The organism is Stenotrophomonas sp. GW821-FHT09E08 (assembly GCF_059416125.1).
On sequence record NZ_JBWKOO010000019.1, the window covers coordinates 1 to 55,134 of the forward strand.

Consider the following 55,134-nt stretch of genomic DNA (forward strand, 5'->3'; position numbering starts at 1 on the left):
CCGTTCTTCAACGGCTACCGTCCGCAGTTCTACTTCCGCACCACCGACATCACCGGTGCAGCCCAGCTGCCGGAAGGCGTCGAAATGGTGATGCCGGGTGATAACGTCAAGATGGTCGTCACCCTGATCAACCCGGTGGCAATGGACGAAGGCCTGCGCTTCGCCATCCGCGAAGGCGGCCGTACCGTCGGCGCCGGCGTGGTCTCGAAGATCATCGAGTAATCTGGTAGTATCTGCGCCCCGATGTTGCCTGGGTAGGGCATCGGGGCGTATCAAAATGGGAAAGCAGGCACAGGATGTGCCTTGTGTTCCCCGGACCAGGAAGGGTCAATGCCATTCAGGCGGCGTCAACAGGAGACTGTTGACAGCTGCCTTGCGTGCCATTATGCTTCTACGTCTGGGCAGACCGGGAAACGGGTCTGCCTACGTTTTTGAGGTCCATGGATTGACCTTGTCGGCCTGCAGGAGTGCGGGCCGTCTGTATTCAGGAATTTCATGGGGCAAAGCAACCCAGAGGCTTTGTCTGTCGCTCTTTTAACGAAGGAACCTACCGCCATGGCGGACCAAAAGATCCGGATCCGGCTGAAAGCGTTCGATCATCGTCTGATCGACCGTTCGGCCAGCGAGATCGTTGAGACGGCCAAGCGGACCGGCGCGCAAGTGCGTGGCCCGATCCCGCTGCCGACCAAGATCGAGCGTTATACCGTTCTCGTCTCCCCGCACGTCGACAAGGACGCGCGTGACCAGTACGAGACCCGCACGCACAAGCGCGTGCTCGATATCGTTGACCCGAATGACAAGACCGTGGACGCGCTGATGAAGCTCGAACTGGCTGCCGGCGTCGACGTTCAGATCAAGCTGACCTGAGGACTACGACCATGACGAAGAAGTATTCGTTGGGCTTCGTGGGCCGCAAGGCTGGCATGAGCCGCGTGTTCACCGAAGATGGTCGTTCCATCCCGGTGACCCTGATCGAAGCAACCCCGAACCGCATCGCGCAGATCAAGACCGTCGAAACCGACGGCTACAGCGCCGTGCAGGTGACCGTCGGCGCGCGTCGCGCTGCCCTGGTCAACAAGCCGGAAGCCGGCCACTTCGCCAAGGCGAAGGTGGAAGCGGGCCGTGGCCTGTGGGAATTCCGCGTTGAAGACGCGCAGCTCGGCGATTTCGCCGTTGGCGGCGAAGTCAAGGCGGACATCTTCGAAGTCGGCCAGATCGTCGACGTCCAGGGTGTCACCAAGGGTAAGGGTTTCCAGGGCACCATCAAGCGCCACAACTTCCGTATGGGCGATGCAACCCACGGTAACTCGCTGTCGCATCGCGCGCCGGGTTCGCTGGGTCAGCGCCAGACCCCGGGTCGCGTTTTCCCGGGCAAGAAGATGTCGGGCCACATGGGCGCGGTGCAGCAGAGCACCCAGAACTTGGAAGTGGTCAAGGTCGACGTGGAGCGCGGTCTGATCGCGGTTCGCGGCGCCGTTCCGGGCGCGGCGGGTGGCGATGTGATCGTCCGTCCGGCGAGCAAGGCATAAGGAGAGATGACGATGGAACTCGTTATCACGGGTAGCAACAACAAGGTCTCGGTCTCTGACGCCGTGTTCGGTCGCGATTTCAGCGAAGATCTGGTCCACCAGGTCGTCGTTGCTTACCGCAACGCCGGTCGCGCCGGCACCAAGGCGCAGAAGACTCGCTCCGAAGTGGCAGGTACCACCAAGAAGTCGAAGAAGCAGAAGGGCGGCGGCGCGCGTCATGGCGCACTGACGGCTCCGATCTTCGTCGGCGGCGGTGTCACCTTCGCGGCAAAGCCGCGCAGCTTCGAGCAGAAGGTCAATCGTAAGCAGTACCGTGCCGCCATGTGCGCGATCCTGTCCGAGCTGAACCGTCAAGGCCGTCTGACCATCGTGGAGTCCTTCGATGTCGAAGTGACCAACACGAAGGGTCTGATCGCCAAGCTGGCCGGCCTGGAAGTGGGCAAGCGCCCGCTGATCGTCACTGAAGAAGCCTCCGAGCACCTGTACCTGTCCGCCCGCAATCTGCCGTACGTGCAGGTGCGTGACGTCCAGGGCCTGGATCCGGTGTCGCTGGTCGGTGCCGACACGGTCGTCATCACCGCTGACGCGGTCAAGAAGGTCGAGGAGTGGCTGGCATGAACAGCAACGAAAAAATCTTCAGCGTGCTGCGTGCCCCGCGTGTCTCCGAAAAGACCGCGCGCCTGCAGGAACTCTCCAACCAGTATGTCTTCGAAGTTTCGAACGAAGCCACCAAGGCCGATGTAAAGGCCGCGGTTGAGCAGCTGTTCGACGTCAAGGTCGAAGCAGTCAACGTGGTCAACGTCAAGGGCAAGAACAAGTCCTTCCGTAACCGTGCTGGCCGCCGCGGCGATTGGCGCAAGGCGTACGTTCGCCTGGCCGACGGCCAGTCGATCGATGTAACGGCCAAGGCCTGAGGTACATCCCATGCCATTGATGAAATTCAAGCCCACTTCCCCCGGCCGCCGTTCGGCCGTGCGCGTGGTCACTCCCGACCTGCACAAGGGTGCTCCGCACGCCGCGCTGGTCGAGTCGCAGAGCCGCTCGGGTGGTCGTAACCACCATGGCCGCATCACCGTGCGTCACGTCGGTGGTGGTGCCAAGCAGCACTACCGCATCATCGACTTCAAGCGCAACAAGCTGGGCATCCCGGCGCGTGTGGAACGCATCGAATACGATCCGAACCGCACCGCCCACATCGCCCTGCTGTGCTACGTCGACGGCGAGCGTCGCTACATCATCGCCCCGAAGGGTCTGAAGGCGGGTGATCAGGTGATCGCCGGTTCGGACGCCCCGATCAAGGCGGGCAACACCCTGCCGCTGCGCAACATCCCGGTTGGTACCACCATCCACTGCATCGAACTGAAGCCCGGCAAGGGCGCTCAGATCGCTCGCGCCGCTGGTGCGGCCGTGCAGCTGGTGGCTCGTGAAGGCATCTACGCCACCCTGCGCCTGCGCTCGGGTGAAATGCGCAAGGTTCCTGTCGAGTGCTGCGCAACCATCGGCGAAGTCGGCAACGACGAGCACAGCCTGGAAAAGCTGGGCAAGGCCGGTGCCAAGCGCTGGCGCGGCGTCCGCCCGACCGTTCGTGGTGCAGCCATGAACCCGGTTGACCACCCGCACGGTGGTGGTGAGGCGAAGGCCGGCCAGGGTAACCCGCATCCGGTCACCCCGTGGGGTGTCCCGACCAAGGGTTACAAGACGCGCCATAACAAGCGCACTCAGCAGTTCATCGTCCGCGATCGTAGGGGCTAATCGACCATGGCACGTTCACTCAAGAAGGGCCCGTTTGTCGATCACCACCTGGTTGCTAAGGTGGCTGCCGCTGCGGGTAGCAAGCGTCCGATCAAGACCTGGTCGCGTCGTTCGATGATCCTGCCTGACATGGTAGGCGTCACCATTGCCGTGCATAACGGCAAGAACCACATCCCGGTTCTCGTCAACGAGAACATGGTCGGCCACAAGCTCGGCGAATTTGCCATCACCCGGACCTTCAAGGGTCACGGTGGTGACAAGAAGTCGGGCAAGTAAGGAGAGATGACAATGGAAGCGAAAGCCATCCTGCGCACTGCGCGCATCTCCCCGCAGAAGGCTCGTCTGGTCGCTGACCAGGTGCGCGGTCTGCCGGCCGAGCGTGCGGTCAACCTGCTGAAGTTCTCGGACAAGAAGGCTGCCCACCTGATCAAGAAGGTGGTGGAGTCGGCTATTGCAAATGCCGAGAACAACCAGGGCGCCGACGTCGACGAGCTGAAGGTTCAGACCATCATGGTTGATGAAGGTCCGACCCTGAAGCGTTTCATGGCGCGGGCGAAAGGCCGCGGTACCCGCATCCTCAAGCGCACCAGCCACATCACTGTGGTTGTGGGCGCCGCCAAGTAAGCGGATAAGGAAAAGACCATGGGTCATAAAGTTCATCCGATTGGTATCCGCCTCGGCATTTCCAAGGACTGGAACTCCAAGTGGTACGCCAACAAGGCCGAGTTCGCTGGTTACCTGGCAGCCGACCTGAAAGTTCGCGAAATGCTGCGCAAGAAGCTGGCTCAGGCCGGCATCAGCAAGATCCTGATCGAGCGTCCGGCCAAGACCGCTCGCGTGACGATCCACACCGCCCGTCCGGGCGTGGTGATCGGCAAGCGCGGTGAGGACATCGAGAAGCTGCGCAAGGAAGTGAGCGAGATGATGGGCGTCCCGGCGCACATCAACGTCACCGAAGTGCGCAAGCCGGAGCTGGACGCACAGCTGGTTGCCGAATCGATCGCGCAGCAGCTGGAGCGTCGCATCATGTTCCGCCGCGCCATGAAGCGCTCGGTGGGCAACGCGATGCGCCTGGGTGCCCTGGGCATCAAGGTCAACGTTGGTGGCCGCCTCAACGGTGCAGAAATCGCCCGTTCGGAGTGGTACCGCGAAGGCCGCGTGCCGCTGCACACCCTGCGTGCCGACATCGACTATGGCTTCGCTGAAGCCAAGACGACCTACGGCATCATCGGCATCAAGGTCTGGATCTACAAGGGCGAAGTCTTCGATTTCTCCCAGGTTGGCCAGGAAAAGCAGGACGACACCCCGTCGCGCAACGATCGTCACGATCGCGGCGACCGTGGTGACCGTCAGCGCCCGGCCCGTGAAGCGAGGTAACGACAATGTTGCAACCCAAGCGAACCAAGTACCGCAAGGTACACAAGGGCCGTAACGAAGGCCTGAGCTGGAGCGCCAACGCTGTCAGCTTCGGCGAATACGGCCTGAAGGCAACCGCCCACGGTCAGCTGACCGCGCGTCAGATCGAAGCGGCCCGCCGCTCGATCAGCCGCTACGTGAAGCGCGGCGGCAAGATGTGGATCCGCGTGTTCCCCGACAAGCCCATCACCAAGAAGCCCATCGAAGTTCGAATGGGTTCGGGTAAGGGCAACGTGGAATACTGGGTGGCCCAGATCCAGCCCGGCCGCATGATCTATGAAATCGAGGGTGTTACCGAAGACGTGGCACGCGAGGCATTCCGCCTGGCCGCCGCCAAGCTCTCGGTCACCACCACTTTCGTGACCCGGACGGTGCGCTGATGGAACTCAAAACTCTCCGTGAAAAGTCGGCTGACGAACTCAAGGCCCACCTGATCGACCTGCGTAAGGAACAGTTCTCTGTCCGTATGCAGCAGGTCACCGGCCAGCTGCCGAAGACACACGACATCCGCCGGGTCCGTCGCGAGATTGCTCGCGTCAAGACCCTGCTCGGCAGCACGAAGTAAGGATGGCCGCTATGAGCGACAATACTGAAAACAAGGCGCTGCGCACGGTCGAAGGCCGTGTCGTCAGCAACAAGATGGACAAGACGGTTACCGTCCTGGTTGAGCGTCAGGTCAAGCACGCGCTGTACGGCAAGTACATCAAGCGCTCGACCAAGCTGCACGCCCACGATGCCGACAACGCCTGCAAGGAAGGCGATGTCGTCCGCGTGACCGAGATTGCTCCGATGTCCAAGACCAAGAACTGGCGCGTGGTGGAAGTCATCACGCGTGCGGCTGAATAAGGAGTCTGAATCATGATCCAGATGCAGAGCTACCTTGACGTCGCGGACAATTCGGGTGCCAAGCAGGTGATGTGCTTCAAGGTGCTGGGTGGTTCCAAGCGCCGTTACGCCGGTATCGGCGACATCATCAAGGTCACCGTGAAGGATGCAATTCCGCGCGGCAAGGTCAAGAAGGGTGAAGTGTATGACGCCGTCGTGGTGCGTACCCGCAAGGGTGTGCGTCGCGCCGATGGCTCGCTGATCCGCTTCGACGGCAACGCTGCCGTTCTGCTGAACAGCAAGCAGGAGCCGATCGGTACCCGTATCTTCGGGCCGGTGACGCGTGAACTTCGTTCGGAGAAGTTCATGAAGATCGTCTCGCTCGCTCCCGAAGTGCTGTGAGCGACAGGAGATAATCATGGCTAACCGTATCAAGAAGGGCGACCAGGTTGTCGTCAACGCCGGCAAGGACAAGGGCAAGCAGGGCGAAATCGTCCGCGTCGACGGCGACCGTGTGGTCGTCGCCAACGTGAACATCGTCAAGCGCCACACCAAGCCGAACCCGCAGGCAGGTGTTGCCGGCGGCGTGGTCGAGCGTGAAGCGTCGATCCATATCTCCAACGTGAATGTGCTGAACCCGGCTTCGGGCAAGGGCGAACGCGTTGGCTTCAAGGTGCTGGAGGATGGACGCAAACTGCGTGTGTTCCGCTCCAGCGGTGAGGCGCTCGACGCCTGAGGAATGTGAAGATGACTTCCCGTCTCGAAAAGTTTTACAAGGAAGAAGTGGTGCCGGCGCTGATGAAGCAGTTCGGCTACACCAATCCGATGGAAGTGCCGAAGCTGGTCAAGGTCACCCTGAACATGGGTGTCGGCGAAGCGGCCACCAACAAGAAGATCCTGGAAAACGCCGTCGGCGACATGACCAAGATTTCCGGCCAGAAGCCGGTTGTCACCAAGTCGCGTATCTCGGTTGCGTCGTTCAAGATCCGTGATGGTTGGCCGATCGGCTGCAAGACCACGCTGCGTCGCCACAAGATGTACGAGTTCCTGGACCGCCTGATCAACATCTCGCTGCCGCGCGTGCGCGACTTCCGTGGTGTTTCCGGTCGTTCCTTCGACGGTCGCGGCAACTTCAACATGGGTGTGAAGGAACAGATCATCTTCCCGGAAATCGACTTCGACGCTGTCGACGCGATCCGCGGCATGGATATCGCCATCACTACCACTGCGAAGACCGACGCGGAAGCGAAGGCGCTGCTGGCAGCGTTCAAGTTCCCGTTCCGTAACTGATCCGTCGAGGAAACCGAAATGGCAAAGACCTCCATGGTCAACCGCGACATCAAGCGGAAGAAGCTGGCTGAAAAGTACGCTGTCAAGCGTGCGGCTCTGAAGAAGATCGTGTCCTCGCAGGACGCGACCTACGAAGAGAAGATCGAGGCCGCCACCAAGCTGTCGAAGCTGCCGCGCGATTCGTCGCCGAGCCGCCACCGCAGCCGTTGCGAACTGTCTGGCCGCCCGCGTGGCGTGTACAGCAAGTTCGGCCTGGGTCGCAACAAGCTGCGCGAAGCCACCATGCGTGGCGACGTTCCGGGCCTGCGCAAGGCCAGCTGGTAATCCCAGCCGGTCCTGCGATCAGGGGCCCCCTCGGGGGCTCCTGAACCGGGAGGGCAGGGCGTTCAGCTTTCCCTCTGCGAAAAAACCCGAAGAGCCCGACGCAAGTCGGGCTCTTTTGGCGTATACTCCCGCGTCTTACCCTGCGCAAACGGGGATGTAGGGGTGGGCTTCCGGCCCACTGCATGAAGGGACCTGGCCCGTTTCCAGGAGACAACAGATTTTCGCGAAAGCGGATATCGGTGCACTCAAAGGTACTCATATGAGCATGACTGATCCCATCGCCGACCTGCTGGTCCGCATCAAGAATGCGGCCGCGGTTGGCAAGCAGACGGTGAAAGCCCCGTCGTCCAAGATCAAGGTTGCGATCGCCCAGGTCCTGAAGGACGAGGGTTACATCACCGACCTGCGCGTGACCGCGCTCGAGAACAACAAGTCCGAGCTGGAAATCGTGCTGAAGTATTTCGAAGGCAAGCCGGTCATCGCGACCCTGAAGCGCTTCTCGCGTTCGGGCCTGCGCCAGTACCGCGGCAAGAGCGAGCTGCCGAAGGTCATGAACGGCCTGGGTATCTCCATCATTTCCACCTCCAAGGGCATCATGACTGATGCGCAGGCGCGCCAGCTGGGCGTCGGCGGCGAAGTCCTGTGCTTCGTGGCCTAAGGCGAAAGGAGTAGAACTATGTCCCGCGTAGCCAAGAAGCCGATCGACCTGGGTAAGGTTGAACTGAACGTCCAGAACGACAACGTCACCGCCAAGGGCCCGAAGGGCACCCTGTCGCTGGCCAAGCCGGCTGGTATTGCCATCAACGTCGAGAACGGCGTTGCCACCCTGAGCACCGAAAGCGTCGATCTGATCCCGCTGACCGGTACCGTCCGCGCCATCCTGTCCAACATGGTCAAGGGTGTTTCCGAAGGCTTCGAGCGCAAGCTGGAGCTGGTCGGCGTGGGTTACCGTGCCGCCATGCAGGGCAAGGACCTCAGCCTGTCGCTGGGCTTCTCGCACCCGATCGTGTTCGTGGCGCCGGAAGGCATCACCATCACCACCCCGACCCAGACCGAAATCCTGGTGCAGGGCGCTGACAAGCAGGTCGTCGGTGAAGTCGCCGCCAAGATCCGTGCGTTCCGCAAGCCGGAACCGTACAAGGGCAAGGGCGTGAAGTACTCCGACGAAGTCATCATCCGTAAGGAAGCCAAGAAGGCGTAAGTGCGAGTCCCTCGCAAGAGCCCGCACATCCCTGTGCGGACTCCTCAGGGAAAAGCCCATCCTTCAGCTTTCAAGGAATAATCAAAATGAACAAGAACATCGCCCGCCTGCGTCGCGCCAAGTCGACCCGCGCCCACATCCGTGAGCTCGGTGTCGCCCGCCTGTCGGTGCTGCGCACCGGTCAGCACCTGTACGCCCAGGTCTTCACCGCCGACGGCTCCAAGGTGCTGGCTGCTGCCAACACCACCCAGGCCGACATCAAGGACGGCCTGAAGAACGGCAAGAACGCTGATGCTGCTGCCAAGGTTGGCCGTATCGTTGCCGAGCGCGCCAAGGCCGCCGGCGTCGAGAAGGTTGCCTTCGATCGTTCGGGCTACCGCTACCACGGCCGCATCAAGGCCCTGGCAGAAGCCGCCCGCGAAGCCGGCCTGCAGTTCTAAGGGACAAGGGCAGGGGACCTCTGGTCTCCTGCCCGCCTGCTCGCCAGCCTGAGTGAGGCTGGACGGCGCCGCTCTTCTGCAGCGGCCCACCGGGTCAACGCGTCACTCCACAACCATAAGCGGCCTCGAGCCGTACATACCCAAACAACCAAGGAATCAAGATGGCAGAAGAACGTCAGCAGCGGGGTCGCGATCGCGACCGTAACCGCGAAGAGAAAGTCGACGACGGCATGATCGAAAAGCTGGTCGCGGTCAACCGCGTCAGCAAGACCGTCAAGGGTGGCCGCCAGTTCACCTTCACCGCCCTGACTGTTGTCGGCGACGGCGAAGGCAAGGTCGGTTTCGGTTATGGCAAGGCCCGCGAAGTGCCGGTCGCCATCCAGAAGTCGATGGAACAGGCTCGCAAGAACCTGGTCAGCGTTGACCTGAACAACGGCACCCTGTGGCACACCATCAAGGATGGTCACGGCGCAGCCCGCGTGTTCATGCAGCCGGCTTCCGAAGGTACCGGCGTCATCGCCGGCGGTGCCATGCGCGCCGTGCTGGAAGCGGTTGGCGTGAAGAACGTGCTGGCCAAGGCCACCGGTTCGCGCAACCCGATCAACCTGGTGCGTGCCACCGTGAAGGGCCTGTCTGCTGCGCAGTCGCCGGCTCGCATCGCGGCCAAGCGCGGCAAGAAGGTGGAGGAACTCAACCATGGCTAATGAGTCCAACAAGACTGTGAAGGTGCGTCTGGTGCGTGGCCTGCGTGGTGCTCAGTCGCGTCACCGCCTGTCGGTGCGTGCTCTGGGCCTGAACAAGCTGAACGATGTGCGTGAACTGAAGGACAGCCCGCAGGTTCGCGGCCTGATCAACACCGTTCACTACCTCGTCAAGGTTGAGGAGTAATCGATCATGACTCTGCGTCTCAATGAACTGAGCCCGGCACCGGGCGCCCGCACCGAGCGCACCCGCGTCGGTCGCGGTATCGGCTCGGGCCTGGGCAAGACTGCCGGCCGCGGCCACAAGGGTTCGTTCGCCCGTAAGGGTGGCGGCAAGATCAAGGCTGGCTTCGAAGGCGGCCAGACCCCCATGCAGCGTCGTCTGCCGAAGATCGGCTTCCGTTCGCCGATCGCCAAGGACACCGCTGAAGTGCTGCTGTACGCGCTGGACAAGCTGCCGGCCGGTGAGATCGACTTCGCCGCCCTGCGTGCTGCCAAGCTGGTCCCGAGCACTGCAAAGAAGGCCAAGGTCGTCGTCAAGGGCGAAGTGACCAAGGCGTTCACCCTGAAGGGTATCGCTGCCACGGCTGGTGCCAAGGCCGCGATCGAAGCTGCCGGCGGCAGCGTAACGGAGTAAGAAAATCATGGCGCAAGCTGGCATCGGTAACCTCGCGGGCGGAATGGGCAAGTTCACTGAACTTCGCCAACGTTTGCTGTTCGTCGTCGGGGCTTTGATCGTCTATCGCATCGGCTGCTATGTGCCGGTGCCGGGGGTCAATCCCGATGCCATGCTTGCCATGATGCAACAGCAGGGCGGCGGCATCGTGGACATGTTCAACATGTTCTCGGGCGGCGCCCTGCACCGTTTCAGCATCTTCGCGCTGAACGTGATGCCGTACATCTCGGCATCGATCGTGATGCAGTTGGCCGTGCACATCTTCCCCGCCCTGAAGGCGATGCAGAAGGAAGGTGAGTCCGGTCGCCGCAAGATCACCCAGTATTCGCGCATCGGCGCCGTGCTGCTGGCAGTGGTGCAGGGCGGTTCGATCGCGCTGGCCCTGCAGGGCCAGGTCTCGCCGTCGGGCGCTCCGGTCGTGTACGCACCAGGCATGGGCTTCGTGCTCACCGCCGTGGTCGCGCTGACCGCCGGCACCATGTTCCTGATGTGGGTCGGTGAGCAGGTCACCGAGCGCGGCATCGGCAACGGCGTGTCGCTGATCATCTTCGCCGGTATCGTGGCCGGCCTGCCGGGTGCGGTCATCCACACCTTCGACGCCTACCGCGACGGCAACATCCAGTTCATCCAGCTGCTGCTGATCGCCATCGTCGTGCTCGCCTTCACCTTCTTCGTGGTGTTCGTCGAGCGTGGCCAGCGCCGGATCACGGTGAACTACGCGCGCCGCCAGGGCGGTCGCAACGCGTACATGAACCAGACCTCGTTCCTGCCGCTGAAGCTCAACATGGCCGGCGTCATCCCGGCGATCTTCGCCTCGAGCCTGCTGGCCTTCCCGGCCACCCTGGCGATGTGGTCCGGCCAGGCTGCGAACCAGAGCAGCACCGGCCAGATCCTGCAGAAGGTGGCCAACGCCCTCGGTCCGGGCGAGCCGCTGCACATGATCGTGTTCGCCGCTCTGATCACCGGTTTCGCGTTCTTCTACACCGCGCTGGTGTTCAACTCGCAGGAAACCGCCGACAACCTGAAGAAGTCGGGTGCGCTGATTCCGGGCATCCGTCCGGGCAAGGCCACTGCTGATTACATCGATGGCGTGCTGACCCGCCTGACCGCGGCCGGCTCGGCTTACCTGGTGATCGTCTGCCTGCTGCCGGAACTGATGCGCACGCAGCTGAACGCCTCGTTCTACTTCGGCGGCACGTCGCTGCTGATCGTGGTGGTGGTGGTGATGGACTTCATTGCCCAGGTGCAGGCGCACCTGATGTCGCACCAGTACGAGAGCCTGTTGAAGAAGGCCAACCTGAAGGGCGGCAACCGCGGCGGTTTTGCCCGCGGCTGATTGGCCTGTTATACTTTCGTCTTCCTGACGTGATGGTCCCTCCGCTTCGCGGACTCCGGCCACACAAACGAAGGGCGGCCCCCGCAGCGGTTCCGGGTGGGGGTGTGATGAGGTGGTCTCGCGCTGGAGTAGCGCGGGCGACCCCGGGGGAAACCCCAGGATCAACCGCATCCGGCGCCGGAGCCTGGGCACACTCCCCAGGCCGGGTTCATGAAACCAATGGTTTCACGGGCTTCCATGTAAACCGGAACCTTGTTAGTATCGCTAGTTCACTTTTTTGATCCATCCTGCCGGATTGGCGTGCCCGAGGCGCGCTGTCGGCCATCACTCAGCTGGAGAACCGCGTCATGGCGCGTATTGCAGGCGTCAACCTGCCAGCCCAGAAGCACGTCTGGGTCGGGTTGCAAAGCATTTACGGCATCGGCCGTACCCGTTCGAAGAAGGTCTGCGAAGTCGCAGGCGTTGCTTCGACCACCAAGATCCGCGATCTGTCGGAGCCGGAAATCGAGCGCCTGCGCGCCGAAGTCGGCAAGTACATCGTGGAAGGCGATCTGCGCCGTGAAATCGGCATCGCGATCAAGCGCCTGATGGACCTGGGCTGCTACCGCGGCCTGCGTCACCGTCGCGGCCTGCCGCTGCGTGGCCAGCGCACCCGTACCAACGCCCGCACCCGCAAGGGCCCGCGCAAGGCGATCAGGAAGTAAGGGACCTATAAATGGCTAAGCCCGCTGCTAAAACCAAGAAGAAGATCAAGCGCGTCGTCACCGACGGCGTCGCCCACGTCCACGCTTCGTTCAACAACACCATCGTGACCATCACCGACCGCCAGGGCAATGCTCTGTCGTGGGCGACCTCCGGTGGCGCTGGCTTCCGCGGTTCGCGCAAGTCGACCCCGTTCGCTGCCCAGGTGGCTGCCGAAAAGGCCGGTCGTGCTGCGCTGGACTACGGCGTGAAGTCGCTGGAAGTCCGCATCAAGGGTCCGGGTCCGGGCCGTGAGTCGGCCGTGCGTTCGTTGAACAACGTCGGCTACAAGATCACCAACATCATCGACGTGACGCCCATCCCGCACAACGGGTGCCGTCCGCCGAAGAAGCGTCGCGTCTAAAGGGAGCGATAAGAAATGGCTCGTTATATCGGTCCTACCTGTAAGCTCGCCCGTCGCGAAGGCGCCGACCTGTCCCTGAAGAGCCCGGCGCGTGCGCTGGACTCCAAGTGCAAGCTGGAGCAGAAGCCCGGCCAGCACGGCGCCACTGCCCGCAAGGGCAAGCTGTCCGACTACGCCACCCAGCTGCGTGAAAAGCAGAAGGTCAAGCGTATCTACGGCCTGCTGGAGCGTCAGTTCCGCAACTACTACAAGAAGGCCTCGACCAAGAAGGGCAACACCGGCGAGAACCTCCTGCAGCTGCTGGAAACCCGCCTGGACAACGTCGTCTACCGCATGGGCTTCGCCGTGACCCGTCCGGCTGCCCGTCAGCTGGTGTCGCACCGCGGCGTCACCGTGAATGGCAAGTCGGTCAACCTGGCTTCGTACCAGGTCAAGGCTGGCGACGCCATCGCCCTGTCTGAAAAGGCTGCCAAGCAGCTGCGCGTCCAGGAAGCCCTGACCGTCGCCGCCCAGCATGACCTGAGCCCGTCGTGGGTTGAAGTGGATTCCGGTAAGTTCACCGGCATCTTCAAGGCTGTTCCGGATCGTTCGGATCTGCCCGCGGACATCAACGAAGCGCTGATCGTCGAGCTGTATTCGAAGTAATTCACATTGGAGAGCCCCCGGCGACGGCCGGGGGTTCACTAGGAGAACCCGCAACATGACGGTTACCGCCAACCAGGTTCTGCGTCCTCGCGGTCCGCAGATCGAACGCCTTACCGACACCCGTGCAAAGGTCGTTATCGAACCTTTGGAGCGGGGTTACGGGCATACGCTGGGTAATGCCCTGCGTCGCGTGCTGCTGTCGTCCATCCCGGGCTTCGCCATCACGGAAGTCGAAATCGACGGCGTGTTGCATGAGTACACCACGGTCGAGGGTCTGCAGGAGGACGTGCTCGAAGTCCTGCTGAACCTGAAGGACGTGGCCATCCGTATGCACTCCGGCGACAGCGCCACCCTGTCCCTGTCCAAGCAGGGCCCGGGCGTTGTCACCGCTGCCGATATCAAGGTCGACCACAATGTGGAGATCCTGAACGGCGACCATGTCATCTGCCACCTGACCAAGGACACGGCAGTCAACATGCGTCTGAAGATCGAACGTGGTTTCGGCTACCAGCCGGCTGCCGCGCGTCGTCGTCCGGACGAAGAAACCCGTGCCATCGGCCGTCTGGTCCTGGATGCCTCGTTCTCGCCGGTTCGCCGCGTCGCCTATGCCGTGGAAGCGGCCCGCGTCGAGCAGCGTACCGACCTGGACAAGCTGGTCATCGATATCGAGACCAACGGCACCATCGATGCCGAGGAAGCCGTGCGCACCGCCGCCGACATCCTCAGCGACCAGCTGTCGGTGTTCGGTGACTTCACCCACCGCGACCGCGGTGCGGCGAAGCCGGCCAACAACGGCGTGGATCCGGTGCTGCTGCGCCCGATCGACGATCTGGAGCTGACCGTGCGTTCGGCCAACTGCCTGAAGGCCGAAAGCATCTACTACATCGGCGATCTGATCCAGAAGACCGAAGTGGAGCTGCTGAAGACCCCGAACCTGGGCAAGAAGTCGCTCACCGAAATCAAGGAAGTGCTGGCCCAGCGTGGCCTGTCACTCGGCATGAAGCTGGAGAACTGGCCGCCGGCCGGCGTCGCCAGCCACGGCATGCTGGGCTGATAACGCCTTTCTGCAAGACCGCATGGCCCCGTCGGCAACGGCGGGGCCATTGCACCCAGGCAACACCGCCACGACGAACGAAGGTTCGCGGGCAGGTCGTCCAGGATGGATGGCCAGGACCAACCGCAGTCCGCGCAGCAACGCCATGAAGGCGACAACGATCCGCACAGCCACATCATTAACCAAGGAATATCACCATGCGTCACCAGAAGTCTGGCCGTAAGTTCAGCCGTACCAGCGCCCACCGCGAAGCGATGTTCAAGAACATGGCCGCCTCGCTGTTCAAGCACGAGCTGATCAAGACCACCCTGCCGAAGGCCAAGGAACTGCGCCGCGTTGCCGAGCCGCTGATCACCCTGGCCAAGGTCGACTCCGTCGCCAACCGCCGTCTGGCCTTCGCCCGTCTGCGCGACAACGAAGCCGTGGGCAACCTGTTCACCATCCTGGGCCCGCGCTACGCGAATCGTCCGGGCGGCTACCTGCGCCTGCTGAAGTGCGGCTTCCGCGCCGGCGACAACGCGCCGATGGCCTACGTCGAGCTGGTTGACCGTCCGGTCGTGGCCGAGGCAGTGGCCGAGTAATCGGACCGCTCCAACGCGACACAGCGAAAGCCCGGCCTCTGCCGGGCTTTTGCGTTTCCAGGGGGCGGATCCCTTTCCGCAGGAAAGGGCTCTGACCCCATGCCCGTAGCACAGCGGGTCCGGGCCCTTTGCGTTCGCAAAGAGCGTCTGACCCATACCGTTCCGACAGGCGTCACCTGCAGCGGTTCGAATGGCGCGCACTCTCGGTTACGCTTGGCGCCTGATCCGTTTGAGCGTTGACGATGAATCCATTGCGCTGGCCCTTCCGCGCCCAGTTCTTCCTGGGCTTCCTGATCTGCGCGGGCCTGCTTGGCTACGCGATCTTCCTGCAGCTGAAGATGGGGCTGGAGCCGTGTCCGCTGTGCATCTTCCAACGCCTGGCGTTCGCCGCACTCGGCCTGCTGTTCCTGATCGGTGCACTGCACGGGCCGTCCAACCGCGCTGGCCGCGCGACCTATGGCGTGCTGGCTTTCATTGCCGCGGCGGTGGGCGTCGGCATCGCTGCCCGCCACGTCTACGTGCAGATGCTGCCGCCGGAAATGGGCGCCACCTGTGGCCCGCCGCTGAGCTTTCTGAGCGAGACCATGGGGCCGCTGGAAGTGTTCCGCACGGTGCTGACCGGTACCGGCAACTGCGGCAACATCGACTGGACCTTCCTGGGCCTGACCATGCCGATGTGGTCGGGCGTGTGGTTCGTGCTGCTGGCGCTGTGGGCACTGGTGGTGTCGCTGCGCAAGGTCAAGCGCTGAAAGCAGGTTAGTGCCGGCCGCTGGCCGGCACACCGTGGGAATGCCGGCCAGCGGCCGGCACTACCTCAGAAGTCCTGCTGCAGGCTCAGGTAGGCGCCGCGGCGCGGCCCCCACTGTGGTGCGAAGACGCCCACGCCACCGCCATCGCGCAGCTGGTAGCTGCGGTCCAGTGCGTTGATCACCGCCAGCTGCACGTGCAGTGGATGGCCGCTGTCGGCATTGAAGTCATGTCCTGCACTGAGGTTCACCTGCAGGTATGACGGCAGCTCTCCACCGTTGGGGACGCCCTCGACATCCGAACGCAACCCGCTGCCGAACACGTAGTTGGCACCGATCCGGTTGTGGCCGGCGAAGGCGTAGCTGAAGCCGCCTGACGACGTCAGCTTCTGGTCGTGGTCCAGGTGGATCCAGTGGTTGGCCACGTAGGCCAGCGCCTCGGGATCGAGGTTGTACTGGCCGGTGATGACGTCGGTGCCGATCGCCTTGCTCAGGGCGGCATTGACGTAGGCGCTGAACGGGCCGTTGCTGTAGTCGGCACTGAACTCCAGGCCACGGATGTGGCCGCGGCGGTAGTTGAACGTCGAATAGATGTACGCGGCGCCGAACTGGCCTTCATCCTGCAGCCGCGCAACACGGCGGTCGTACGCGTCCAGGCCCAGGGTCAGGTGCTCGCCCAGCTGCTGGGAGACGCCGATGTCGTAGTAGTCGCTGCGTTCGGCCAGTGGCGTGCTGTTGCCTGCGCTGGACTGCTGGTTGCTGGTGCCGTCGTACAGGGCGATGTCGCTGCTGGCGATCAGTTCACTGGCCGGTGGCGTGAAGTAGCGCGAGTAGCCGGCGTGCACGGTGGTGCTGCTGCTGGCATTCCAGACCACACCCACGCGTGGGCTGAGCTGGCCCTCGGTGTGGCCAAAGGCCTTGTAGTGGTCGCCACGCAGCCCGTAGTTCACGGTCCAGTCGTCGCCGATCTTCCATTCGTCCTGCACGTACAGCGCCAGCGTACTGGCGTGGAACGCGCTGCGATCGGGAATCAGCCGTGGCGTGGTGCTGGACTGCTGGCCGTCGGCGCCGACCGGGAACACCCAGCTGTCGTTGCTGGCCCGCGCGTTCTCGTAGTTGCCGTACAGGCCGTAGCGCAGGGTGTGGTTGTCGCCCAGTGGCGTCGAGAAATCGGCCTGCAGGGTGTTGGCGCGGTTGCTGCGCTGGACCTGCGAGGCGACGCCACTGAACACCAGGTCGCCGGCCACGTCGGGATTGAAGCCGACATCGCTGTAGCGCTGGCCGGCGGACAGCTGGTAGGCGGTGCTGCCCAACGTGCCTTGCAGCACCAGCATGCCGAAGCGGGTGGTCTCGCGCTGGGTCTCATCCAGCTGGCTGGAGTCGAAGGTGGTGGTGTCCAGGTAGCCGAACTGTGGCGTCTGGCCGGGGTTGACCGGAATCTGGAAACGGTTGTTGGCGAAGCCGGCGAACACGCTCAGGCGGGTGTTCTCGTTGACCAGATAAGTGAGGTCGGCGAACGCCTTGCCCTGGTGGGTGTCGTCGTGGAGCGGCCTGCGTGAGTTGGTCGGGTTCTCCAGGCCGACCTCGTTCTGGTCGTAGTTGCCGGTCAGGAACCAGCTCCAGCGCCCCTGTGAGCCCCACCAGGAGGCATTCGGATTGACCTTGCCGAATGAGCCCGCGGTCAGCCCGGCGCTGCCGCCGTTGCCCAGCGCGGCGCCACTGCGGGTAGTGATGTCGACCACCGCAGCAGTACGCTCACCAAACTGCGCCGGCAGCGCGCCGTCCATCAGGCGGATGCTCTTGATGGTGCGCGCATCCAGGGTCTGGCCGAAGCCGGAGATCGATTCGGGCAGCAGTACGCCGTTGATGCGGTACTGCAGGTTGGCGTGGTCGCCGCGCACGTGCACGCCGCCGTAGGAGTCCTGGACCACGCCCGGGGCCTGCAGCAGCACTTGGCTGAGCGGGGCGGAAGCGCCCAGCGGCTGCTTCTGGATGTCCTCGGCGGTGATCTGGTACTGGCTGCTGCCGATGTCCGGTGACAGGGCGTTGCGGGCCTGGTCGAGCTGAGCACTGACGGTGACCGTATCCAGGTCCTTGACCGAGGTTCTGTCGTCATCGGTGGAGGCCGCGAAGGCGGGCAGGCTGGCCAGGGCCAGGGCGAAGGTGATGCCGGTAGCGAGGGGCGAGGGCTTCATGATGGGAAGAGTGATGGCAGGGCGTGGAAGGGGCTGGTCCATGACATGAGAGTGTTACTCCGTAACAAATCATGCGCTTGTCCCGGGCGGCTGACCATGCTCGATCTGGCTGCTCGCGTCGGCCTTTCTCTGCCGTTCAGGCGGCCGCGCCGGACCGGTTGGGCCTTTGCGGCAGCGGCTGGCGATGCGACCATGACGGCCCCCCACCCCGGAAGTCTGCAATGAGCCTGTCCGCCGTTCCGCCCGTCCCCGAACCCGCTGCGACCGCCGCTGGCGCTGCCTGGTCGCCGGAGAGCTGGCGTGGCAAGACCGCGCTGCAGATGCCGATCTATCCCGATCCGGTGGCGCTGGACGCGGCCCTGCACGAACTGAAGCGGCTGCCGCCGCTGGTGACCTCCTGGGAGATCCTGGCGCTGAAGCAGCAGCTGGCCGACGCCCAGGAGGGCAAGCGCTTCCTGCTGCAGGGCGGGGACTGCGCCGAGAATTTCAGCGACTGCGAGTCGGGAACCATCTCCAACCGGTTGAAGGTTCTGTTGCAGATGAGCCTGGTGCTGGTGCACGGCCTGCGCCAGCCGGTTATCCGCGTCGGCCGCTTTGCCGGCCAGTACGCCAAGCCGCGTTCGGCCGATACCGAAACCCGTGATGGCGTGACCCTGCCCAGCTATCGCGGTGATGTCATCAACGCGCCGGCCTTCACCGAAGCGGCGCGGCTGCCGGATCCGAAGCGGATGCTGCAGGCCCACGCGCACTCGGCGATGACCATGAACTTCGTGCGTGCGCTGATCGACGGCGGTTTCGCCGACCTGCACCACCCCGAGTACTGGAACCTAGAATGGGTGAGCCATTCGCCGCTGGCCGCCGAGTACCAGAAGATGGTGGCGTCAATCGGTGATGCGGTGCACTTCATGGAGACCCTGGCCGGGGCCCGCGTGCACAACCTCAACCGCATCGATTTCTACACCTCGCACGAAGCGTTGCTGCTGCCCTACGAGCAGGCGCTGACCCGCCAGGTGCCGCGCCAGCAGGGCTGGTTGAACCTGAGCACGCACTATCCGTGGATCGGCATGCGCACGGCCGCACTCGATGGCGCGCACGTGGAATACCTGCGTGGCGTGCGCAACCCGATTGCGATCAAGGTGGGCCCGTCGGTAACCCCGGACCAGCTGCTGCGCCTGATCGACGTGCTCAATCCGCATGACGAGCCGGGCCGCCTGAGCTTCATCCATCGCATGGGGGCGTCGCAGATCGCGCAGAAGCTGCCGCCGCTGCTGGATGCGGTCAAGCGCGACGGTCGTCGCGTGCTGTGGGTGTGCGATGCGATGCATGGCAACACCGAGAGCACCGCCAACGGCTTCAAGACGCGGCGCTTCGACAACGTGCGTGGCGAAGTGGAGATGTCGTTCGATCTGCATGCGGCCGCAGGCACGCGCCTGGGCGGCGTGCACCTGGAGCTGACCGGCGAAGACGTGACCGAGTGCACCGGTGGCGCGCGTGAGCTGACCGAGCGTGACCTGGAGCGCGCCTATCGTTCGACGGTGGACCCGCGGTTGAACTACGAGCAGTCGCTGGAGATCGCGATGGCGATCGTGCGCAAGCAGGAACAGGTGCGGTAAGTGTGTTTCGGCAGGGCTGCGCCCTGCACCTGCCGAATCAACGTCAACATCAAAGTCAACGTCAAAAGCGGGCTATCCGTGGGTTGGCGGGGCGGTGTCGGATTGCGGGGACGCCGCAAGTACGTCCCTGTAGGCTTGGCCGCGGCATCCATGCCGCGGACACCCCGCAATCCGACACCGCCCCGCCTTCGACAGTTGTCCGGTGTCTGAAGGATTCACGCCATGCGTGGATGAATCTCCATCGGAATCGAATATTTCGAATTGAATTTGAAGAGCATCCACGCATGGCGTGGATCTACGTGTCGACCAAGGTCGACACCCACCAACAGCGGCGGGAAATTGTCGAAGGCGGGGGGGGGGGGGGGGGGGGGGGGGGGGGGGGGGGGGGGGCGGGGGGGGGGGGGGCCGGTTGCGGGGGTGTAAGCGCCATGGATGGCGCGCCCAAGCCTCCAGGGACGGATTCACGGCGTCCCCCGCAACCGGCCCCACCCTGCCATCCCGCAGTAAACCGGCCTTTGCTTTTGCTGTTGCTGTTGAGGTTGCCGGCCAGCGGCCGGCACTACCGCGGGTGCAGGGCGCAGCCCTGCCGAACACCCCCGCCTACATTCTGCTTACGAACGGCTGACATCGCGCTCATGGTGCATGCGCCACGCTGGCTCCTTGATGCAGACAGCGAGAATGCGCAGTGATATGGCAACACCTGCAGCAGTATCTGTGGCCGATCGGAACCGCTTTGGTGGTCGGTGGCCTGGGCGCTTGGGTCGTACTGGCACTGTACCGCCGCCTGCGCGGGCGTGACCGGCGCCGCGCGCGCATTGGCCGGGTGATCGGACCGCCGCTGGCCCTTGCACTGCCCCTGCTGTTGCTGGTGCCGGCGCTGCAGGCCACGCCATTGCCGGAACACACACTCGATCAACTGCTGCGCGTGCTGCACATCGCCCTGACTGCCTGCTTCATCTGGTTGTTGGTTCGGGGCGTTGCGGCGGGCGAGCGCGCGATCCTGCGCAGCCATCCCATCGATGTCTCCGACAACCTGGAGGCGCGCCGCATCCAGACCCAGACGCGGGTGCTCAGCCGTGTGCTGATGGGCGGCATCATCGTGCTGGGCGCGTCGCTGGTACTGCTGACGTTCCCGATGGTGCAGAAGATCGGCACCGCGCTGCTGGCATCGGCAGGCCTGATCGGCCTGGTGGCCGGCATCGCGGCCAAGCCGGTGTTCGGCAACCTGATCGCTGGCCTGCAGATTGCGGTGACGCAGCCGATCCGGCTGGATGACGTGGTGATCGTCGAAGGCGAGTGGGGCCGTATCGAGGAGATCGGCAGCAGCTACGTCGTGGTCCGCATCTGGGATGAGCGACGCATGGTGGTGCCGCTGACCTGGTTCATCGAGAACCCGTTCCAGAATTGGACGCGGCGCAGCGCCGATCTGCTCGGCACGGCGTTCCTGTGGCTGGACTACCGCGCCCCGATCGCGGCGATCCGCACCGAGCTGGAGCGCATCTGCCGTGGTGAGGCGCTGTGGGATGGGCGGGTCTGCGTGACCCAGGTGACCGAAACCAGCGAACGGGCAATCCAGGTCCGCCTGCTGGTCAGCGCACGCAGTTCCGGTGATGCCTTCGACCTGCGCTGCCTGGTACGAGAGCGGATGCTGGATTTCCTGGCGCGCGAGCATCCGCAGTCGTTGCCGCAGGTGCGTGCGCGCGTGCAGCACGAAGACGAACTGGACATGCCGCGAGGACCTCGCGCACGCACCGCGGATGTACGGTCGCCGGGTGCGGAAGATGGTGAGGCGGCGATCGTGCCGGAGGAGCCTGCGGATCGGTAGTGCCGGCCGCTGGCCGGCGCCCCGGGATCTGCTGGCCAGCGGCCGGCACTACCACGCCGATCAAGGCTCGCCAGCGTCGATCAGCGCGTCAGTATCGAAGTGCGGCGGCCGTCGTGCGCGGGTGCGCTGTTCGTAGGCATAGGCCATCTCGATCAGCTTCGGTTCGCTCCAGGCGGTACCCATGAACAGCAGGCCGACCGGAAGGCGATCGATCTGCCCCATCGGCACGCTGAGGCTGGGATAGCCGGCTACGGCGGCAACGCTGTAGCTCTCGCCAGGGAAGTCGTCACCGTCACTGCGGATCGGCCACGCCACGCCCGTGGTCGGTGCCACCAGTGCATCGAGCTGATGGGCGGCGAGGGCGGCATCGATGCCTTCCGGGCCGGCCAGGCGGCGCGCATCGGTCCGCGCGCGGATGTAGGCCGGGTCGGCCAGGCCGGCGGTGGCATCTGCCTCAACCAGCAGTTCCTGGCCGAACAGGCCCAGTTCCTGCTTGCTGTGTGCCTGGTTGAAGGCGATCAGTTCGGCAAGGCTGCGCAGCGGCGCGCGATGGGTGCTGAGGTAGCGCTCCAGGCCGGCCTTGAACTCGTACAGCAGCACGCTGCGTTCGGCCTCGGCCCAGGCGCCCCGGTTGGGCAGTTCCACCGGCACCACCACTGCGCCGGCGCGGCGCAGCTCGGTGGTGGCCTGTTCGATCAGTGGCGGCATGCCGCGGTACTTCAGCAGGGGCGTCTGCAGCAGGCCGATGCGCTTGCCACGCAGGCCCTGCGGGTCCAGGCGCGCGGTGTAGTCGTAGACCGCGCGGCCGGGCATGGTTGCGGTGGCCGGGTCGGCGTCATCGCGACCGGCAATGGCGGTCAGCACGGCGGCGGCATCGGCGACGCTGCGTGTCATCGGCCCGGCGGTGTCCTGGCTGAAGGAAATCGGGATGATGCCGTCGCGGCTGACCAGGCCGACCGTCGGCTTCAGGCCGACCACGCCATTGACCGCAGCCGGGCAGACGATGCTGCCGTCGGTTTCGGTGCCGATCGCCACGCTGGCGAGGTTGGCGGCTACGGCCACTGCGCTGCCGCTGCTGGAGCCGCAGGGCGAATGGCTGAGGCGGTAGGGATTGCGGGTCTGGCCGCCGCGCGCGCTCCAGCCGGACACCGAATCATTGCCGCGGAAATTGGCCCATTCGCTGAGGTTGGTCTTGCCCAGCACCACGGCACCGGCCTCGCGCAGGCGACGTACCAGATAGGCGTCGTCCGGGCGGAAGCCCTGCAGCGCCAGCGAGCCGGCCGTGGTGGCCATCGGCGCGGCGTTGATGTTGTCCTTCAGCACGACTGGGATGCCGTGCAGCGGGCCGCGCAGGCGACCGTCACGACGCTCGCGATCGCGTTCGGCGGCTTCCTTCAGTGCATCCGGGTTGAGTTCGATCACCGCGCGCAGTCGGGGGCCGGCACGGTCCAGCGCGGCGATGCGCTGCAGGTAGGCCTGGGTGAGGGTGGTGCTGTCCAGTTCGCCGGCGGTCATCCGCGCCTGCAGGTCGGCGACATCGGTTTCGGCGTAGGGGAATGGCACGTTGCGGCTGGCAGGTTCGGCGGCGTGGGCGCTGGGCGTGGCCGGGCTGCAGGCAGCGACAAGCAGCGCAGGCAGCGCAGCGAGCAGGCAGATCAGGAGGGGCGGCAAGGACGGGCGCATGGGGCGGCTTGGTCGGCTCCAATCCCCAGTGTAGCCGGTGCTCAGCGGCGGCGCTTGCGCAGGTCGCGGGCCAGCACGTAGACCACGATCAGGTTGATCGCCAGGATCGTCCACGAGGGCCAGCCAGGATGGCGGATGATCGCGAAGATATCGAACGGCAGGTACAGCGAAGCGGTCAGGCAGCCCAGCCAGGAGGCCCAGGCCTTGGCACGCCACAGGCCCCAGGCTTCAACCAGATGCAGCAGGCCGTAACCGATCATCCCCGCCGCGGCCAGGTGCACCGCGTCGGGGCTGATCATGTGCAGCAGCGAGGGCAGGGTGCCATGGTCCGGATCCAGGCTGAAGCGCCGGATCAGGGCCATGATGCCGTGCCGCAGCGGCTGCGGTCCGAGCACTTCCAGCCCGGTTGCGGCCAACAGCGCCAGCATCGCCTTGCTCGCTTCGAGCAAGGCGATGACGTGCAGACCCGGATGCCGGTGTGGATCCGGGTTGTAGCCGCTCTGGTTCACGGGGTGCTGGCTCAGCCGCCGCGCGAAGCCTTCTTGCGGTCGCTTTCGGTCAGGAACTTCTTGCGCAGGCGGATCTCCTTGGGGGTGATCTCGACCAGCTCGTCGTCTTCGATGAAGTCCAGGGCCTGTTCCAGCGAGTACTTGATCGCCGGGGTCAGCTGGATCGCATCGTCCTTGCCCGAAGCGCGCATGTTGGTCAGCGGCTTGGTCTTGATCGCGTTGACGGTCAGGTCGTTGTCCTTGGAGTGGATACCGACCAGCTGGCCTTCATACACGTTGTCGCCTTCAGCGGCGAAGAGCTTGCCGCGCTCCTGCAGCGGGCCCAGCGAGTAGGCCGGCGTGGCGCCCGGCGCATTGGCGATCATCACGCCGTTGATGCGCTTGGCGATCGCGCCCTGCTCCTTCGGACCGTAGTGGTCGAAGACATGGAACAGCAGGCCCGAACCCTGGGTGAGGGTCTTGAACTCGTTCTGGAAACCGATCAGGCCACGGGCCGGGATCTGGTACTCAAGGCGCACACGGCCCTTGCCGTCCGATTCCATGTTCTTCAGCTGGCCCTTGCGGGTGCCCAGCTTTTCCATCACGCCGCCCTGGTGGATTTCTTCGATGTCCACCACCAGCTGCTCGATCGGCTCCATGGCCTGGCCGTCGATCTGCTTGATGATCACTTCCGGGCGCGACACGGCCAGCTCGTAGCCTTCACGACGCATGTTCTCGATCAGCACCGACAGGTGCAGTTCGCCACGGCCGGAGACCAGGAACTTGTCGGCGTCTTCCAGCTGTTCAACCTTCAGCGCGACGTTGTGGACCTTTTCACGGTCCAGACGGTCCTTGATCTGGCGGCTGGTCAGGAACTTGCCACCGGACAGGTCCTTGTTACCGGCGAACGGCGAGTTGTTGACCTGGAAGGTCATCGAGATGGTCGGCTCGTCGACGGTCAGTGCCGGCAGCGCTTCCGGGGTGTCCGGGGCGCACAGGGTGTCGGAGATGGTCAGCTCCTGGATGCCCGAGATGGCGACGATGTCACCGGCCTCGGCCGAATCCTGCTCGATGCGCTCCAGGCCCAGGAAGCCCAGCACCTGCAGCACCTTGCCGTTGCGCTTCTTGCCTTCACGGTCGATGACCGCGACCTGCATGTTCTTCTTCAGGGTGCCGCGCTGGATGCGGCCGATGCCGATCACGCCCACGAAGTTGTTGTAGTCCAGCTGGCTGATGCGCATCTGGAACGGGCCTTCCGGATCGACTTCCGGCTTCGGCGCGTGCTGCATGATCGCTTCGTACAGCGGGGTCATGTCGCCGTCGCGCACGGTGTCTTCCAGGCCAGCGTAGCCGTTCAGGGCCGAGGCGTAGACGATCGGGAAGTCGAGCTGCTCATTGGTGGCGCCGAGCTTGTCGAACAGGTCGAACACCTGGTCGATCACCCACTCCGGACGCGAGCCCGGGCGGTCGACCTTGTTGACCACGACGATCGGCTTGAAGCCCATCGCGAAGGCCTTCTGGGTGACGAAGCGGGTCTGCGGCATCGGGCCGTCCATCGCGTCGACGAGGATCAGCACGGTGTCGACCATCGACAGCACGCGCTCGACCTCACCGCCGAAGTCGGCGTGTCCGGGGGTGTCGACGATGTTGATCCGGTTCTTGATACCGGTCTTCTTGTCTTCCCAGGTGATGGCCGTGTTCTTGGCCAGGATGGTGATGCCGCGTTCCTTTTCCTGGTCGTTGCTGTCCATCACGCGCTCGGCGAGGACGGTACGCTCGGACAGGGTGCCGGACTGCTTCAGCAGCTGGTCGACCAGGGTGGTCTTGCCATGGTCGACGTGGGCGACGATGGCGATGTTGCGAAGATTTTCGATGGACATACGAAAGGGGGCCAGTCGGCGCCGGATTTGGAAAAAGAAGTCCAACATTATACGTCGAAGTTGACGATTGGCGAAAACCCGGATTTCACATCGGTCATGGTGCCCATTCAGCTGGGTGTCCCCCAAGCTGGGCCGGGGCCTGGGGGCCGTAGGTCTGGCCTCCCCCTTCCGGAGGCTGAAGCAGGGATCTGCGCCCATGGTCGAAGCCGCCGTCGCCACGAGGCGGGTGTAAACTAGGTGGCTAGACGCATTCCCCTCTGCATCAAGGATCTTCATGTCCCTCATCGCCACTTTCGACACCACCCAGGGCCCGATCAAGGTCGAGCTGTTCGCTGACAAGGCGCCGCTGACCGTTGCCAACTTCGTGAACCTGGTCAAGCACGGCTTCTATGACGGCCTGATCTTCCACCGCGTGATCGCCGACTTCATGATCCAGGGCGGTTGCCCGCAGGGTCGTGGCACCGGTGGCCCGGGCTACAAGTTCGAGGACGAGAAGAACGGCGTGAAGCACGAAGTCGGCTCGCTGTCGATGGCCAATGCCGGCCCGAACACCAACGGCAGCCAGTTCTTCATCACCCACATCAAGACCGATTGGCTGGACGGCCGCCACACCGTGTTCGGCAAGGTCCTGGAAGGCCAGGCCATCGTCGATTCGGTCAAGCAGGGTGACGTGATCCATTCGATCACCCTGGAAGGCGATACCGACGCCGTGCTCGCCGCACAGGCCGACCGCGTCGCGGAGTGGAACAAGCTCCTCGCCGCCTGATCCCCCTTCGAAACGGCCACCCATCGGTGGCCGTTTCCCTGTTCCCCGCCGCCCGCCAGGCCTGCTCGGCCACGCCCGCGGCGTTCCATCAAACGCTTGCAAGCAAGAGGAAACCCCCATGAAAGCACCCCTTCGTGTTGCCGTGACCGGCGCCGCCGGCCAGATCGGTTATGCCCTGCTGTTCCGCATCGCCTCCGGCGAAATGCTGGGCAAGGACCAGCCGGTCATCCTGCAGCTGCTGGAACTGCCGGTCGACAAGGCCCAGGCCGCCCTGAAGGGCGTGATGATGGAGCTGGAAGACTGCGCTTTCCCGCTGCTGGCCGGCATGGTCGGTACCGACGACGCCGAAGTGGCCTTCAAGGACGCTGACATCGCCCTGCTGGTTGGCGCGCGTCCGCGCGGCCCGGGCATGGAGCGCAAGGACCTGCTGCTGGAAAACGCCAAGATCTTCACCGCCCAGGGCGCGGCGCTGAACAAGGTCGCCAGCCGTGACGTGAAGGTGCTGGTGGTAGGCAACCCGGCCAACACCAATGCCTACATCGCCATGAAGTCGGCCCCGGACCTGAAGCCGGAAAACTTCACCGCCATGCTGCGCCTGGACCACAACCGCGCCCTGAGCCAGCTGTCGGCCAAGCTGGGCAAGCCGGTCGGTGGCATGGAAAAGCTGGTCGTGTGGGGCAACCACAGCCCGACCATGTACCCGGACTACCGTTTCGCCACCGCCGATGGTGCGTCGATCGCCGATGCGATCAATGACCAGGAATGGAACGCCAACACCTTCATCCCGACCGTGGGCAAGCGCGGCGCGGCGATCATCGAAGCCCGTGGCTCGTCCTCGGCGGCTTCGGCGGCCAACGCAGCCATCGACCACGTGCGTGACTGGGTGCTGGGCAGCAACGGCAAGTGGGTCACCATGGGCGTGCCGTCCGACGGTTCCTACGGTATTCCGGAAGGCGTGATCTTCGGGTTCGCAGTGACCACCGAGAACGGCAAGTACACCCTGGTCAAGGATCTGCCGATCGACGACTTCAGCCAGAAGTACATCGACAAGACCCTGGCCGAGCTGGAAGAAGAGCGCTCCGGCGTCGCCCACCTGCTGGGCTGATGCGGTCTGTGCCGGCAGCTTGCCGGCACTGCCTGAAATGAAACGGGGAGGCTTCGGCTTCCCCGTTTTCGTATGGAGCACCTGGCAACGATATGATCCATCTGCATTACATCGACGACACGCTGCTGGTGGCCGAGAAGCCGGCCGGCCTGCTGTCCGTGCCCGGTCGCAGCGCCGAGAACCAGGACTGCGTGATCGCACGGCTGCAGGCGCTGTACCCGGACGCGCTGACCGTGCACCGCCTGGACCAGGTGACCTCGGGCCTGCTGCTGCATGCGCGTGGCAAGGACATGCAGGCGGCGTTGTCGATGCAGTTCGAACAGCGCCAGGTCGGCAAGCGCTACGAAGCGATCGTGCAGGGGGGGCTGGACGCCGAAGCCGGTGAGGTGGATCTGCCGCTGATCGTGGACTGGCCGAACCGGCCGAAGCAGATGGTCGACCACGAACGCGGCAAGCCGGCGCTGACACGCTGGCGTGTACTTGCCCGTGATGTTGAAGCGCAGCGCACCCGCGTGGAATTGGAACCGATCACTGGCCGCAGCCATCAGCTGCGCCTGCACATGGCCAGTCTCGGCCATCCCATCGTTGGTGACGTGCTGTATGGCGCCGTGCCGGCGCAGCGCGTGCACCTGCATGCGCGCAGCCTGCGATTCAACCACCCGGTGACGGGCGAGGCGCTCGCGTTCGAGTCAGCGGCTCCGTTCTAGGGGTTCGGCAGGGCTTGCAGCCCTGCACCTGCAGAATCAACGTCAACGTCAAAAGCGGGCTATCCGTGGGTTGGCGGGACGGTGTCGGAGTGCGGGGACGCCGCAAGTACGTCCCTGTAGGCTTGGCAGCCGCATCCATGCGGCTGACACCCCGCACTCCGACACCGCCCCACCTTCGACAGATTCCCGCGGCTGTTGGTAACTGCGGCCGTTGTTCCGCGCGGCTGTTGGTAGGTGTCGACCTTGGTCGACACGATTTTTCCCTCAGATATCGAATGAATCATCCACGCATGGCGTGGATCTACCGTGTCGACCAAGGTCGACACCTACCAGAGCAGTCGACCAAGGTCGACACCCATCAGGGCAATACGCCGTTCCGACAGATCGCGGCCAACTGTCGAAGGCGGGGTGGGTCCGGTTGCGGGAGTGTCCGCGGCATGGATGCCGCGGCCAAGCCCCCAAGGGTGAGGGTGCTTTGCTTGCGAAGCACTGCTTCGCAAGCGCCTGAACGCACAGCCGCCAGCGGCTGGGCCGGACCGCGGAGCGGGGTTTACGGCGTCTCCCGCAACCGGACCCGCCCCGCCATCCCTCAGGAAACCAGCTTCTGCTGTTGCTTGGGCTTTGGCCTCTGCAGGTGCAGGGCTGCAAGCCCTGCAGAACAAAACCCACCCCCTACCAAGGTAGGGCGGCCCGCGCGGCAGCGCCGGACTATCCTCGAACCCATGACTTTGTCTGGGAGGGCTGCGTCATGAACTACGAGGAAACCTACCGTCGCTCGATCGACGAGCCGGAGGCCTTCTGGGGCGAGGAAGCCAAGCGCATCCATTGGCACAAACAGCCGCAGCAGGTGCTCGACTACAGCAATCCGCCGTTCCGGCGCTGGTTCGTCGGTGGCGAAACCAATCTCTGCTACAACGCCGTCGACCGCCACCTGGCCGACCGCGCCGACCAGCTGGCGCTGGTCGCCATCTCCACCGAGACCAACAGCACCCGCGAGATCACCTATCGCCAGCTGTATCGCGAAGTGAACGACTTCGCCGCCGTGCTCAGGCACCTGGGCGTCGGTCACGGTGACCGCGTGGTGATCTACATGCCGAACATGGCCGAAGCGGTATTTGCCATGCTCGCCTGCGCGCGCATCGGTGCGGTGCACTCGGTGGTGTTCGGCGGCTTCGCCGCGCACAACCTGGCGCTGCGCATCGACGACGCCAAGCCCAAACTGCTGATCGCCGCCGATGCCGGCATGCGCGGCGGCAAGCTGATTTCGTACAAGGCGATGGTCGACGCGGCCTGTGCCGAGGCCAGTAATCCGCCGCCACATGTGTTGATCGTGTCGCGAGGGTTGGACCCGGCAGAACCGCGTGTGGCGGGACGCGATGTGGAGTACGCCACGCTGCGTGCACAGATCGGCGAAACCGATGTGCCGGTACAGTGGCTGGAATCAAGCGAGCCGAGCTACCTGCTGTACACCTCCGGCACCACCGGCAAGCCGAAGGGCGTGCAACGCGATGTCGGCGGCTATGCGGTGGCGATGGCGCAGTCGATGGAGACCGTGTTCGACTGCCGGCCAGGGCAGGTGATGTTCTCCACCTCCGATGTCGGCTGGGCGGTCGGCCATTCCTACAACGTGTACGGCCCGCTGATCGGTGGCTGCACCTCGCTGCTGTACGAAGGGCTGCCGACCAACCCGGATCCGGGCATCTGGTGGGCGCTGTGCGAGCAGTACAACGTGCGCACGATGTTCTCTTCGCCCACCGCCATCCGCGTGCTGAAGAAGCACGACGCGGACTTCATCCATCGCCACGACCTGGGCGCACTGAAGTACCTGTTCCTGGCCGGCGAGCCGCTGGATGAACCGACCGCGCACTGGATCAGCGAGGCGCTTGGCAAGCCGATCATCGACAACTACTGGCAGACCGAAACCGGCTGGCCGGCGCTGACCCTGCTGCCAGGCCTGGAGATGAAGCCGGTCCGGTTCGGTTCGCCGGGCTTCCCCAACCTCGGTTACCGCATGAAGGTGATCGATGAGAACACCGGCGAAGAAGTGGCGCCGGGGCAGAAGGGCGTGCTGGTGATGACCCCTCCATTGCCGCCGGGCTGCATGAGCACGGTGTGGAACGACGACAGCCGCTTCCTGCAGAGCTATTTCAGCCACTTCAAGGAGCTGCTGTACAGCTCACTGGACTGGGCGATCCGCGATGACGATGGCTACACCTTCATCCTCGGCCGCACCGACGATGTGATCAACGTGGCCGGTCACCGGTTGGGTACGCGCGAGATTGAAGAAGCCATCTCCAGCCATCCGCGTGTGGCCGAGGCCGCCGTGATCGGGGTCAAGGATGAGCTGAAGGGGCAGGTGCCGCTGGTGTTCGTCACCCTCAAGCAGGGCCTCGATGGTGAGGATCCGGCGCCGGTGGTGGCCGAGATGATGGCCACGGTGACCGCATCGCTCGGTGCGGTTGCACGCCCGGCGCATGTGCACGTGGTCAACGCGTTGCCCAAGACCCGCTCGGGCAAGCTGCTGCGGCGTTCGCTGCAGGCGCTGGCCGAGCAACGCGACCCGGGCGACCTGTCGACGCTGGATGACCCCGGAGCGCTGGAGGAGATCCGCCGCGCGCTGGGCCGCTGATCCGGTAGTGCCGGGCGCTGGCCGGCAACCTCGGGAATCATGGGGTTGCCGGCCAGCGCCCGGCACTACCCTCCGCGTCCAGAACAAAGCTCGGACTGTCATCGACCTGCAACACGCGGCGCGCGCCGGGGAAGGCGCGCCCCGTCCGGGGATGGCACACAGGGGGGGCGTGCCCGCAAGGGTGCGCCGGCATTGCGCATCGAGGGAGGGGGAGGCAATGGCATTGCTGCACGCCAAGACGGCTGCTGGCCGTCAGGAAATAGAGGACCGTGGCCGGCGCCTGCCGGCGGCACTGCGTTCGATCCTGCTGATGGTTGACGGCCATCGCGATGACACCGAACTGCGCGGCCTGTTCGAAGGCCTGCGCGCACCACCCGATGCACTGGAGCAGCTGGCCGCACAGGGCCTGATCGAAGTGATCGGCGGAAGTGCCGAGGTGACACCGCTGCGTGGCATCAGCACCGGGCGCGAACAGGATCCGGCGCTGTACCAGCAGCTGTACGACGCGATGAGCGAGGCCGTGCGCCGCCACCTGGGCCTGAAGGGCTACTTCATGCAGTTGAAGATAGAACGCTGCACCGATGCATTGGCGCTGGAGCGCCTGTGCCCGGAACTGCTGGCGGCGGTGGGCAAGGCGCGCAGCCCGGCGCTGGCCCAGCGCTGGTGGCAGGAAACCCAGGCGGCCGTGGTGAATGACGGTGGCGAGGTCGTGCAGGCCTGAGCCACCGCGTAAAGTGACCGGTTCACTTCCCACAAGGAGTCTCCCGTGCAGGACGACCACGACGACACCGACACCCCTGGCTGGGACGCGATCAACGCCGCGCTTGCGCCGTTGCATGCCGGCCAGGAACCGCGCCATTACGGCACTGCATTGCCATACACGCTGGGTGGCCAGGATCCCCTCGATGGCATCAGCGTGTACTGGGCGGATGCGCCGGTCCCGCACTGGCACTACATCACCTATGGATTCTCCGAGCTGTACGCCAAGGAGAGCAGCGATGCCGCCAACAGCGGTTATGGCTTCGAACTGACGTTCCGCCTGGCTGCGAGCACCGGCGAGACCACTGGCAGTGAGCCGCCGGTGTGGCCGATGAACCTGCTGCAGAACCTGGCGCGCTATGTGTTCGGCAGCGGCAATGTGTTCGAGGACGGTCACCACCTCAATGCCAATGGTCCGATTGCGCTGGAGACCGACACCCGGTTGTGCCACCTCGCCTTCATCGCCGACCCGCAGCTTCCCGCGCGTGATACCGCCAACGGTCATCTGCAGTTCCTGCAGCTGGTCGGGTTGACCGACGAAGAAATGGAGGCGGTCAAACGCTGGTCGACGCGCGGTGTGCTGCAGGTGCTGCAGCCGGCGATGCCGCTGTGGATCAGCGACCTGCACCGCGGCAACCTGCTGGACGATGCGGGGTTGGCGCAGCAGGTGAGGGCCGGCAGCGAGCGCGAGGGCTCCAGTACCGGCATGTTGTTCATCGAGACACTGGATTGGCGGCAGGAGGCGGGCATCACTACCCTGGTGCTGGGGGCCGGCCAGGTCGCCAGCGTGTGCGAGCTGCTGCCGCTGCGCCTGCGCCATGGCAAATCGCTGGAACTGGTCAGCCGCGAGCGGCAGTGGGAATTCATTCCGGCCGGGCGCAGTGACGTCGGCGACGTGTCCGCCGACAGCGCGCGCTGGGCACTGGACGAGCCGGGACTGCAGGCGCTGGCGGGCGTGCGTGCCGAGCGCGGTATCTACCCGGTGGCGGCGGCGCTGCGCATCGAAGTGGTGCCGACCTACCTGCGCGATGCCAAGGGCGAAGTGATCCGCCAGATCGGCTGATCGGGTCGATGGAGCCGATGGGTCAGAGCCGCCTGCTGCGCAGACGGTTCCGACCCCGCCTCGGGGCCTCTGGGGCCGGATCCGCTCGCCACGCGAACGGCTCTGACCCCTGACCAGGGTCAGGCCAGGCCTTCGGCCTTCAGCACGGCCTGCACGCCGGCATCGGCGTCCATGCGCGCTTTGTAGGCGGCAAGGTTGTCCAGGCCGGACAGATCGACCTTGGTACCGGCGGCCCAGCGCAGGGTGATGTAGAAGTACGGATCGGCGAAGCTGCGGAAGCCGGCGAGCCAGGGCTTGTCGGACAGCTGCTTGTCGGCGGTCTCGAACAGGCCACGCAGGCGCTTGTGTGCGGCGGCGCGGATCGCATCGAACTGGCTTTCGTCGGCAATGAACTTGCCCGGCGCGAACAGCGGCGAGAACGCCGGATGCACATCGGAGTTGACGAAGGCGAGCCAGCGGGTGGCCTCGGCGCGCTGGCGCGGACTACCGTCGCCGCCGAGGCCGGCCTGCGGGAAGCTGTCAGCGATGTAGCCCATGATTGCCGCGTTCTGCAGCAGCACGAAGTCGCCATCGACCAGCGCGGGTACCGCGCCGGCCGGATTGATCTTGAGGAATTCCGGACCCTTCAGGGTGTCCTTGTTCAGCAGTTCAACCTCGAACGGCTGGCCGGTCCATTGCAGGGCGATGTGGTCGGCGGTGGAACAGGCACCGGGCTTGCTGTACAGCTTCATGGGAACTCCAGGTGATGCGTGCGGGAAGCACCCACTATCCCAGAGCCTGGCGGCGGGCGGCAACGCTGCCGCCAGCACGGATCGTTACGACTGCCGTGGCTTGAGGTTCTGCACCTTATAGAAGGTGTGATCGCCGATGGTGGCCACCTGGTAGGCGTTGCGCCAGTTCGGGCTGGCGATGGCCAGCGCGGCGAAGTGACTGGCACCGGGCACGATCTCGCGGCGCTCGCCGGCCGGCAGCGCCCAGTTGCGCTCGGCGTCGAAGGCCACGTTCATCGCCTCGCTCCAGGCCGCGTCGTTCCCCAGCTGGGTGCCGGGGGAGACGATGGTCGGTGCGAACTGCTTGCGCGCGGTCACCACCTGGCACATCGAGTCACCCCACAGGCCGCTGTCGAGGCGGCGCAGGGCAACCTCGGCCACGGCCTGTTGGCCACGCAGGGTCTGGTCGCGGGCTTCCAGGTACACGGTGGTGCTCAAGCACAATGAATCAGCGGCCGGCTGCGGCAACAACTGCGACAGCCAGAGAATCCAGGCCAGTTTCATATAACTCCTTGCTCCGTATGGGCCGCACGCTCCGGTTCCGGCCGCGGGCGCGACAGGAGGCGGGGTACGACTTGGCGTCATGGGGAGGCGGCCATCGGGGCCGCCCCGTGGGCAGCCCCAAAAGAACGATCAGTACCGATCGAGGGGGCCGCGCCGGCTCACCGGAAACTGGCTGGTGAGCGGAAAGATGGCGCAAGGTAGGGGGGGATAGCCGAACGCATCGTGAATCGCCCGGCTTGACATTCAGGTTCGGCAGGGGTGACGGAAATCACATTCCGCCCCCCATTCAGGTGCTCATCAAAGCGCAGCGGCGACCCGGCTGCCCTGGTCGATCGCCCGCTTCGCATCCAGTTCGGCGGCCACATCGGCGCCGCCGATCAACTGTGCGTTGATGCCGGCGGCCTGCAGTTCGGCCTGCAGCGTGCGGTTCGGTTCCTGGCCGGCGCAGATCACCACGTGATCGACCGGCAGCAGTTGTTCGCTGCCTTCAACGCGGATGCGCAGGCCTTCGTCGTCCACGCCCAGGTACTCGACGCCGCCGAGCATGCGTACGCCCTTGGCCTTCAGTGTGGCCCGGTGGATCCAGCCGGTGGTCTTGCCCAGCCGCGCGCCGGGCTTGCCCGGGCTGCGCTGCAGCAGCCACAACCGACGCGGCGACGCCTCGGCCTGCGGCCGCGCCAGCGAGCCGCGGGCCTCGAAGGTGGCGTCCACGCCCCATTCGGCCATCCAGCGCTGCGGGTCCAGCGACGGCGACTCGCCCGAATGGCTGAGGAACTCGCCGACGTCGAAGCCGATGCCGCCGGCGCCGATGATCGCCGCATTGGCGCCGACTTCGACACGGCCCAGCAGCACGTCCAGGTAGTTCACCACCTTGGCGTGGTCGGCACCGGGGAAGTCGACCCTGCGCGGGGTGATTCCCGTGGCCAGCACCACCTCGTCGAAGCCGGCCAGATTGGCGGCATCGGCGCGGGTGCCGAGGCGCAGCTGCACGCCGGTCTCGCCCAGCGTGTGGCGGAAATAGCGCAGGGTCTCGTGGAATTCTTCCTTGCCCGGGATGCGCTTGGCCACGTTGAACTGGCCGCCGATCTCGTCGTTGGCATCGAACAGGGTCACCTGGTGGCCGCGCTGGGCAGCGACGGTGGCGCAGGCCAGGCCGGCCGGGCCGGCGCCGACCACGGCGATCTTCTTCGGCGCGGCAGTGGGGTGGTAGACCAGCTCGGTCTCGTGTGCGGCACGCGGATTGACCAGGCAGCTGGCCAGCTTGTTCTCGAACACATGGTCCAGGCAGGCCTGGTTGCAGGCGATGCAGGTGTTGATCGCCTCGGCACGGCCGGCACGCGCCTTGTTCGGCCACTGCGGGTCGGCCAGCAGCGGCCGCGCCAGCGACACCATGTCGGCGCCGCCGCCGGCCAGGATGCGCTCGGCCACGTCGGGCATGTTGATGCGGTTGGTCGCCACCAGCGGCAGCTTTACGTGCGGCTTGAGCTTGGCGGTAACCCCGACGAAGGCCGCGCGCGGTACCGAGGTGGCGATGGTCGGAATGCGCGCTTCGTGCCAGCCGATGCCGGAGTTGATGATGGTCGCACCGGCAGCCTCGATGGCCTGCGCCTGCTGCACGATCTCGTCCCAGTTGCTGCCGTCTTCCACCAGGTCGACCAGCGACAGGCGGTAGATGATGATGAAGTCCGGGCCGCAGGCTTCGCGGATGCGGCGCACGATTTCCACTGCGAAGCGCATGCGCTGGCGTGCGTCGCCGCCCCATTGATCAGCGCGCTTGTTGGTACGCGGTGCGATGAACTCGTTGATGAGGTAACCCTCCGAGCCCATCACTTCGACGCCGTCATAGCCGGCCTCGCGGGCCAGCTTCGCGCTGCGTGCGTAGTCGGCGATATGGCGTTCGACACCACCGGCCGACAGCGCGCGCGGGGTGAACGGGTTGATCGGCGCCTTCAGCTTCGACGGCGCCACCGACAGCGGGTGGTAGGCATAGCGGCCGGCATGCAGCAGCTGCAGGCAGATCTTCGCGCCGTGCTGGTGCGCGGCGGCGGTCAGCTGGCGGTGCGGCCGCACTTCCCAGGGCCAGGAGAGCTTGCCGCCGAATGGCTTCAGCCAGGCGACCACGTTCGGGGCGAAGCCACCAGTGACGATCAGGCCGACACCGCCCTCGGCGCGCTCGGCGAAGTAGGCCGCCAGCCGCGGGAAGTCGCGGGCGCGATCTTCCAGGCCGGTGTGCATCGAGCCCATCAATACGCGGTTGCGCAGCTGGGTGAAGCCCAGGTCCAGCGGGGCGAACAGGTGGGGATAGGCGCTTTCGTTGGCTGGCGACATGGTCGATACGCTTGCGTACGGAAGCGCGAAGGGTGCCGCGAAACGGCGGCCGGGGCAAGGGCCGGCCTTTGGGTAGTGCCGGCCGCTGGCCGGCATTCGGGGTAGCTCAGGGGGACTGCGGCTGCCGGCCAGCGGCCGGCACTACCGCGGGACGACCAATCCCGAACCAGCCCAGCGTCACCCCGCACAGCGGGCCGATCAGCAGGGCGAAGGCCAGCGTACCCAAGCCGACATTGCCGCCCAGCCACCAGCCCAGCAGCAGCACGCTGCCCTCGATCAGGCTGCGCACCTTCCAGATCGGCCAGCCAGTGCGGGCGTGCAGGCCGGTCATCAGGCCATCGCGCGGGCCCGGGCCGAGCTTGGCACCGATGTACAGGCCGGTGGCCAGCGCGACCAGCAGCATGCCGGCGCAGAACATCGCGAGCTGCCAGCCGAGGCCGACTGCTGGCGGCAGCAGCCACAGCCCGAACTGGGCCGAGGGACCGATCAGCATTACGTTGAGCACGGTTCCCACGCCCGGCTTCTGCCGCAGCGGCCACCACAGCAGCAGCACCAGTGCGCCGATCACGTTGGTGGCCAGGCCGAAGGACAGCGGCGTCTGCGCGGCGATGCCCTGCGACAGTACATCCCAGGGCGCCACGCCGATGGCGGCGCGGATCATCAGCGAGGCACCGAAGCCGTACAGGAACAGGCCGATGATCAGTTGCAGCAGGCGCAGGGGCAGAGCGGTGGGCATGGCGGTCTCGGGGGGAGGGGAATCTGTTTCCACCGTAATCCCGATTCCGTTGATTCAATAGATACAGATGCAGGCCAATCCACCGCCACAGGCGGGCCGCACAGCCGAGCATGGGCTCGGCTCTACATCAGCATTCGAGCAAAGCCGAGTGTGGACGCGTTCCTACCCGACCGCTCACTCGCCCCAGCCCACCAGTGCCAGCTTGCCGAGCGTGCGTCCGCTGGCCAGGCGCTGATGCGCGATGTCCAGATTCGCCGCATTGATCGTGCCCAGCGTCTCACTGAGCGTGCCACGCAGCTGGCCGGCATCGATCATGCTGGCTGCGCGACTGAGGATGCGGTGCTGCTCGATGCGGTCGGCCGTGGCGAAGCGCGAGCGCGCGAACATGAATTCCCAGTGGATGCCGATGCACTTGGCTTTGTAGGGATCGCCGATACGCAGCGGGCCGCGCGGTTCGACGATGAGGCCGACATGTCCCTGCGGCGCCAGCAGCAGGCCCAGTTCGTCCCAATAGTGATCAGTGTCGGCCAGGTTGAGTGCGACCTGCACCGCATCGATGCCCAGTGACTGCAGTTGTGGCAGCAGCGGTTGCCGGTGGTCGATCACGTGCTGGGAACCCATTCGCCGGCACCAGTCGATCGAGGCCTCGCGGGATGCGGTGGCGATCACCTCGAAGCCTGCGTGACGGGCCAGCTGGATCGCCATCGAGCCGACGCCACCTGCGCCGCCGATCACCAGCAGGTGCTGGCCGGATTGGCGACGGTCATCCAGCCGCAGGGGCATCCGCTCGAACAGCAGTTCCCATGCGGTGAGGGTGGTCAGTGGCAATGCGGCGGCCTCGGCGAAGTCGAGGGTGGTCGGCTTGCGTGCGACCAGGCGCTCATCCACCAGCTGGTACTGCGCGTTGCAGCCGGGGCGGGTGACATCACCGGCGTAGTAGACCTCGTCACCGGAGGCGAACAGGCTGGCCTCGTCGCCGATCGCCTCGACCACGCCGGCGGCGTCCCAGCCGAGGACGCGGTGGGCATCGAGCGTGGCCGGATCGGTGGCGGCGCGCTGCTTGCTGTCGACGGGGTTGACCGAGACCGCCTCGACCCGCACCAACAGGTCGCGGCCGCCCGGAGGCAGCGGTGGAGGCAGATGAATATCGTGCAGGGCGGGGGCGGATTCACGACTCAGGGCGACGGCTTTCATCTCGGCTCCGGCTGGGTTCGTATCTGCATCATAAGGTTCCTCACCTTTCCGCAAACGCGCTGAATCGCGTGACGCAGTGTGTGGCGAAGAATGTCGCTTTTCGCACTTAAACCCCGTCAAACCCTTGCAGCGTGAGGGTCTTGCGGATTTTCATCATCCTGTATAGGGTTTCAACGTCGGACCGGTGGAGGGTCGGGCACAACACTTCACATGTTACGGGACTGTTAACATGACCTTCACCCGCCTGAGCATAATGTTCGCGGCGGTGGCGTGCTGAATCGGCTGTCGAGCTTCGACGCAGTAGTGCTGGCCCATGCCTCTACCGGTTTCATACCCCCGAAATAGGAGCTGTACTCAATGAACAAGAAGATCCTTACTGCCGCGCTGCTGGGTGGTCTGGCTTTCGCCCAGGCTGCTTCCGCGCAGGAGTTCGATGACCGCTGGTACCTGACCGGTTCGGCCGGCTTCAACTTCCAGGACAACGACCGTCTGACCAATGACGCTCCGTTCGTGACCCTGGGCCTGGGCAAGTTCATCAGCCCGAACTGGTCGCTGGACGGTGAGCTGAACTATCAGAACCCGAACTTCGATTCGAACAAGGACCTGAACTGGTCGCAGTACGGCGTCTCGCTGGACCTGCGTCGCCACTTCATCAAGGAAGGCCGCGGCTGGAACCCGTACATCGTCGGTGGCCTGGGCTACCAGAAGTCGGAAGAAGAGTACCCGGCGCTGAATGCCAATGGTCCGCGCCAGCGTAAGGACGGCAACGTTGCCGCCAAGCTGGGCGTCGGCCTGCAGACCACCTTCGAGAAGCGCGTTGCTGTCCGCGCCGAAGTGGCCTACCGCGCTGACTTCGACGACCAAAGCGTTGCCGCTCCGAAGGAAGACTGGTTCGGTGACGTGCTGGCTTCGGTCGGCGTCGTGATCCCGCTGGGCCCGGCCCCGGTGGCAGCTGTGCCGGCTCCGGCTCCGGTTGCCCCGAGCTGCGCCGACCTGGATGACGACGGTGACGGCGTCAACAACTGCGACGACAAGTGCCCGAACTCGCAGCCGGGTCAGACCATCGGTCCGGACGGTTGCCCGGTGCCGGTCTCCATCGACCTGAAGGGCGTCAACTTCGACTTCGACAAGTCGAACCTGCGTCCGGACGCCGTGGCGATCCTGAGCGAAGCCACCGAGATCCTGAAGCGTTACCCGGATCTGCGCGTTGAAGTCGCCGGTCACACCGACTCGAAGGGTACCGACGCTTACAACCAGAAGCTGTCGGAGCGTCGTGCTACCGCCGTGTACAACTACCTGACCAAGAACGGCGTTGACGCCGGTCGCCTGGTCGGCCCGATCGGCTACGGCGAGAGCCGTCCGATTGCCCCGAACACCAACCCGGATGGTTCGGACAACCCGGAAGGTCGCGCCAAGAACCGTCGTACCGAGCTGAACGTCCAGAACTAAGTTCTGACGCTCTGCCAGTAGGACACAGCAGGACCCGGCTTCGGCCGGGTCTTGTTGTTTCTGCGGCCTGGACTGTCCGGCCCCCCCGGAGTCGCCCGCTGACGGCCAACCGTTCGTCGGTAATTTTCTTCTAGAACCAATGAGTTGCCGTATTCATTGAAAGTGGCGCTTGAAAGCTGTCGCGGCATTGCTAAACTCGCCGCGTCACTTCCTTTCCTGGATGCCCTTCATGCTGCGCTCTGCATCGGCCGCCGTCCTGGCGCTGGCCCTGGTTCCCGCCGCCCACGCTGCGGTCGATTGCTCGGTCAACACCAGCGCCTCGCCGCTGCCGTTGCCGGCCACGACCATCGCACCGGTGGCTGACGAGCTGTACATCCGTGGCAACCAGCTGGGCATGCCGGCCGGCGTGCTGAGCGGCAACTACGATCCGTCGCAGTCGCTGGACCAGGTGCTGCAGCGTCTGCGCATTGATGGTTGCCAGAACATCGCCAAGGCCATTCCGAGTGCACCAGCGGTGAAGCCGAACGATCCGGCCGCCTACAAGCCGCAGACCGAGTTCGACAATACGCCGTGGCGCTTCGACATGAGCCAGAACGGCAAGCGCATGACCGCCGAGGAGTTCGACGCCTGGATGAAGGCGCGTGGTGTGCGCGTGGTCAAGGCGCGTCCGGCTCCGGCAGCGACCCCGGCAGCCACCCCGGCCGCAGCCGAAGTACCGGCTGAGACCAAGCCGGTCGACAAGAAGTAAGCGACGCGGGGAGCAGCGGCTTGCGCACGCGCCGCCCACCTGCCGCCCCCGCCGCCCGCTCCCACGCCCCGCGTGGGCGTGCGAACCCGAACGCCTCCAGTGGTGTGCGCCATGGCCTGGCGCGCGTGCTGTCCAAGGCCGGCGTGTGCTCGCGCAGCGAGGCCGCGCGCTGGATCGCCGAAGGGCGGGTACGCGTCTCTGGCCGCATCGTCCGTGATCCTGAATTTCCAATTGCCAGCCCGGCACCGCTGATCGAGGTCGACGGCCAGCCGATGGCTGCGCCGCAGCGCCTGTACCTGATGCTCAACAAGCCACGGGGCGTGGTCACTACCGCACAGGACGAGCGTGGACGTGACACGGTCTACCGTTGTTTCGATGGTGCCGGCCTGCCGTGGATCGCACCGGTCGGGCGCCTCGACAAGGCCAGTGAAGGCCTGCTGTTGTTCAGCAATGATCCGCAGTGGGCGGCGCATCTGACCGATCCGGAGACCGGGCCGCAGAAGACCTATCACGTGCAGGTGGACCGCCTGCCCGACCAGGACACCCTGGCCGCGTTGCGCGCCGGTGTCGAAGACGAGGGCGAGTTCCTGGTCGCCCTGGCCGTGCGCGTGCTGCGCAGCGGTGACAAGACCGCGTGGCTGGAGGTGGTCCTCGACGAGGGTCGCAACCGCCATATCCGTCGCCTGTTGGCGGCCTTCGACCTGCAGGTGCTGCGCCTGGTCCGGGTTGCGATCGGAGAGCTCACGCTCGGCGATCTCGGCAAGGGCCAGTGGCGGGTGCTTGAGGTCAGCGACCAGCAGCGGCTGGGGGCCGCTGCAACAGGCTGATCATCGCCTGCGGCCGGCAACTGCCGGTCACCGTTCCAGGCGTAGGGGGCGCCTGGTTGTTGAATTTCCCGAACGGAGCCTGCCCACCATGTACCACCCGACCCTCAACCAAACCCTGCGCTGCGCAGGCCTGCTGCTGCCGATGGTGCTGCTCACGGCCTGTGGCGGCCACAAGAAAGTGGCCAAGGCGGAAACGCCTGCCGAAACCCCGGTGGTGGAAGTGAAGACCCCGGAACTGGACGGTCGCGGCAGCTACCGCTTCCTGATGAGCAACGGCGACAAGAAGATGACCGCCGACGAATTCGATGCCTGGATGAAGGCCAACGGCATCCGCGTTGCCAAGGGCAACGGCCAGAATGCCGCTGCCAAGCCGGTGGTGGTGGCCAGCAAGGACGAGCCGAAGGGCAAGAAGAAAAAGAAATGACGCCTGTGGGTGTCGACCTTGGTCGACACGCCTTGACCGATGGGGTCAGAGCCCTTTCCGCAGGAAAGGGATCCGACCCCGGCCATGATCAACCCTTGATCACGCCCAGCTCGACGCCGATGCGGGTGAACGCATCGATGGCGCGATCCAGGTGGGCACGCGTATGCGCGGCGCTGATCTGGGTACGGATGCGGGCCTGGCCCTTGGGCACCACCGGGAAGAAGAAGCCGATCGCATAGATGCCTTCCTCAAGCAGGCGCTCGGCGAACTTCTGTGCAAGCGGTGCGTCGTACAGCATCACCGGGCTGATCGGGTGCACGCCCGGCTTCACGTCGAATCCGGCGGCGGTCATCTTTTCGCGGAAGTAAGCGGTGTTCTCGGCCAGGGCGCCGCGCAGGTCATCGGCGGCGGCCAGCATCTCGAATGCCTTGATGCCGGCAGCAACCACGTGCGGCGGCAGCGAGTTGGAGAACAGGTAGGGACGCGAGCGCTGGCGCAGCAGTTCGATCACTTCGGCGCTGGCGCAGGTGAAACCGCCCAGCGCACCGCCCATGGCCTTGCCCAGGGTGCCGGTGATGATGTCGATCTTTTCCAGCACGCCTTTCACCTCGGCCGAACCGCGGCCGGTGGCGCCAAGGAAGCCGGTGGCATGGCACTCGTCGATGTGCACCAGCGCGTTGTACTTCTTCGCCAGCGCGGTGATCTCGTCCAGCGGGGCGATGAAGCCGTCCATCGAGAACACGCCGTCGGTGGTGATCAGCTTGGTCTTGCAGCCGGCGGCATCCGCGGCCTGCAGCTGCGCTTCCAGGTCGGCCATGTCGCAGTTGGCATAGCGGAAGCGCTTGGCCTTGCACAGGCGCACGCCGTCGATGATCGAGGCATGGTTCAGCGCGTCGGAAATGATCGCGTCGTTCTCACCGAGCAGCGGCTCGAACAGGCCGCCGTTGGCGTCGAAGCAGGCCGCGTACAGGATGGTGTCCTGCTTGCCGAAGAAGCTGGCGATCTGGGCTTCCAGCTGTTTGTGCAGGTCCTGGGTGCCGCAGATGAAACGTACCGACGCCATGCCGAAGCCATGGCTGTCCAGTGCGTCCTTGGCCGCCTGGATCAGGTCCGGATGATCGGCCAGGCCCAGGTAGTTGTTGGCGCAGAAGTTCAGCACCGTGCGGCCGTCGTCGAGGGTGATCTCGGCCGACTGCGGGCTGGTGATGATCCGCTCGGACTTGAACAGGCCCTGGGCGCGGATGGCGTCCAGTTCCTCGGCATAGTGGCGGGTCAGGGCGGAGGAGGCGTCGGTCATGGCGTGGGCACGGTTCTGAACGGGGAAACCACTGATTCTACCGGGCATCGCCGCTCGCCAACCGGCCTTGGTGGGGCATCGCCACGGCCGGCACATGTTGCATCGCAATAGCAAACTGGTTAAGAATTCGTGAACCGGAGCTGTCGGGCTCCGGCCGCTACGCCCGCTCCTGCCTTCCACGCCACCGCCCCCACCGGAGACGCTCATGACGCACGCCCGTGCCTGCCTCGCCATTGCCGCTGCCCTGACCCTGGCCGCCCCGTTCGCCGCCAGCGCCCAGGAAAACGAATCGCCGTACAGCTGGAACGTCACCGCTGTTTCCGATTACCTGTTCCGTGGTGTGTCGCAGACCGATGAGGATCCGACCCTGCAGGCTGGCTTCACCTACACCAGCCCGGTCGGCCTGTATGCCGGCGTATGGGGCTCGGGCGTGGACTTCGGTGCAGGTGATCCGAAGACCGAGGTCGACTACCTGATCGGCTACGGCGTGGATGTCACCGAGCGCGTCAACTTCGACGTGCTGCTGAACCGCTACACCTACCTGAAGTCCAGCCACCAGAACTACAACGAGCTGATCACCACCACCACGCTGGATGACACCTACAAGCTGACGGTGGCCTACACCAACGATGTATGGAACAGCAGCACCGATGGCTGGTACTTCGGCCTGGGTGGCAGCTGGGGCCTGCCGAAGGACTTCACCCTGAATGCCAATGTCGGCCGCAGCACGTTTGAAGACGGCATCGCCAAGGATTACACCGACTGGAATGTCGGCGTTGAGCGCCAGTTCGGGATGGCCAAGGTCGGCCTGGGCTACTACGGCACCGACGGCAACGGCCGCGACAACTCCGGCAAGCTGGCCCACAGCCGCGTGATGCTGAGCGTGGCCATCGGTAAGTAACGCCGCAGGCGTTACGGTAGGTGCCAGGCTTGCCTGGCACGCTTTACGAAAAAGGCGCCCATCGGGCGCCTTTTTCAATTTCAAGGTGTGCCGAGCAAGCTCGGCACCCACTCATCGCGCGCGGCGAAGGGTCAATTCCAGCTCAAAACAACCTTGCCGGCCTTGCCTTCTTCCATCAGGTCGAAGCCCTTCTGGAAGTCGTCGATCGGCAGCTGGTGGGTCATCACCTTGCCGAGCGGGAAGCCGGACAGCACCAGCTGGGTCATCTTGTACCAGGTCTCGTACATCTTGCGGCCGTAGATGCCCTGCACGGTCAGGCCCTTGAAGATGATCTTGTCCCAGTCGCAGCCGGCGCCCTTGGGCATGATGCCGAGCATGGCGATCTTGCCGCCGTGGTACATGCAGTCGAGCATGTCGTTGAACGCACGCGGGTTGCCGCTCATTTCCAGGCCCACGTCGAAGCCCTCCATGTGCAGTTCCTTCATCACGTCCTTCAACGAGGTGTTGGCGACGTTGACCACGCGGGTGGCGCCCATGTCGGCGGCCAGCTTCAGGCGGAAATCGTTGACGTCGGTGACCACCACGTTGCGTGCGCCGATGTGCTTGCAGATGCCTGCGGCGATGATGCCAATCGGGCCAGCGCCAGTGATCAGCACGTCTTCACCGATCACGTTGAACTCCAGCGCGCAGTGCGCGGCGTTGCCGTACGGATCGAAGAACGCGGCCAGCTCGGACGGAATCTGGTCCGGGATCGGCCACAGGTTGCTGGCCGGCATCACCATGTATTCGGCGAACGCGCCGTTGACGTTGACGCCGATGCCGACGGTGTTCGGGCACAGGTGCGGGCGGCCGCCACGGCAGTTGCGGCAATGGCCGCAGACGATGTGGCCTTCGGCCGAGACGCGCTGGCCGATCTCGTAGCCGGTCACGCCCGGGCCGATCTCGGCGATGCGGCCGACGAACTCATGGCCGATGGTCAGGCCCGGCTTGATCGTGCGCTGGCTCCATTCGTCCCACAGGTAGATGTGCAGGTCGGTACCGCAGATCGCGGTCTTTTCCAGCTTGATCAACACCTGGTTGGGGCCCGGGGTAGGCACCGGAACCTCTTCCATCCAGATGCCCTTGGCTGCTTCGCGCTTGACCAGGGCCTTCATCGTTTGCTGCGCCATCGGGGTGGAACTCATCAGGGGGAAAACGCGGATTATAGAGGCCCGCGCGGAATTCCCATGTTGCGCTGCGGGTGCAGTGGCGGAACGAAAGGCGTGTGCTGGCGGGCGTTTCGAACGTGGCCGCTGTGCTCGCCGGGCCATGCCCGGTGGATGCGCGGGTGCCAACCAAGGTTGGCTGCTACCGGGGCATCGGTGAGCCAGGTCCATGACTTCCGGGGTTCGGGGCGGGGCAGGGCGGCGGGCTACAATCGAAGGTTCCACTACCAGGGGCCGCTCCATGCGCTCGAACCTGCTTGCATTCTCCATCGTCGCCAGCCTCGGGCTGGCCCAGGTCGCCCATGCCGCTGAAGGCATGTGGGTGCCGCAGCAGCTGCCGGAAATCGCCGGCCCGCTGCAGAAGGCCGGCCTGAAGCTGTCCCCGGAACAGCTGTCCAACCTGACCGGCGACCCGATGGGCGCCGTCGTCGCCCTCGGCGGCTGCACCGCCAGCTTCGTCTCGCCGCAGGGCCTGGTGGTCACCAACCACCACTGCGCTTATGGCGCCATCCAGCTGAATTCGACTGCGCAGAAGAACCTGATCAAGGACGGCTTCAACGCGCCGACCCTGAAGGATGAACTGAGCGCCGGCCCGAACGCCCGCGTGTTCGTGCTCGACCAGATTACCGACGTCACCACCCAGGCCAAGGCCGCCATCGCTGCCGCCGGCAACGACCCGCTGGCCCGCAGCCGCGCGTTGGACGCCTTCGACAAGGCACAGGTCGCCGCCTGTGAAGCCGACGCCGGCTTCCGCTGCCGCCTGTACAGTTTCTCCGGTGGCAACACCTACCGCCTGTTCCGCAACATGGAAATCAAGGACGTGCGCCTGGTCTACGCGCCCCCGGGCAGCGTCGGCAAGTTCGGTGGCGACGTCGACAACTGGATGTGGCCGCGCCACACCGGTGATTTCTCGTTCTACCGCGCCTATGTAGGCAAGGATGGCAAGCCGGCCGCCTTCGCCGCCGACAACGTGCCGTACCAGCCCAAGCACTTCCTGAAGTTCGCCGACCAGCCGCTGGGTGCCGACGACTTCGTGATGGTGGCCGGCTACCCAGGCCGCACCAACCGCTACGCACTGGCCGGCGAGTTCAACGAAACCGCCAGCTTCACCTACCCGACCATCGCCAAGCACTACAACGCAGTGCTGAAGATGATCGCCGATGCCGGCAAGGCCGACGCCGACGTCAAGGTGAAGTACGCCGCCACTGCCGCCAGCATGAACAACGTGGCCAAGAACTACCTGGGCCAGCTGGAAGGCTTCAAGCGCATCGACGCCGCCGGCCAGAAGCAGGCGGAAGAAGCCGCCGTGCTCGCCTGGCTGAAGAAGCAGGGTGCTGCCGGCAAGCCGGCCCTGGCCGCACACGCGCAGCTGCTCAAGCATCTGGATACCAGCAAGTCCACCCGCGAACGCGACCTGTTCGTCGGTCAGTTCAACAACACCTCGGCCGTCGGCGCGGCGATCACCTTGTACCGCCTGTCGATCGAGCGCAGCAAGCCGGATGCCGAACGCGAAGCTGGTTACCAGGAACGCGACCTGACCACCATCGAAGGCGGTCTGAAGCAGATGGATCGCCGCTACGTGGCGAAGATGGACCAGCAGTTGCAGGCCTACTGGCTGGACCAGTACGTGGCTCTGCCGGCCGCGCAGCGCGACAACGAAGTGCTGAACAAGTGGCTTGCCGGCAGCGATGCCGCTGCGGTGAAGTCGCTGGTGGCCAAGCTGGGCGGCACCGAGCTGGGCAGCCTGGACACCCGCCTGAAGTGGTTCAAGGCCGACCGCGCTGCGTTCGAAGCCAGCAACGATCCGGCCATCCAGTACGCCGTTGCGGTCATGCCGGCGCTGCTGAAGCAGGAAGAGCAGAAGAAGATCCGCGAAGGCGAATCGCTGACCGCACGTCCGCTGTACCTGCAGGCGGTGGCCGATTACAAGAAGAGCCAGGGCGAGTTCGTCTATCCGGATGCCAACCTGTCGCTGCGCATCACCTTCGGCAACGTCATGGGGTACGGCAAGGACGGCGTGAAGTACACCCCGTTCACCACCCTGGAAGGCGTGGCGGCGAAGGAAACCGGTGAAGATCCGTTCGATTCGCCGAAGGCCCTGCTCGATGCGGTCAAGGCCAAGCGTTACGGCGGCCTGGAAGATAAGCGCATTGGTTCGGTGCCGGTGAACTTCCTGTCCAACCTGGACATTACCGGCGGCAACTCGGGTTCGCCGGTGCTGGATGCCAACGGCAAGCTGGTGGGCCTGGCCTTCGACGGCAACTGGGAATCGGTCAGCTCCAACTGGGTGTTCGACCCGGTGATGACCCGCATGATCGCCGTGGACAGCCGCTACATGCAGTGGATCATGCAGGAAGTGGCGCCGGCGCCGCAGCTGCTGAAGGAACTGAACCTGGCGAAATAAACCGGTTGCGGTAGTGCCGGCCGCTGGCTGGCAACCTCGACCAGATAGCCGGAGTTTCCGAAACCCCGCGACCTACGTCGCGGGGTTTTTTCATGCCCGGCCCGGCCGGGTCCGCCGAACAGGTATCATCCCTGTTCCGTGGACTTCACAGGATGTGAACGAAACGCGGAAACCTCCTCCCCCCAGGACCCCTTGCACGCATGCGCATCCTGCTTGCCCGCCACGGTGAAACGCCGTGGAACGCCGAAGGCCGCTACCAGGGCCAGATCGATATTCCGCTTTCGCCGATCGGCGAAGCTCAGGCCCAGGCCCTCGGTGCCCGCCTGGCTTCGGTCGACATCACCCGTGCGGTGGCCTCGCCGCTGTCGCGCGCCCAGCGCACCGCGCAGCTGGCGCTTGGCGCCGCGCGTGCCGACATGCTGCTGACCGAGCCGGAGCTGCAGGAAATCGCGCACGGTGAGTGGGAAGGCCTGCTCGCCAGCGAGATCAACGAGAAGGACCCGTCGCGCCTGCAGGCCTGGCGCGAGGAGCCCGATACCGTGCTGATGCCCGGCGGCGAATCGCTGCGCCTGGTGCTGGAACGCAGCTGGCGTGGCCTGGCCCGTGCCACCGAAGGTCTCGGCGAGCACGACACGCTGCTGGTGGTTGCCCATGACGCGGTCAACCGCGTGATCCTGTGCAAGGTGCTGGGCCTGCCGATTTCCCGCCTGTGGACCTTCCGCCAGGCGCCGACCACGCTCAACCTGCTCGAAGGCGCCGATCTGGACAGCCTGGAAGTGGTGCGCCTGAACGACTGCGCCCACCACACGCCGTTCTTCGGCGAAGCCAAGCACCGCGCACTCTGACCCGCCACACCGAACCACCTGTACCTGCTGGAAGCACTGCCGTGACGAACACCCCGACCACCCTGGCCGATTGGCTGGATTACATTGAACGCCAGCACCCGGCGAGCATCGACATGGGACTGGAGCGCGTGCGCACCGTTGCCACCGCGATGGGCCTGGGTGCACCGGCCGGGCGCACCATCGTGGTCGGTGGCACCAACGGCAAGGGGTCCACCGTGGCCTTCATCGAGTCCATCGCGCGTGCTGCCGGCTGGAAGGTCGGCGCCTACACCTCGCCGCACCTGCTGCGCTACAACGAACGTGTACGCATCGATGGCCAGGATGTCGACGATGCGGCGCTGGGTGCTGCGTTCAATGCCGTCGAAGCGGCGCGCGGTGACACCACGCTGACCTATTTCGAGTACGGCACGCTCGCTGCGCTGCAGCTGTTTGCCGACGCCGGGCTGGATCTGGCCGTGCTGGAAGTGGGCCTCGGTGGCCGCCTGGACGCGGTCAACATCGTCGACGCCGATGTATCGGTGATCACCACCGTGGACATCGATCACGCCGAATGGCTGGGCGATGACCGCGAAGCCATCGGTACCGAGAAGGCCGGCATCATCCGCGGCTGGAAGCCGGTGATCCTGGGTGAGACCGATCCGCCATCAAGCGTGCTGGCGCGTGCCTACCTGGTGGGTGCCAACGCGATCCGCGGCGGCAGCGACTACTTCTACGAGCCGATCGATGCCCAGCGCTGGCGCTGGCGCGATGTCGGTACCCGTCTGGAGCTGCCGACCCCGGCGCTGGCCGGGCCGATCCAGCTGGCCAATGCCGGTGCTGCGATCGCTGCACTGCGTGCGCTGGACAAGCCGGTGCCGCGCGCCGCGTGGGCCGAAGGCGTGGCCGCCGCCCGCATCGCCGGCCGCCTGCAGGCGTTCGAGCGTGACGGCGTGCAGATCCGCGTGGACGTGGGCCACAACCCGCAGGCCGCCGGCCAGCTGGCGCGCGCGCTGAAGGCCGAGGCGGTACCTGGGCGCACCCTGGCGGTGTACGCCGCGCTGCAGGACAAGGACGCGCTGGGCGTGGTGCAGGCACTGCAGGACGTGGTGGGCGAGTGGACCCTGGCCGGCCTGGACGGCCCGCGTGGGCAGAGCGCGGCGCAGCTGCAGGCGCGCCTGGCCGATACCGCTGCCGCTGCCGCACAGCTGTCCGACAGCGTCGAACAAGCGCTGGCGCAGGTGCTGGCCCAGGCCAAGCGCGGTGACCGGGTGCTGGTGTTCGGCTCGTTCCACACCGCCGCCGCGGCCCTGCAGTGGCTGCAGGACCCGGCCTGATCCACGTTCAGCCAACGCCGACGCCGTCCGGTCCGGCACCCGTATAATCGACCGCAACCCCCGGACAGTTGCCTGCCTCACGTGGATACGCCTCTGAAACAGCGTCTGATTGGTGCCATCGTGCTGGTAGCGCTGGCCGTGATTTTCCTGCCGATGCTGGTCAAGGGGCCGGCCCCGGACAGTGGCGTGGCCAATGTGCCGATCGCCGCGCCGGATGCGCCAGCCGATGGCCAGTTCGAAACCCGCGAACTGCCGCTGGTTGCGCCGGCGGGCGGTGCCACCGGCCTGCAGACCGGCCAGACCAAGCCGCTGCCGGATGCTGCCGCACCGGCCACGCCGCCGACCGTGGACACCTCGCCTGCGGTGGCCGCCGGCAACTACGCGGTCACCTTCGGTGCCTACGGCAGCAAGGCCGACGCCGATGCGGTGATTGCCTACCTGAAGCGTTCGCAGCTGCCGGGCTTCGCTGAGAGCGCCACCATCAACGGCCGCCAGGCATGGCGCGTGCGGGTCGGGCCGTATGCCGACCGTGCCCAGGCCGAGGCGGCCCGGCTGCAGGCGGTGAAGATCCGTGCGGATGTGAAGGCTGAGGTTATTGCTCTGGATGCGGCGACGGGCGGCAACGCCGCAGTTGCCGCCACTCCGGCGCCTGCGCCGGCGAGTGCGAGCACCCCGGCGGCAGCCACCGCACCCTCGGCCAATGGCAATCCGGTGCGCAGCGAAAGCCTGCCGCCGAGCACGCCGACTGCCACCACCACCCCGGTGGCCAAGCCGGAGCCGCCGAAGCCGGCACCGAAGCCGGAAGCCAAGCCTGAGCCCAAGCCGGAAACCGCGGCCAGCAAGCCGACGACGGCGCCGGCCACGCCTGCAGCCCCGGCCGCCAGTGGCGTCGGCTTCGCGGTGCAGCTGGGCGCTTTCGGCCAGGCCAACGATGCCAATGCCCTGCGCGACAAGGTCCGCGCCGCTGGCTTCAGCGCCTTCGTCGAGCAGGTGCGTACCGACAAGGGCACCCTGCATCGTGTCCGCGTCGGACCGGTGGCCAACCGCGCCGACGCCGAACAGCTGAAGGCGCAGGTCGCCGCCAAGGTCGGCGTGGCCGGCATGGTGCGACCGCACCCATGACCCACGCGCAGCCCCGTTGCCAGCGCCGCCGAAGGAGCGGGGCGCCATGATCGACGTGGTGCTGCTGATCGTGATCGCCGCCTCGGCCCTGCTGGGGATGCTGCGCGGCTTCGTCGGCATCGTCATCGGCACCCTGTCGTGGCTGTTGGCCGCGTGGGCCGCCTTCGCCTTCGGCAATGACGCGGCCCACTGGTGGGCCGCACCGGCCGCACCGGGCGGCGAGCACTTCGTCGGTGGCTACCTGGGCGTCGGCATCGGCGTGATGATCGTGGTCGCGGTGATCGGCATGGTCATCAAGGCCATGGTCCATCGCAGCATGCTGACCAGCCTGGACCGCCTGCTGGGCGGCGTGCTGGGCGTTGTCCGTGGCGGCCTGATCGCCGCGATCCTGCTGCTGCTGGGCAGTTTCACTCCGCTGACCGCCGAGCCCTCCTGGCAGCGTTCGGCGGTGCGCCCACTGCTGAACCCCACCGTGGCTTGGATGAACAGCAAGCTGCCGCACTGGGAGGTTCCCGGGGCCGATCTGCTGCCCAAGGCCTTGCCGACCGACGCGCTGTCCCCATCTGCATTGATGGAGTTGGGCAAGAATGCAGGCGCCGGGTTGGGAAAGCCGGGCGCGGCAGGCGATAATGGCATCCTCAATCAGGTAGTGGCAGGCAGCGGATGGCTGCGGCCTGCGAAAGCGGAACAGGGCGATTCCTACGATCCGGCCGAAGTGCGTCCGGACGCCCCAGCACTGCCGGACAGTATCGAGCCGGGCGATCCGGCCAATGTCGACCGCGCGCGCGGCGACCACCGCGGCCAGGTACGGCCACCTTCCTTGTAACTGGGCACAGCCCAGCGGAGACCTCGCACCATGTGTGGCATCGTCGGAATCGTCGGCAACCAGAACGTCGCCGGGCAGTTGTATGACGGCTTGACCGTTCTCCAGCATCGCGGCCAGGATGCGGCGGGCATCGCCACCGTCAATGGCAGCCGCCTGCGGGTGCAGAAGGCCACGGGCCTGGTCCGCGATGTGTTCGATGCACGCACCATGTCCACCCTGGAAGGCAGCGTCGGCATCGCCCATGTGCGTTACCCGACCGCCGGCTCGGAAGGCATGGACGAGGCACAGCCGTTCTACGTCAATTCGCCCTACGGCATCGCGCTGGCCCACAACGGCAACCTGATCAACACCGAGGCGCTGCGCCAGCAGGTGTTCGAGCAGGATCGCCGCAACGTCAACACCGATTCGGACAGCGAAGTGCTGCTGAACGTGTTCGCCTACGAACTGGAGCAGCAGCGCCAGCTCAGCCCGGAAGCCGCGATCCGCGCGGTGGCCGGCGTGCACCGTCGCTGCAAGGGCGGTTATGCGGTGGTCAGCGTGGTGCTGGGCCTGGGCCTGGTCGCCTTCCGCGATCCGCATGGCATCCGTCCGCTGGTGCTGGGCAGGCGCAGCCACGCCGAGGGTGACGAGTACATCGTCGCTTCCGAATCGGCTGCGCTGGACGTGCTGGGCTTCCAGCGCGTGCGCGATGTGCAGCCGGGCGAAGCGCTGGTGATCACCGCGCGTGGCGAGCTGTTCTCGGAGATCTGTGCCGAGCCGGCCGAGCACACCCCGTGCATCTTCGAATACGTGTACTTCGCGCGCCCGGATTCGATGATCGACAACGTCTCGGTGCACAAGGCGCGCATGCGCATGGGCATCAAGCTGGGCGAGAAGATCCTGCGGCTGCGCCCGGACCACGACATCGACACCATCATCCCGATTCCGGATACCTCGCGCGATGCCGCGCTGGAGATCTCCAACGTGCTTGGGGTGAAGTACCGCGAAGGCTTCATCAAGAACCGCTACATCGGCCGCACCTTCATCATGCCGGGCCAGGGTGAGCGGGTGAAGTCGGTGCGCCGCAAGCTCAACCCGATCCACCTGGAGTTCCGCAACCGCGTGGTGCTGCTGGTGGACGACTCGATCGTGCGTGGCACCACCAGCCAGCAGATCGTGCAGATGGCCCGTGATGCGGGCGCACGCAAGGTCTACCTGGCCAGTGCGGCACCGCCGGTGCGTTACCCGAACATCTACGGCATCGACATGCCGGCGGCCGAAGAGCTGGTCGCGCATAACCGTACCGTGGAAGAGATCGAAGCCCACCTGGGCTGTGACTGGCTGATCTACCAGGACCTGGAAGACATGGAAGCGGCAGTGAGCGAGGGCAACCCGGCGCTGCGCAACTTCGATTCGTCCTGCTTCAATGGCCATTACCCGACCGGCATCGAGCCGGGCTACTTCGAGCGCATCCAGCAACTGCGTTCGGATGACGCCAAGCACAAGCGCCGCGCCTGAGGTCCAGGCGTGGTTGACGTGCCCGACGTCGGTGGCGATCTGCTGCGCGCCGCGCAGCAGTGCCTGGCGGAAGCCGACCCGCTGCGCAAGGTTGCGCTGACCCAAGCTTATGCGGCCGCGTTCCGTGCTGGCCGCCTGAAGGTGGCGGCCGATGCGCCGCCGCCCGAGCCGATCCGCATGCCGGGCCGGCCGGCGCAGCTGGTACTGGTGCATCCGCGCGAAGTGCCGCGGCGCGGGCTGGGCGGCGTGGAAGGGCGGGCTGCCTTCATCCATGCCATCGCCCACATCGAACTCAACGCGATCGACCTGGCCTGGGATGCGGTGTATCGCTTCCGTGGCCTGCCGTCGGCGTTCCTTGCCGATTGGGTGAGTTGTGCCGACGACGAATCCCGACACTTCATGCTGCTGCGCGAACGCCTGCAGGCACACGGCCATGATTACGCCGATTTCCCCGCGCACAACGGCTTGTGGGAGATGTGCGAAAAGACTGCGCATGACGGCCTGGCACGCATGGCATTGGTGCCGCGGGTACTGGAAGCACGTGGCCTGGACGTGACTCCGGGCATGATCGAGAAACTGCGCAATGTCGGTGACGCTGAAACCGCCGACGTGCTGGAGGTGATCCTGCGTGAGGAAGTGGCGCACGTCGCTGCGGGTTCGCGCTGGTTCCGCTGGTATTGCGACCGTGCCGGTATCGAGCCGCGCGCACGCTTCAAGGAGCTGCTGGTCGAATACGCTGGCGGCTATCTGTATGGCCCCTTCAATCTGGAGGCGCGACTGCTGGCCGGCTTCGATGCCGACGAACTGGCCAACCTGGTCGAGCAGGCCGGCTGAAAAAAGGGACGGAGGGGATCAGGTCGTTTGAGGCACAAACGACCTGATCCCCTCCGTCCCTTTTTTTGCTTCACCCGTTCGGCAACACCACGCGCCTGCCATCCACCGTCGGCCGGTTGATGTAGAACAGGCCGGGCCCTGGCCGGTAGGGCAGTTCGCTCACCCCGGCATCGGCGGCATAGGTCAGTGCGGTATCGCCCAGTGCATCGAAATTCCAGTGCGCCGACTGCATCAGATAGCGCCGCCTCAGCAGCGACTCCTGGGTCGGGGTCAGCGTCTGCCCGGCGACCAGTCGCCGTGCAATCGGCAGCAGCGCGGAGGGGAGCGCCCAGCCTGGAACATCGGCTGCATCGGCACGCCACTGAACGCCGGCATCGCGTGCGTGCTGCTGCATCACCTGCAGCGCAATCAGCTGGTACCGCCAGTCGATGCGCCGGCGCAGCACCACGGCAGCAGTCACGTACAGCACCGGTGACAGCAGGACGCTGCGGCTGCCGGCACGACGCTGCTGCTGCCACTGGTGCCAGACATCGACCCACACTTCCTTCTGGTCCGCGCCCAGCTGCTGCCGCCAGCGCTCGGCATCGGCCTGCGCTTCGGCATAGGCCGTGGTTGCCTGCAGCACCGTCAGGGGCGGTATCTGGTAATCGGCAACGGCCGTGCGACGCAGCTGCTGCCGACGCGGACGACTGAGCAGCTTGGGGCCTTCTTCGATCTGGTTGTAGCCACCGCCGATGTTGGCGTGCACGCCCGGCAGTGCGATTTCGGTGAAGGGAGGGGCCACGCTGGTGAGCGGATAGTGCTGGCGGTGTTCGTCGCGTGCGCTCAACTGCAGCACCTGACCGGCGATGCCGGTACGCAGCGCGAGTCGTGGCTGTTCGTCGGCGCGGCCACCATTGACTGCAACCACGGTGTCGAACAGGCCGATGAAGCGCAGTGCCGGTGTTGCGGCAGCGAAGTCACCGGCACAGGCCAAGCCGGACGACTGCAGCAGTTGCCGCCAGCGTGCGTTGTCCCAGGCCTGCAATTGGTTGGCAAGATCACGTGCAGCGGCGGCACCGCGCGAATAGCCGAACAGGTCGAGCTGCACGCGGCGCAGCGGCTGCTGCCAGCGTGTGGCCAGTTCGCCCAGCGCGGCCGGCAGCAGCACCTGCAGCGCGCGTTGCACTTTCGCCCGCACGCCGCTGGCGCCGATACCGAAGGCCAGGCCGATCAGGTCGTCGTCTGCATCATCGCGGGTGCCGACGCCTTCCACATAGATCGACAGCGATGCAGTCGCCAGCGTATCGCGGCGACTATCCGGGTACAGCTGCTGCAGGCGGGCGATGTTGGTCAGGCCGTTGTCGTAGCTGCTGGTCAGCCGGCTCTGGTAGGTCGAATCGTCATCGGCGCGGAGCTGGGCCGGGCGCGGCTGTGGCAGCTGCGGGCGGCCGCGTTCCAGATTGTGTGCGTTGTTGCGGGTGCCATCGAAGAACAGGCCGATCCGCAGCAAGCCGACATCTTCGTCCGTGTCCTGCGATGGTGCCATGTGCATTCCCCGTCGTGGCTGCGTCACCGTAGCGCGAAAGCGGTGTGT

Annotated in this window: 61 protein-coding genes; 49 read left to right on the forward strand and 12 right to left on the reverse strand. The window is 65.4% G+C overall.

Going from position 1 to position 55,134, the window contains the following annotated elements; all coding sequences use genetic code 11:
- The 29 genes from AC07M7_RS18845 to AC07M7_RS18985 all read left to right on the forward strand — a co-directional run.
- On the forward strand, positions 1–222 hold a 222-nt coding region (locus tag AC07M7_RS18845; protein WP_495208045.1), incomplete at its 5' end, for an EF-Tu C-terminal domain-related protein.
- A gap of 333 nt (positions 223–555) precedes the next feature.
- Positions 556–867, forward strand: a complete 312-nt coding sequence (rpsJ, locus tag AC07M7_RS18850) for a 30S ribosomal protein S10 (protein WP_005408208.1) — start codon at positions 556–558, stop codon at positions 865–867.
- Between the two features lie 11 nt (positions 868–878).
- A complete protein-coding gene (rplC, locus tag AC07M7_RS18855) occupies positions 879–1,529 on the forward strand; it encodes a 50S ribosomal protein L3 (protein WP_004145336.1) in 651 nt (216 codons plus the stop codon).
- Positions 1,530–1,541: 12 nt separating this feature from the next.
- A complete protein-coding gene (gene rplD, locus AC07M7_RS18860) occupies positions 1,542–2,147 on the forward strand; it encodes a 50S ribosomal protein L4 (protein WP_004145337.1) in 606 nt (201 codons plus the stop codon).
- A complete protein-coding gene (gene rplW / locus AC07M7_RS18865; protein WP_004145338.1) occupies positions 2,144–2,443 on the forward strand; it encodes a 50S ribosomal protein L23 in 300 nt (99 codons plus the stop codon). The genes rplD and rplW overlap by 4 nt, the downstream gene beginning before the upstream one ends.
- A 10-nt stretch (positions 2,444–2,453) precedes the next feature.
- Positions 2,454–3,281: a 50S ribosomal protein L2 gene (gene rplB / locus AC07M7_RS18870; RefSeq protein WP_004145339.1), complete on the forward strand. Its 828-nt coding sequence runs from the start codon at positions 2,454–2,456 to the stop codon at positions 3,279–3,281.
- A 6-nt stretch (positions 3,282–3,287) separates the two neighbouring features.
- On the forward strand, positions 3,288–3,557 hold the full coding sequence (gene rpsS, locus AC07M7_RS18875) for a 30S ribosomal protein S19 (protein WP_004145340.1): 270 nt from the start codon (positions 3,288–3,290) through the stop codon (positions 3,555–3,557).
- Positions 3,558–3,569: 12 nt separating this feature from the next.
- Positions 3,570–3,905 carry a 50S ribosomal protein L22 gene (gene rplV / locus AC07M7_RS18880; protein ID WP_004145348.1) on the forward strand — a complete coding sequence of 112 codons (336 nt, stop codon included), beginning with the start codon at positions 3,570–3,572 and terminating at the stop codon, positions 3,903–3,905.
- A gap of 18 nt (positions 3,906–3,923) precedes the next feature.
- Positions 3,924–4,658, forward strand: coding sequence for a 30S ribosomal protein S3 (gene rpsC, locus AC07M7_RS18885; RefSeq protein WP_004145350.1), 735 nt, complete (start codon positions 3,924–3,926; stop codon positions 4,656–4,658).
- Between the two features lie 5 nt (positions 4,659–4,663).
- On the forward strand, positions 4,664–5,077 hold the full coding sequence (gene rplP, locus AC07M7_RS18890) for a 50S ribosomal protein L16 (RefSeq protein WP_004145352.1): 414 nt from the start codon (positions 4,664–4,666) through the stop codon (positions 5,075–5,077).
- Positions 5,077–5,262, forward strand: a complete 186-nt coding sequence (gene rpmC / locus AC07M7_RS18895) for a 50S ribosomal protein L29 (RefSeq protein WP_004145353.1) — start codon at positions 5,077–5,079, stop codon at positions 5,260–5,262. The genes rplP and rpmC overlap by 1 nt, the downstream gene beginning before the upstream one ends.
- 11 nt (positions 5,263–5,273) lie before the next feature.
- The gene (gene rpsQ / locus AC07M7_RS18900; protein WP_004145355.1) at positions 5,274–5,543 is read left to right on the forward strand and encodes a 30S ribosomal protein S17; all 270 of its coding nucleotides are present in this window, start codon (positions 5,274–5,276) and stop codon (positions 5,541–5,543) included.
- Between the two features lie 12 nt (positions 5,544–5,555).
- A complete protein-coding gene (gene rplN, locus AC07M7_RS18905; RefSeq protein WP_004145357.1) occupies positions 5,556–5,924 on the forward strand; it encodes a 50S ribosomal protein L14 in 369 nt (122 codons plus the stop codon).
- 16 nt (positions 5,925–5,940) lie between these two features.
- On the forward strand, positions 5,941–6,258 hold the full coding sequence (gene rplX, locus AC07M7_RS18910; RefSeq protein ID WP_004145359.1) for a 50S ribosomal protein L24: 318 nt from the start codon (positions 5,941–5,943) through the stop codon (positions 6,256–6,258).
- Between the two features lie 11 nt (positions 6,259–6,269).
- On the forward strand, positions 6,270–6,812 hold the full coding sequence (gene rplE / locus AC07M7_RS18915) for a 50S ribosomal protein L5 (RefSeq protein ID WP_004145361.1): 543 nt from the start codon (positions 6,270–6,272) through the stop codon (positions 6,810–6,812).
- An 18-nt stretch (positions 6,813–6,830) separates the two neighbouring features.
- Entirely contained in the window at positions 6,831–7,136 is a 306-nt protein-coding gene (gene rpsN, locus AC07M7_RS18920) for a 30S ribosomal protein S14 (protein WP_004145363.1), read from the forward strand.
- A 259-nt stretch (positions 7,137–7,395) separates the two neighbouring features.
- Positions 7,396–7,794 carry a 30S ribosomal protein S8 gene (rpsH, locus tag AC07M7_RS18925; RefSeq protein ID WP_004145387.1) on the forward strand — a complete coding sequence of 133 codons (399 nt, stop codon included), beginning with the start codon at positions 7,396–7,398 and terminating at the stop codon, positions 7,792–7,794.
- Positions 7,795–7,812: 18 nt separating this feature from the next.
- A complete protein-coding gene (gene rplF, locus AC07M7_RS18930; RefSeq protein WP_004145389.1) occupies positions 7,813–8,337 on the forward strand; it encodes a 50S ribosomal protein L6 in 525 nt (174 codons plus the stop codon).
- A gap of 80 nt (positions 8,338–8,417) precedes the next feature.
- The gene (rplR, locus tag AC07M7_RS18935) at positions 8,418–8,777 is read left to right on the forward strand and encodes a 50S ribosomal protein L18 (protein ID WP_174238316.1); all 360 of its coding nucleotides are present in this window, start codon (positions 8,418–8,420) and stop codon (positions 8,775–8,777) included.
- A 161-nt stretch (positions 8,778–8,938) separates the two neighbouring features.
- Positions 8,939–9,481: a 30S ribosomal protein S5 gene (rpsE, locus tag AC07M7_RS18940; RefSeq protein WP_004145411.1), complete on the forward strand. Its 543-nt coding sequence runs from the start codon at positions 8,939–8,941 to the stop codon at positions 9,479–9,481.
- Positions 9,474–9,665 carry a 50S ribosomal protein L30 gene (rpmD, locus tag AC07M7_RS18945; protein ID WP_004145412.1) on the forward strand — a complete coding sequence of 64 codons (192 nt, stop codon included), beginning with the start codon at positions 9,474–9,476 and terminating at the stop codon, positions 9,663–9,665. The genes rpsE and rpmD overlap by 8 nt, the downstream gene beginning before the upstream one ends.
- Positions 9,666–9,671: 6 nt before the next feature.
- Positions 9,672–10,115: a 50S ribosomal protein L15 gene (gene rplO, locus AC07M7_RS18950; RefSeq protein WP_004154498.1), complete on the forward strand. Its 444-nt coding sequence runs from the start codon at positions 9,672–9,674 to the stop codon at positions 10,113–10,115.
- Between the two features lie 7 nt (positions 10,116–10,122).
- On the forward strand, positions 10,123–11,490 hold the full coding sequence (gene secY / locus AC07M7_RS18955) for a preprotein translocase subunit SecY (RefSeq protein WP_004145436.1): 1,368 nt from the start codon (positions 10,123–10,125) through the stop codon (positions 11,488–11,490).
- A gap of 347 nt (positions 11,491–11,837) precedes the next feature.
- On the forward strand, positions 11,838–12,194 hold the full coding sequence (gene rpsM, locus AC07M7_RS18960) for a 30S ribosomal protein S13 (protein WP_004145437.1): 357 nt from the start codon (positions 11,838–11,840) through the stop codon (positions 12,192–12,194).
- 11 nt (positions 12,195–12,205) lie between these two features.
- Positions 12,206–12,595 carry a 30S ribosomal protein S11 gene (gene rpsK, locus AC07M7_RS18965; protein ID WP_004145443.1) on the forward strand — a complete coding sequence of 130 codons (390 nt, stop codon included), beginning with the start codon at positions 12,206–12,208 and terminating at the stop codon, positions 12,593–12,595.
- A gap of 15 nt (positions 12,596–12,610) precedes the next feature.
- Positions 12,611–13,240 carry a 30S ribosomal protein S4 gene (gene rpsD / locus AC07M7_RS18970; RefSeq protein ID WP_004145446.1) on the forward strand — a complete coding sequence of 210 codons (630 nt, stop codon included), beginning with the start codon at positions 12,611–12,613 and terminating at the stop codon, positions 13,238–13,240.
- 55 nt (positions 13,241–13,295) lie between these two features.
- Positions 13,296–14,294 carry a DNA-directed RNA polymerase subunit alpha gene (locus AC07M7_RS18975; RefSeq protein WP_004145453.1) on the forward strand — a complete coding sequence of 333 codons (999 nt, stop codon included), beginning with the start codon at positions 13,296–13,298 and terminating at the stop codon, positions 14,292–14,294.
- Positions 14,295–14,491: 197 nt separating this feature from the next.
- On the forward strand, positions 14,492–14,875 hold the full coding sequence (gene rplQ / locus AC07M7_RS18980) for a 50S ribosomal protein L17 (protein ID WP_004145464.1): 384 nt from the start codon (positions 14,492–14,494) through the stop codon (positions 14,873–14,875).
- Positions 14,876–15,117: 242 nt separating this feature from the next.
- Complete coding sequence (locus tag AC07M7_RS18985) at positions 15,118–15,624, forward strand: disulfide bond formation protein B (RefSeq protein ID WP_046983713.1); 507 nt, start codon at positions 15,118–15,120, stop codon at positions 15,622–15,624.
- Positions 15,625–15,689: 65 nt separating this feature from the next.
- Here AC07M7_RS18985 and AC07M7_RS18990 read toward each other — a convergent pair whose 3' ends face one another.
- Positions 15,690–17,816, reverse strand: coding sequence for a TonB-dependent receptor (locus AC07M7_RS18990; RefSeq protein ID WP_495208046.1), 2,127 nt, complete (start codon positions 17,814–17,816; stop codon positions 15,690–15,692).
- A gap of 221 nt (positions 17,817–18,037) precedes the next feature.
- Here AC07M7_RS18990 and AC07M7_RS18995 point away from each other — a divergent pair, with 221 nt between their 5' ends.
- Positions 18,038–19,429, forward strand: a complete 1,392-nt coding sequence (locus AC07M7_RS18995; RefSeq protein ID WP_495208047.1) for a class II 3-deoxy-7-phosphoheptulonate synthase — start codon at positions 18,038–18,040, stop codon at positions 19,427–19,429.
- Positions 19,430–20,114: 685 nt separating this feature from the next.
- A complete protein-coding gene (locus tag AC07M7_RS19000; protein WP_136639357.1) occupies positions 20,115–21,254 on the forward strand; it encodes a mechanosensitive ion channel family protein in 1,140 nt (379 codons plus the stop codon).
- A gap of 60 nt (positions 21,255–21,314) precedes the next feature.
- On the opposite strand, the gene AC07M7_RS19005 is transcribed toward AC07M7_RS19000, so the two are convergent.
- The 3 genes from AC07M7_RS19005 to typA are packed head-to-tail and all read right to left on the reverse strand — an operon-like array spanning position 21,315 to position 25,305.
- On the reverse strand, positions 21,315–22,937 hold the full coding sequence (locus AC07M7_RS19005; protein WP_495208048.1) for an amidase: 1,623 nt from the start codon (positions 22,935–22,937) through the stop codon (positions 21,315–21,317).
- Positions 22,938–22,978: 41 nt separating this feature from the next.
- A complete protein-coding gene (locus AC07M7_RS19010) occupies positions 22,979–23,446 on the reverse strand; it encodes a DUF2127 domain-containing protein (RefSeq protein WP_012510161.1) in 468 nt (155 codons plus the stop codon).
- An 11-nt stretch (positions 23,447–23,457) separates the two neighbouring features.
- Positions 23,458–25,305 (reverse strand): translational GTPase TypA, encoded by a 1,848-nt coding sequence (gene typA / locus AC07M7_RS19015; protein WP_012510162.1) that lies wholly within the window; start codon positions 25,303–25,305, stop codon positions 23,458–23,460.
- A gap of 274 nt (positions 25,306–25,579) precedes the next feature.
- Between typA and AC07M7_RS19020 the strand changes: the two genes are divergently transcribed.
- From AC07M7_RS19020 to AC07M7_RS19045, 6 genes are all read left to right on the forward strand, one after another.
- Positions 25,580–26,071 carry a peptidylprolyl isomerase gene (locus AC07M7_RS19020; protein ID WP_136639359.1) on the forward strand — a complete coding sequence of 164 codons (492 nt, stop codon included), beginning with the start codon at positions 25,580–25,582 and terminating at the stop codon, positions 26,069–26,071.
- 118 nt (positions 26,072–26,189) lie between these two features.
- The gene (locus AC07M7_RS19025) at positions 26,190–27,176 is read left to right on the forward strand and encodes a malate dehydrogenase (protein ID WP_495208049.1); all 987 of its coding nucleotides are present in this window, start codon (positions 26,190–26,192) and stop codon (positions 27,174–27,176) included.
- A 92-nt stretch (positions 27,177–27,268) separates the two neighbouring features.
- Positions 27,269–27,883: an RluA family pseudouridine synthase gene (locus AC07M7_RS19030; RefSeq protein WP_495208050.1), complete on the forward strand. Its 615-nt coding sequence runs from the start codon at positions 27,269–27,271 to the stop codon at positions 27,881–27,883.
- Positions 27,884–28,631: 748 nt separating this feature from the next.
- Positions 28,632–30,512, forward strand: a complete 1,881-nt coding sequence (prpE, locus tag AC07M7_RS19035) for a propionate--CoA ligase (RefSeq protein WP_495208051.1) — start codon at positions 28,632–28,634, stop codon at positions 30,510–30,512.
- Positions 30,513–30,729: 217 nt separating this feature from the next.
- Positions 30,730–31,233, forward strand: coding sequence for a hypothetical protein (locus tag AC07M7_RS19040; protein ID WP_136640050.1), 504 nt, complete (start codon positions 30,730–30,732; stop codon positions 31,231–31,233).
- 45 nt (positions 31,234–31,278) lie between these two features.
- The gene (locus AC07M7_RS19045; protein ID WP_136640049.1) at positions 31,279–32,334 is read left to right on the forward strand and encodes a suppressor of fused domain protein; all 1,056 of its coding nucleotides are present in this window, start codon (positions 31,279–31,281) and stop codon (positions 32,332–32,334) included.
- 119 nt (positions 32,335–32,453) lie between these two features.
- On the opposite strand, the gene AC07M7_RS19050 is transcribed toward AC07M7_RS19045, so the two are convergent.
- From AC07M7_RS19050 to AC07M7_RS19070, 5 genes are all read right to left on the reverse strand, one after another.
- Positions 32,454–33,065, reverse strand: coding sequence for a glutathione S-transferase N-terminal domain-containing protein (locus tag AC07M7_RS19050; protein ID WP_253079326.1), 612 nt, complete (start codon positions 33,063–33,065; stop codon positions 32,454–32,456).
- 84 nt (positions 33,066–33,149) lie between these two features.
- Positions 33,150–33,608: a cell wall hydrolase gene (locus AC07M7_RS19055; RefSeq protein WP_004145661.1), complete on the reverse strand. Its 459-nt coding sequence runs from the start codon at positions 33,606–33,608 to the stop codon at positions 33,150–33,152.
- A gap of 297 nt (positions 33,609–33,905) precedes the next feature.
- Positions 33,906–35,936 (reverse strand): FAD-dependent oxidoreductase, encoded by a 2,031-nt coding sequence (locus tag AC07M7_RS19060; RefSeq protein WP_495208052.1) that lies wholly within the window; start codon positions 35,934–35,936, stop codon positions 33,906–33,908.
- A gap of 106 nt (positions 35,937–36,042) precedes the next feature.
- On the reverse strand, positions 36,043–36,672 hold the full coding sequence (yczE, locus tag AC07M7_RS19065) for a membrane protein YczE (protein ID WP_136640046.1): 630 nt from the start codon (positions 36,670–36,672) through the stop codon (positions 36,043–36,045).
- Positions 36,673–36,846: 174 nt separating this feature from the next.
- Positions 36,847–37,866, reverse strand: a complete 1,020-nt coding sequence (locus AC07M7_RS19070) for a zinc-binding alcohol dehydrogenase family protein (RefSeq protein ID WP_495208053.1) — start codon at positions 37,864–37,866, stop codon at positions 36,847–36,849.
- A gap of 357 nt (positions 37,867–38,223) precedes the next feature.
- Here AC07M7_RS19070 and AC07M7_RS19075 point away from each other — a divergent pair, with 357 nt between their 5' ends.
- From AC07M7_RS19075 to AC07M7_RS19090, 4 genes are all read left to right on the forward strand, one after another.
- Positions 38,224–39,315, forward strand: a complete 1,092-nt coding sequence (locus AC07M7_RS19075; RefSeq protein WP_495208054.1) for an OmpA family protein — start codon at positions 38,224–38,226, stop codon at positions 39,313–39,315.
- Between the two features lie 229 nt (positions 39,316–39,544).
- A complete protein-coding gene (locus AC07M7_RS19080) occupies positions 39,545–40,063 on the forward strand; it encodes a hypothetical protein (protein WP_046988125.1) in 519 nt (172 codons plus the stop codon).
- A gap of 20 nt (positions 40,064–40,083) precedes the next feature.
- Positions 40,084–40,890 carry a pseudouridine synthase gene (locus AC07M7_RS19085; protein ID WP_253079321.1) on the forward strand — a complete coding sequence of 269 codons (807 nt, stop codon included), beginning with the start codon at positions 40,084–40,086 and terminating at the stop codon, positions 40,888–40,890.
- 88 nt (positions 40,891–40,978) lie between these two features.
- Complete coding sequence (locus AC07M7_RS19090; protein WP_164209192.1) at positions 40,979–41,314, forward strand: hypothetical protein; 336 nt, start codon at positions 40,979–40,981, stop codon at positions 41,312–41,314.
- An 88-nt stretch (positions 41,315–41,402) separates the two neighbouring features.
- Here AC07M7_RS19090 and kbl read toward each other — a convergent pair whose 3' ends face one another.
- Positions 41,403–42,611, reverse strand: coding sequence for a glycine C-acetyltransferase (kbl, locus tag AC07M7_RS19095; RefSeq protein WP_136639886.1), 1,209 nt, complete (start codon positions 42,609–42,611; stop codon positions 41,403–41,405).
- A gap of 205 nt (positions 42,612–42,816) precedes the next feature.
- Between kbl and AC07M7_RS19100 the strand changes: the two genes are divergently transcribed.
- The gene (locus AC07M7_RS19100) at positions 42,817–43,512 is read left to right on the forward strand and encodes a TorF family putative porin (protein WP_136639885.1); all 696 of its coding nucleotides are present in this window, start codon (positions 42,817–42,819) and stop codon (positions 43,510–43,512) included.
- 131 nt (positions 43,513–43,643) lie between these two features.
- Here the strand turns inward: AC07M7_RS19100 and tdh are convergent, their stop codons facing one another.
- The gene (gene tdh / locus AC07M7_RS19105; protein ID WP_032952044.1) at positions 43,644–44,666 is read right to left on the reverse strand and encodes an L-threonine 3-dehydrogenase; all 1,023 of its coding nucleotides are present in this window, start codon (positions 44,664–44,666) and stop codon (positions 43,644–43,646) included.
- A 292-nt stretch (positions 44,667–44,958) separates the two neighbouring features.
- On the opposite strand from tdh, the gene AC07M7_RS19110 reads away from it, so the two are divergent.
- From AC07M7_RS19110 to AC07M7_RS19140, 7 genes are all read left to right on the forward strand, one after another.
- Positions 44,959–47,121: a S46 family peptidase gene (locus AC07M7_RS19110; protein WP_253079319.1), complete on the forward strand. Its 2,163-nt coding sequence runs from the start codon at positions 44,959–44,961 to the stop codon at positions 47,119–47,121.
- Between the two features lie 200 nt (positions 47,122–47,321).
- Entirely contained in the window at positions 47,322–47,966 is a 645-nt protein-coding gene (locus AC07M7_RS19115; RefSeq protein ID WP_010483945.1) for a histidine phosphatase family protein, read from the forward strand.
- 41 nt (positions 47,967–48,007) lie between these two features.
- On the forward strand, positions 48,008–49,279 hold the full coding sequence (gene folC / locus AC07M7_RS19120) for a bifunctional tetrahydrofolate synthase/dihydrofolate synthase (RefSeq protein ID WP_495208055.1): 1,272 nt from the start codon (positions 48,008–48,010) through the stop codon (positions 49,277–49,279).
- An 81-nt stretch (positions 49,280–49,360) separates the two neighbouring features.
- Positions 49,361–50,401 carry an SPOR domain-containing protein gene (locus AC07M7_RS19125; protein ID WP_136639882.1) on the forward strand — a complete coding sequence of 347 codons (1,041 nt, stop codon included), beginning with the start codon at positions 49,361–49,363 and terminating at the stop codon, positions 50,399–50,401.
- Positions 50,402–50,447: 46 nt separating this feature from the next.
- Positions 50,448–51,227, forward strand: coding sequence for a CvpA family protein (locus tag AC07M7_RS19130; RefSeq protein ID WP_046982505.1), 780 nt, complete (start codon positions 50,448–50,450; stop codon positions 51,225–51,227).
- 30 nt (positions 51,228–51,257) lie between these two features.
- The gene (gene purF, locus AC07M7_RS19135) at positions 51,258–52,724 is read left to right on the forward strand and encodes an amidophosphoribosyltransferase (RefSeq protein WP_495208056.1); all 1,467 of its coding nucleotides are present in this window, start codon (positions 51,258–51,260) and stop codon (positions 52,722–52,724) included.
- A 9-nt stretch (positions 52,725–52,733) separates the two neighbouring features.
- Entirely contained in the window at positions 52,734–53,558 is an 825-nt protein-coding gene (locus tag AC07M7_RS19140; RefSeq protein WP_495208057.1) for a ferritin-like domain-containing protein, read from the forward strand.
- Positions 53,559–53,628: 70 nt separating this feature from the next.
- Here AC07M7_RS19140 and AC07M7_RS19145 read toward each other — a convergent pair whose 3' ends face one another.
- The gene (locus tag AC07M7_RS19145) at positions 53,629–55,086 is read right to left on the reverse strand and encodes a T6SS phospholipase effector Tle1-like catalytic domain-containing protein (RefSeq protein ID WP_482997450.1); all 1,458 of its coding nucleotides are present in this window, start codon (positions 55,084–55,086) and stop codon (positions 53,629–53,631) included.
- Positions 55,087–55,134: the final 48 nt, after the last annotated feature.

Bases quoted from the DNA above. Each gene is read 5' to 3' on its own strand.
- rpsJ (WP_005408208.1), top strand. From the start codon at position 556: ATGGCGGACCAAAAGATCCGGATCCGGCTGAAAGCGTTCGATCATCGT.
- rplC (WP_004145336.1), top strand. From the start codon at position 879: ATGACGAAGAAGTATTCGTTGGGCTTCGTGGGCCGCAAGGCTGGCATG.
- rplD (WP_004145337.1), top strand. From the start codon at position 1,542: ATGGAACTCGTTATCACGGGTAGCAACAACAAGGTCTCGGTCTCTGAC.
- rplW (WP_004145338.1), top strand. From the start codon at position 2,144: ATGAACAGCAACGAAAAAATCTTCAGCGTGCTGCGTGCCCCGCGTGTC.
- rplB (WP_004145339.1), top strand. From the start codon at position 2,454: ATGCCATTGATGAAATTCAAGCCCACTTCCCCCGGCCGCCGTTCGGCC.
- rpsS (WP_004145340.1), top strand. From the start codon at position 3,288: ATGGCACGTTCACTCAAGAAGGGCCCGTTTGTCGATCACCACCTGGTT.
- rplV (WP_004145348.1), top strand. From the start codon at position 3,570: ATGGAAGCGAAAGCCATCCTGCGCACTGCGCGCATCTCCCCGCAGAAG.
- rpsC (WP_004145350.1), top strand. From the start codon at position 3,924: ATGGGTCATAAAGTTCATCCGATTGGTATCCGCCTCGGCATTTCCAAG.
- rplP (WP_004145352.1), top strand. From the start codon at position 4,664: ATGTTGCAACCCAAGCGAACCAAGTACCGCAAGGTACACAAGGGCCGT.
- rpmC (WP_004145353.1), top strand. From the start codon at position 5,077: ATGGAACTCAAAACTCTCCGTGAAAAGTCGGCTGACGAACTCAAGGCC.
- rpsQ (WP_004145355.1), top strand. From the start codon at position 5,274: ATGAGCGACAATACTGAAAACAAGGCGCTGCGCACGGTCGAAGGCCGT.
- rplN (WP_004145357.1), top strand. From the start codon at position 5,556: ATGATCCAGATGCAGAGCTACCTTGACGTCGCGGACAATTCGGGTGCC.
- rplX (WP_004145359.1), top strand. From the start codon at position 5,941: ATGGCTAACCGTATCAAGAAGGGCGACCAGGTTGTCGTCAACGCCGGC.
- rplE (WP_004145361.1), top strand. From the start codon at position 6,270: ATGACTTCCCGTCTCGAAAAGTTTTACAAGGAAGAAGTGGTGCCGGCG.
- rpsN (WP_004145363.1), top strand. From the start codon at position 6,831: ATGGCAAAGACCTCCATGGTCAACCGCGACATCAAGCGGAAGAAGCTG.
- rpsH (WP_004145387.1), top strand. From the start codon at position 7,396: ATGAGCATGACTGATCCCATCGCCGACCTGCTGGTCCGCATCAAGAAT.
- rplF (WP_004145389.1), top strand. From the start codon at position 7,813: ATGTCCCGCGTAGCCAAGAAGCCGATCGACCTGGGTAAGGTTGAACTG.
- rpsE (WP_004145411.1), top strand. From the start codon at position 8,939: ATGGCAGAAGAACGTCAGCAGCGGGGTCGCGATCGCGACCGTAACCGC.
- rpmD (WP_004145412.1), top strand. From the start codon at position 9,474: ATGGCTAATGAGTCCAACAAGACTGTGAAGGTGCGTCTGGTGCGTGGC.
- rplO (WP_004154498.1), top strand. From the start codon at position 9,672: ATGACTCTGCGTCTCAATGAACTGAGCCCGGCACCGGGCGCCCGCACC.
- secY (WP_004145436.1), top strand. From the start codon at position 10,123: ATGGCGCAAGCTGGCATCGGTAACCTCGCGGGCGGAATGGGCAAGTTC.
- rpsM (WP_004145437.1), top strand. From the start codon at position 11,838: ATGGCGCGTATTGCAGGCGTCAACCTGCCAGCCCAGAAGCACGTCTGG.
- rpsK (WP_004145443.1), top strand. From the start codon at position 12,206: ATGGCTAAGCCCGCTGCTAAAACCAAGAAGAAGATCAAGCGCGTCGTC.
- rpsD (WP_004145446.1), top strand. From the start codon at position 12,611: ATGGCTCGTTATATCGGTCCTACCTGTAAGCTCGCCCGTCGCGAAGGC.
- AC07M7_RS18975 (WP_004145453.1), top strand. From the start codon at position 13,296: ATGACGGTTACCGCCAACCAGGTTCTGCGTCCTCGCGGTCCGCAGATC.
- rplQ (WP_004145464.1), top strand. From the start codon at position 14,492: ATGCGTCACCAGAAGTCTGGCCGTAAGTTCAGCCGTACCAGCGCCCAC.
- AC07M7_RS18985 (WP_046983713.1), top strand. From the start codon at position 15,118: ATGAATCCATTGCGCTGGCCCTTCCGCGCCCAGTTCTTCCTGGGCTTC.
- AC07M7_RS18990 (WP_495208046.1), bottom strand. From the start codon at position 17,816: ATGAAGCCCTCGCCCCTCGCTACCGGCATCACCTTCGCCCTGGCCCTG.
- AC07M7_RS18995 (WP_495208047.1), top strand. From the start codon at position 18,038: ATGAGCCTGTCCGCCGTTCCGCCCGTCCCCGAACCCGCTGCGACCGCC.
- AC07M7_RS19005 (WP_495208048.1), bottom strand. From the start codon at position 22,937: ATGCGCCCGTCCTTGCCGCCCCTCCTGATCTGCCTGCTCGCTGCGCTG.
- typA (WP_012510162.1), bottom strand. From the start codon at position 25,305: ATGTCCATCGAAAATCTTCGCAACATCGCCATCGTCGCCCACGTCGAC.
- AC07M7_RS19020 (WP_136639359.1), top strand. From the start codon at position 25,580: ATGTCCCTCATCGCCACTTTCGACACCACCCAGGGCCCGATCAAGGTC.
- AC07M7_RS19025 (WP_495208049.1), top strand. From the start codon at position 26,190: ATGAAAGCACCCCTTCGTGTTGCCGTGACCGGCGCCGCCGGCCAGATC.
- AC07M7_RS19030 (WP_495208050.1), top strand. From the start codon at position 27,269: ATGATCCATCTGCATTACATCGACGACACGCTGCTGGTGGCCGAGAAG.
- prpE (WP_495208051.1), top strand. From the start codon at position 28,632: ATGAACTACGAGGAAACCTACCGTCGCTCGATCGACGAGCCGGAGGCC.
- AC07M7_RS19040 (WP_136640050.1), top strand. From the start codon at position 30,730: ATGGCATTGCTGCACGCCAAGACGGCTGCTGGCCGTCAGGAAATAGAG.
- AC07M7_RS19050 (WP_253079326.1), bottom strand. From the start codon at position 33,065: ATGAAGCTGTACAGCAAGCCCGGTGCCTGTTCCACCGCCGACCACATC.
- AC07M7_RS19055 (WP_004145661.1), bottom strand. From the start codon at position 33,608: ATGAAACTGGCCTGGATTCTCTGGCTGTCGCAGTTGTTGCCGCAGCCG.
- AC07M7_RS19060 (WP_495208052.1), bottom strand. From the start codon at position 35,936: ATGTCGCCAGCCAACGAAAGCGCCTATCCCCACCTGTTCGCCCCGCTG.
- yczE (WP_136640046.1), bottom strand. From the start codon at position 36,672: ATGCCCACCGCTCTGCCCCTGCGCCTGCTGCAACTGATCATCGGCCTG.
- AC07M7_RS19070 (WP_495208053.1), bottom strand. From the start codon at position 37,866: ATGAAAGCCGTCGCCCTGAGTCGTGAATCCGCCCCCGCCCTGCACGAT.
- AC07M7_RS19075 (WP_495208054.1), top strand. From the start codon at position 38,224: ATGAACAAGAAGATCCTTACTGCCGCGCTGCTGGGTGGTCTGGCTTTC.
- AC07M7_RS19080 (WP_046988125.1), top strand. From the start codon at position 39,545: ATGCTGCGCTCTGCATCGGCCGCCGTCCTGGCGCTGGCCCTGGTTCCC.
- AC07M7_RS19090 (WP_164209192.1), top strand. From the start codon at position 40,979: ATGTACCACCCGACCCTCAACCAAACCCTGCGCTGCGCAGGCCTGCTG.
- kbl (WP_136639886.1), bottom strand. From the start codon at position 42,611: ATGACCGACGCCTCCTCCGCCCTGACCCGCCACTATGCCGAGGAACTG.
- AC07M7_RS19100 (WP_136639885.1), top strand. From the start codon at position 42,817: ATGACGCACGCCCGTGCCTGCCTCGCCATTGCCGCTGCCCTGACCCTG.
- tdh (WP_032952044.1), bottom strand. From the start codon at position 44,666: ATGAAGGCCCTGGTCAAGCGCGAAGCAGCCAAGGGCATCTGGATGGAA.
- AC07M7_RS19110 (WP_253079319.1), top strand. From the start codon at position 44,959: ATGCGCTCGAACCTGCTTGCATTCTCCATCGTCGCCAGCCTCGGGCTG.
- AC07M7_RS19115 (WP_010483945.1), top strand. From the start codon at position 47,322: ATGCGCATCCTGCTTGCCCGCCACGGTGAAACGCCGTGGAACGCCGAA.
- AC07M7_RS19130 (WP_046982505.1), top strand. From the start codon at position 50,448: ATGATCGACGTGGTGCTGCTGATCGTGATCGCCGCCTCGGCCCTGCTG.
- purF (WP_495208056.1), top strand. From the start codon at position 51,258: ATGTGTGGCATCGTCGGAATCGTCGGCAACCAGAACGTCGCCGGGCAG.
- AC07M7_RS19145 (WP_482997450.1), bottom strand. From the start codon at position 55,086: ATGGCACCATCGCAGGACACGGACGAAGATGTCGGCTTGCTGCGGATC.